At 43.7% G+C, this 43507-nt stretch carries 48 protein-coding genes and 1 pseudogene; 13 read left to right on the forward strand and 36 right to left on the reverse strand.

Annotation, left to right across the window (positions count from 1 at the left end; translation table 11 throughout):
* Positions 1–246: 246 nt before the first annotated feature.
* Positions 247–930, reverse strand: a complete 684-nt coding sequence (locus O9334_RS04385) for a YdcF family protein (RefSeq protein ID WP_190381880.1) — start codon at positions 928–930, stop codon at positions 247–249.
* Positions 931–932: 2 nt separating this feature from the next.
* On the reverse strand, positions 933–3635 hold the full coding sequence (locus O9334_RS04390) for a DNA gyrase/topoisomerase IV subunit A (protein WP_287999561.1): 2703 nt from the start codon (positions 3633–3635) through the stop codon (positions 933–935).
* 82 nt (positions 3636–3717) lie between these two features.
* On the opposite strand from O9334_RS04390, the gene O9334_RS04395 reads away from it, so the two are divergent.
* Positions 3718–4122 (forward strand): response regulator, encoded by a 405-nt coding sequence (locus tag O9334_RS04395; protein WP_287999563.1) that lies wholly within the window; start codon positions 3718–3720, stop codon positions 4120–4122.
* Positions 4123–4232: 110 nt separating this feature from the next.
* Here the strand turns inward: O9334_RS04395 and O9334_RS04400 are convergent, their stop codons facing one another.
* From O9334_RS04400 to O9334_RS04420, 5 genes are all read right to left on the reverse strand, one after another.
* The gene (locus O9334_RS04400; protein ID WP_287999594.1) at positions 4233–4985 is read right to left on the reverse strand and encodes a M15 family metallopeptidase; all 753 of its coding nucleotides are present in this window, start codon (positions 4983–4985) and stop codon (positions 4233–4235) included.
* Positions 4986–5141: 156 nt separating this feature from the next.
* Positions 5142–6830, reverse strand: a complete 1689-nt coding sequence (locus tag O9334_RS04405) for a SulP family inorganic anion transporter (RefSeq protein ID WP_190381805.1) — start codon at positions 6828–6830, stop codon at positions 5142–5144.
* A gap of 348 nt (positions 6831–7178) precedes the next feature.
* On the reverse strand, positions 7179–7862 hold the full coding sequence (locus O9334_RS04410) for a Mo-dependent nitrogenase C-terminal domain-containing protein (RefSeq protein WP_287999565.1): 684 nt from the start codon (positions 7860–7862) through the stop codon (positions 7179–7181).
* A 561-nt stretch (positions 7863–8423) separates the two neighbouring features.
* Positions 8424–9809: a UDP-glucose dehydrogenase family protein gene (locus O9334_RS04415; protein ID WP_190380880.1), complete on the reverse strand. Its 1386-nt coding sequence runs from the start codon at positions 9807–9809 to the stop codon at positions 8424–8426.
* 49 nt (positions 9810–9858) lie between these two features.
* Entirely contained in the window at positions 9859–10785 is a 927-nt protein-coding gene (locus O9334_RS04420; RefSeq protein WP_045360814.1) for a UDP-glucuronic acid decarboxylase family protein, read from the reverse strand.
* A 186-nt stretch (positions 10786–10971) separates the two neighbouring features.
* On the opposite strand from O9334_RS04420, the gene polA reads away from it, so the two are divergent.
* Genes polA through O9334_RS04435 form a run of 3 tightly spaced genes read left to right on the forward strand, consistent with a single transcriptional unit; the run spans position 10972 to position 14377 of the window.
* Positions 10972–13842: a DNA polymerase I gene (gene polA / locus O9334_RS04425; RefSeq protein WP_287999567.1), complete on the forward strand. Its 2871-nt coding sequence runs from the start codon at positions 10972–10974 to the stop codon at positions 13840–13842.
* Between the two features lie 4 nt (positions 13843–13846).
* On the forward strand, positions 13847–14092 hold the full coding sequence (locus O9334_RS04430; RefSeq protein WP_002736270.1) for an NDH complex assembly factor CRR9: 246 nt from the start codon (positions 13847–13849) through the stop codon (positions 14090–14092).
* 36 nt (positions 14093–14128) lie between these two features.
* The gene (locus tag O9334_RS04435) at positions 14129–14377 is read left to right on the forward strand and encodes a heavy-metal-associated domain-containing protein (RefSeq protein ID WP_287999569.1); all 249 of its coding nucleotides are present in this window, start codon (positions 14129–14131) and stop codon (positions 14375–14377) included.
* Between the two features lie 203 nt (positions 14378–14580).
* Here O9334_RS04435 and O9334_RS04440 read toward each other — a convergent pair whose 3' ends face one another.
* The 10 genes from O9334_RS04440 to O9334_RS04485 form a co-directional block, all read right to left on the reverse strand.
* Complete coding sequence (locus tag O9334_RS04440; protein WP_287999570.1) at positions 14581–14907, reverse strand: HepT-like ribonuclease domain-containing protein; 327 nt, start codon at positions 14905–14907, stop codon at positions 14581–14583.
* Complete coding sequence (locus O9334_RS04445; protein WP_002789522.1) at positions 14897–15184, reverse strand: nucleotidyltransferase family protein; 288 nt, start codon at positions 15182–15184, stop codon at positions 14897–14899. The genes O9334_RS04440 and O9334_RS04445 overlap by 11 nt, the downstream gene beginning before the upstream one ends.
* Before the next feature lie 23 nt (positions 15185–15207).
* Positions 15208–15447, reverse strand: coding sequence for a type II toxin-antitoxin system PemK/MazF family toxin (locus O9334_RS04450; RefSeq protein ID WP_312675548.1), 240 nt, complete (start codon positions 15445–15447; stop codon positions 15208–15210).
* Positions 15401–15613 (reverse strand): hypothetical protein, encoded by a 213-nt coding sequence (locus O9334_RS04455; protein ID WP_287999574.1) that lies wholly within the window; start codon positions 15611–15613, stop codon positions 15401–15403. The genes O9334_RS04450 and O9334_RS04455 overlap by 47 nt, the downstream gene beginning before the upstream one ends.
* A 42-nt stretch (positions 15614–15655) precedes the next feature.
* Positions 15656–16006, reverse strand: coding sequence for a type II toxin-antitoxin system RelE family toxin (locus O9334_RS04460; protein WP_287999576.1), 351 nt, complete (start codon positions 16004–16006; stop codon positions 15656–15658).
* Entirely contained in the window at positions 15999–16235 is a 237-nt protein-coding gene (locus O9334_RS04465; RefSeq protein WP_108937065.1) for a type II toxin-antitoxin system RelN family antitoxin, read from the reverse strand. The genes O9334_RS04460 and O9334_RS04465 overlap by 8 nt, the downstream gene beginning before the upstream one ends.
* A 58-nt stretch (positions 16236–16293) precedes the next feature.
* Complete coding sequence (locus O9334_RS04470; protein WP_024969856.1) at positions 16294–16632, reverse strand: HepT-like ribonuclease domain-containing protein; 339 nt, start codon at positions 16630–16632, stop codon at positions 16294–16296.
* Positions 16616–16912, reverse strand: a complete 297-nt coding sequence (locus tag O9334_RS04475) for a nucleotidyltransferase family protein (protein WP_287999578.1) — start codon at positions 16910–16912, stop codon at positions 16616–16618. Before O9334_RS04475 ends, O9334_RS04470 begins: the two co-directional genes overlap by 17 nt.
* A 153-nt stretch (positions 16913–17065) precedes the next feature.
* Complete coding sequence (locus tag O9334_RS04480) at positions 17066–17437, reverse strand: endonuclease domain-containing protein (RefSeq protein ID WP_002759989.1); 372 nt, start codon at positions 17435–17437, stop codon at positions 17066–17068.
* A gap of 28 nt (positions 17438–17465) precedes the next feature.
* Entirely contained in the window at positions 17466–21023 is a 3558-nt protein-coding gene (locus O9334_RS04485; protein ID WP_287999580.1) for an N-6 DNA methylase, read from the reverse strand.
* A 498-nt stretch (positions 21024–21521) separates the two neighbouring features.
* Here O9334_RS04485 and petC point away from each other — a divergent pair, with 498 nt between their 5' ends.
* From petC to O9334_RS04510, 5 genes are all read left to right on the forward strand, one after another.
* Positions 21522–22061, forward strand: coding sequence for a cytochrome b6-f complex iron-sulfur subunit (petC, locus tag O9334_RS04490; protein ID WP_002781457.1), 540 nt, complete (start codon positions 21522–21524; stop codon positions 22059–22061).
* 43 nt (positions 22062–22104) lie between these two features.
* The gene (gene petA / locus O9334_RS04495; protein ID WP_190380882.1) at positions 22105–23091 is read left to right on the forward strand and encodes a cytochrome f; all 987 of its coding nucleotides are present in this window, start codon (positions 22105–22107) and stop codon (positions 23089–23091) included.
* Positions 23092–23224: 133 nt separating this feature from the next.
* The gene (locus O9334_RS04500; RefSeq protein ID WP_287999583.1) at positions 23225–24286 is read left to right on the forward strand and encodes a mannose-1-phosphate guanylyltransferase; all 1062 of its coding nucleotides are present in this window, start codon (positions 23225–23227) and stop codon (positions 24284–24286) included.
* A 203-nt stretch (positions 24287–24489) separates the two neighbouring features.
* The gene (locus tag O9334_RS04505) at positions 24490–24684 is read left to right on the forward strand and encodes a hypothetical protein (protein ID WP_045360803.1); all 195 of its coding nucleotides are present in this window, start codon (positions 24490–24492) and stop codon (positions 24682–24684) included.
* A gap of 179 nt (positions 24685–24863) precedes the next feature.
* On the forward strand, positions 24864–26513 hold the full coding sequence (locus O9334_RS04510) for an ABC1 kinase family protein (RefSeq protein ID WP_045360801.1): 1650 nt from the start codon (positions 24864–24866) through the stop codon (positions 26511–26513).
* A gap of 12 nt (positions 26514–26525) precedes the next feature.
* On the opposite strand, the gene O9334_RS04515 is transcribed toward O9334_RS04510, so the two are convergent.
* Positions 26526–26933 carry a hypothetical protein gene (locus O9334_RS04515; protein WP_002781465.1) on the reverse strand — a complete coding sequence of 136 codons (408 nt, stop codon included), beginning with the start codon at positions 26931–26933 and terminating at the stop codon, positions 26526–26528.
* 180 nt (positions 26934–27113) lie between these two features.
* Here O9334_RS04515 and argJ point away from each other — a divergent pair, with 180 nt between their 5' ends.
* The gene (gene argJ / locus O9334_RS04520) at positions 27114–28355 is read left to right on the forward strand and encodes a bifunctional ornithine acetyltransferase/N-acetylglutamate synthase (protein ID WP_190381006.1); all 1242 of its coding nucleotides are present in this window, start codon (positions 27114–27116) and stop codon (positions 28353–28355) included.
* Positions 28356–28752: 397 nt separating this feature from the next.
* Here the strand turns inward: argJ and psbM are convergent, their stop codons facing one another.
* A complete protein-coding gene (gene psbM / locus O9334_RS04525) occupies positions 28753–28860 on the reverse strand; it encodes a photosystem II reaction center protein PsbM (RefSeq protein ID WP_002745897.1) in 108 nt (35 codons plus the stop codon).
* Between the two features lie 227 nt (positions 28861–29087).
* Complete coding sequence (locus O9334_RS04530; RefSeq protein ID WP_287999585.1) at positions 29088–30206, reverse strand: universal stress protein; 1119 nt, start codon at positions 30204–30206, stop codon at positions 29088–29090.
* Positions 30207–30650: 444 nt separating this feature from the next.
* Here O9334_RS04530 and O9334_RS04535 point away from each other — a divergent pair, with 444 nt between their 5' ends.
* Positions 30651–30839 carry a hypothetical protein gene (locus O9334_RS04535; RefSeq protein WP_072024878.1) on the forward strand — a complete coding sequence of 63 codons (189 nt, stop codon included), beginning with the start codon at positions 30651–30653 and terminating at the stop codon, positions 30837–30839.
* 36 nt (positions 30840–30875) lie between these two features.
* On the opposite strand, the gene O9334_RS04540 is transcribed toward O9334_RS04535, so the two are convergent.
* The 15 genes and pseudogenes from O9334_RS04540 to O9334_RS04610 all read right to left on the reverse strand — a co-directional run bounded on the left by O9334_RS04540 (position 30876) and on the right by O9334_RS04610 (position 41729).
* Complete coding sequence (locus O9334_RS04540; protein ID WP_045360796.1) at positions 30876–31151, reverse strand: hypothetical protein; 276 nt, start codon at positions 31149–31151, stop codon at positions 30876–30878.
* Positions 31152–31229: 78 nt separating this feature from the next.
* Entirely contained in the window at positions 31230–31652 is a 423-nt protein-coding gene (locus O9334_RS04545) for a putative toxin-antitoxin system toxin component, PIN family (RefSeq protein ID WP_045360795.1), read from the reverse strand.
* Positions 31642–31866: a C2H2-type zinc finger protein gene (locus tag O9334_RS04550; RefSeq protein ID WP_002748889.1), complete on the reverse strand. Its 225-nt coding sequence runs from the start codon at positions 31864–31866 to the stop codon at positions 31642–31644. The genes O9334_RS04545 and O9334_RS04550 overlap by 11 nt, the downstream gene beginning before the upstream one ends.
* Positions 31867–32140: 274 nt before the next feature.
* Positions 32141–32551 (reverse strand): annotated as a pseudogene (locus O9334_RS04555) (type II toxin-antitoxin system VapC family toxin).
* The gene (locus tag O9334_RS04560) at positions 32544–32792 is read right to left on the reverse strand and encodes a hypothetical protein (RefSeq protein WP_002738017.1); all 249 of its coding nucleotides are present in this window, start codon (positions 32790–32792) and stop codon (positions 32544–32546) included. The pseudogene O9334_RS04555 and the gene O9334_RS04560 overlap by 8 nt, the downstream one beginning before the upstream one ends.
* Before the next feature lie 150 nt (positions 32793–32942).
* Entirely contained in the window at positions 32943–33134 is a 192-nt protein-coding gene (locus O9334_RS04565) for a DUF4926 domain-containing protein (RefSeq protein WP_103113065.1), read from the reverse strand.
* Positions 33135–33149: 15 nt separating this feature from the next.
* Complete coding sequence (locus O9334_RS04570; protein WP_190358720.1) at positions 33150–33578, reverse strand: putative toxin-antitoxin system toxin component, PIN family; 429 nt, start codon at positions 33576–33578, stop codon at positions 33150–33152.
* Positions 33578–33817 (reverse strand): hypothetical protein, encoded by a 240-nt coding sequence (locus O9334_RS04575; protein ID WP_002750644.1) that lies wholly within the window; start codon positions 33815–33817, stop codon positions 33578–33580. The genes O9334_RS04570 and O9334_RS04575 overlap by 1 nt, the downstream gene beginning before the upstream one ends.
* 275 nt (positions 33818–34092) lie before the next feature.
* Positions 34093–34716, reverse strand: coding sequence for a hypothetical protein (locus O9334_RS04580; protein ID WP_271926131.1), 624 nt, complete (start codon positions 34714–34716; stop codon positions 34093–34095).
* A 204-nt stretch (positions 34717–34920) separates the two neighbouring features.
* Entirely contained in the window at positions 34921–39495 is a 4575-nt protein-coding gene (gene gltB, locus O9334_RS04585) for a glutamate synthase large subunit (protein ID WP_287999588.1), read from the reverse strand.
* Between the two features lie 160 nt (positions 39496–39655).
* A complete protein-coding gene (locus O9334_RS04590; protein ID WP_002750657.1) occupies positions 39656–39937 on the reverse strand; it encodes a DUF433 domain-containing protein in 282 nt (93 codons plus the stop codon).
* A gap of 84 nt (positions 39938–40021) precedes the next feature.
* Positions 40022–40189, reverse strand: coding sequence for a hypothetical protein (locus O9334_RS04595; RefSeq protein ID WP_002763566.1), 168 nt, complete (start codon positions 40187–40189; stop codon positions 40022–40024).
* Positions 40189–40536, reverse strand: a complete 348-nt coding sequence (locus O9334_RS04600; RefSeq protein WP_016515502.1) for a hypothetical protein — start codon at positions 40534–40536, stop codon at positions 40189–40191. Before O9334_RS04600 ends, O9334_RS04595 begins: the two co-directional genes overlap by 1 nt.
* Positions 40537–40648: 112 nt before the next feature.
* Positions 40649–40948 carry a nucleotidyltransferase family protein gene (locus O9334_RS04605; RefSeq protein WP_190381225.1) on the reverse strand — a complete coding sequence of 100 codons (300 nt, stop codon included), beginning with the start codon at positions 40946–40948 and terminating at the stop codon, positions 40649–40651.
* Between the two features lie 226 nt (positions 40949–41174).
* A complete protein-coding gene (locus tag O9334_RS04610; protein ID WP_287999591.1) occupies positions 41175–41729 on the reverse strand; it encodes a PEP-CTERM sorting domain-containing protein in 555 nt (184 codons plus the stop codon).
* Positions 41730–42077: 348 nt separating this feature from the next.
* Here O9334_RS04610 and O9334_RS04615 point away from each other — a divergent pair, with 348 nt between their 5' ends.
* Together O9334_RS04615 and O9334_RS04620 are read left to right on the forward strand one after the other, a co-directional pair.
* Positions 42078–42299 carry a hypothetical protein gene (locus tag O9334_RS04615; protein ID WP_265795562.1) on the forward strand — a complete coding sequence of 74 codons (222 nt, stop codon included), beginning with the start codon at positions 42078–42080 and terminating at the stop codon, positions 42297–42299.
* Entirely contained in the window at positions 42289–42426 is a 138-nt protein-coding gene (locus tag O9334_RS04620) for a PIN domain-containing protein (RefSeq protein WP_190358145.1), read from the forward strand. The genes O9334_RS04615 and O9334_RS04620 overlap by 11 nt, the downstream gene beginning before the upstream one ends.
* 202 nt (positions 42427–42628) lie before the next feature.
* Here the strand turns inward: O9334_RS04620 and O9334_RS04625 are convergent, their stop codons facing one another.
* Positions 42629–43171, reverse strand: coding sequence for a PEP-CTERM sorting domain-containing protein (locus O9334_RS04625; protein ID WP_287999593.1), 543 nt, complete (start codon positions 43169–43171; stop codon positions 42629–42631).
* Positions 43172–43507: the final 336 nt, after the last annotated feature.

Genomic DNA, 43507 nt, shown 5'->3' on the forward strand with positions numbered 1-43507 from the left:
TGGCTTGTAAACAGGCCTGATAGAATGATGGTAACATATTGAAATTTTGGGTGGTTGTCTCAACCACTCTATTTCTTTTGGGTTCATTTGGCTAGAGTCTTTATCTTGATTACCTTTGAACCCCTTTGTCACCCCTTGAGATTATGAGTAGAACCCTTCTTAATATTGTGATAAAAAAACCAAGGAGGACAAGGAAGGATCGAGGGAGTGGTAGGGGGATAGTAAGAAAATCACTACCAAGATTGTTTACCAGATCTTGCCTTGATATTCACATTGAAAACCTTCATGCTGCCAAGTTTCTAAATCAACGGAATTTAAGGGAATAACTTGCCCACAGGGGGGAGAGATTAATTGTCCCACAAAAGCCCAAATTATACTTCTAGTCACATCTAACCCAGTTTTTAGCTTTGATTCGTGATTACCCGGGATACCAATTTCTCGGACTGCATCGAGTTCTACTGCTATACCGTGGGATTGCAAGTGAATTTCTGCTAACCATTTAGCCCGGGGTAAATGAGTAGTAGAGGTGACAACTTTGACTTTATGTACTCGCCATTGTTTTAAAATTGGCACAGCAAAGAAAAAATTGTCGAAGGTAGAATCGGCACAGTTTTCTAACCAGACATTAGTTTTTGGTGCTTTTGCCCGTTCAAATAGTAAGAAAATACAGGGGTCTTGCGAGCCCTGGGAAATCAAAATCGGTATATTGGGGTATTGCTGGGCTAGATTGGCTACATAAATTTCTCGACGAATGCTGCCCCCCAACAGTAAGATGGCATCAACGGGTTTTTGTTGATTAATTGGCCAGCGGATGGCTAAATTAATCGCCAAATTAAGGATAATAAACCCAAAAACCAGAATCAGAGTTAGTTTTAACCATCTTTGCCCATGCCGGTGTTTACGGGCAACATTTTTCAGTTTTTTCGCCATTGTTAGAGACGATGTAACAATTGTGCTTTGATAATTTTTTCTGCGGGGTTGAGTTTCACCAATTGTGAACCTGTGCCGTCTTTACCCGTAACCGTCACAGTTTCTACCTCTAAGGGTAGTTTTCGCTTCTGATTGGTACTTAATAACACTATACTCCCCGCCCGCGCCGCTACCATGGCCGCCAAACTATCCTGTTTGTTGACGAATTGTAAAGCAGGTGAACCAAGATCGCCTAATTGTGATAGCCGTAAATTCTCGATCGCCAGTCTTTTCGCGTAACCCAATCCCGAAATCAGCAGCAGATTTTCCCGATGAGGGAGAGAAACACAGCCGGCTAGATGTTCCCCGTAGCGCAATCGCAAAATTGCCAAACCTTGGGCAGATTTACCCATCATTGGCAATAATTCCTCGCGCACGGGATAACGCAACACCCGACCGCTACTGGTGGCGATCGCTAAGTCCAGGCCCTCGTGAGTAAAAATAGCAGCATATAGGCGATCGTCTTCTTTCAATTTCATCAGGGACAAACCCCGACTACCAACCCCCTCTAATTCATCGATGGGAAGCCGCTTTATTCGCCCCTGTTGACTCAGTAAAAGCAATTCTTGATTTTTTTGAGGTTCTGTCAAGAAAAATTGATTTAACACGGCTTCTGACTCTTTTTGGGCGGTTTTGGTCAGCAGACTGGAGATTAACACTGGTTGATTCGCTTGCGGGGGGACTTCCCGGGTAGCAATCGGGTAAGCTTTGGCATTATCGAGGATAACTAGGAAATTTTCCCGTTTTTCGATCGCCTGTTGATAGATAATTAAACCCCGGTCCGGCGCTCGCTCTTCCGGTGTCGTCCAACTAATTTTATCTTCGGCATCAAGCAATAGAATCGCATTTTCTGGGGGTTCTTGGGGCGTAAATAGGCTTAAACTTGGTGCATTCTCACTCTCAGACTTTTTCTTAACTTTATTCTCCTGTTTTTTAACTTCTGCCTTCAAAGAGGGTGTGGGGTGTGGGGTGTGGGGTGTGGGGTGTGGGGTGTGGGGTGTGGGGTGTGGGGTGTGGGGTGTGGGGTGTGGGGTGTGGGGTGTGGGGAAGGAAACCTCTTTCATCTGTGGGGGTGAAAATTTTTTCATCGGGACTGTCTCCTGTTTTTTAACCACAGAATCCTGTTTCTTCCCTGCTGTCTCCTGTCTCCTGTCCCCCGACTTCCCAGGGCGAATTTTTGTCCGTCTGCTATCGGCGAATTTTTTCTTTAAAGAGCGCAATTCTTTTTTCAGAGACTTGAGAAACTCCTGACGGTTATGGAGGAGAGTTTCCAGCTGTTGAATTTTTGTTTGTAATTCCGTCGCTTCCGTCTCTAACTTTTGTCTTTCCAAACCAGTTAAACGACGCAGAGGCATAGCCAAGATAGAATCAGCTTGAGGGTCACTAATGCCCAATTCTGCCTGAAAACGATACTTAGCCGTCGTCCCATCGGGGGCATTTTTGAGAATATCCACCACTCGATCGATATTCTGCAAAGCTAATAATAAACCCTCGACTAGGTGTAAGCGATCGCTGGCCTGTTGCAACTCATCGCCATACTGACGGGTGAGAGTTGTTTCTCGAAAGCGCAAGAATTCCTGTAAAACTTGTTTTAAAGATAACTGTCGGGGTTGATTATCGACCAAAGCGAGGATAATCGCCCCGAAATTAGTCTGTAGGGCTGTTTGTTGGTATAAAGCCGCCAAAACCTGCTGCGGTTGACTTTCCCGCTTTAATTCAATCACCACCCGAATGCCTTCGCGATTGCTTTCATCGCGGATATCGGCAATTCCCTCCAATTTCCCTAAATTGACTAATTCGGCGATTTTTTCAATCCATGCCGCCTTATTCACCTGAAAAGGCAACTCAGTAACCACAATTGCCGTCCTTTCCCTTCGGCGCTTGCCCTCAATGATAATTGTTTCAGTTTTTGCCACTCCGCGCACGGGAATAATCCCCCTACCAGTGCGATAAGCCTCGCGAATGCCGGTATCATCTAAAATCTCGCCTCCCGTGGGAAAATCGGGACCGGGGATAATTTCTACTAACTTTTCCTCGCTTAAATCGGGATTATCAATCAAAGCGATTAAACCTTCCACCACTTCCCCTAAATTATGGGGGGGAATATTAGTCGCCATTCCCACCGCAATACCAGAACAACCATTAAGAATCAGTATCGGTAACTGAGCGGGTAAAACAACCGGTTCCTGTTGAGAATTATCAAAATTACTGCTAAAATTAACGATAGCTTCGCTAATTCCCCCTAAAACCGCCTGATCACCGATGCCAGCCAAACGGGTTTCTGTGTAACGCATGGCCGCTGGGGGGTCGTTATCGATCGAACCAAAGTTACCATGGCCCGATAAAAGTGGGTAACGACTGGAAAAATCCTGTACCATACGAACCAGTGCTTCGTACACTGACTGATCGCCGTGGGGATGATATTTACCCAAGACATCCCCCACCACCCGCGCACATTTGCGAAAAGGGCGATCGGGAGTTAAACCCAGTTCGTGCATAGCGTATAATATGCGACGATGGACTGGTTTTAAGCCATCCCGTACATCCGGCAACGCTCGCCCCACGATCACACTCATGGCATATTCTAGATAGGAGCGTTCCATCTCTTGGTGTAAGGCCGTGGGTATAATTTGACCACTAGCTAAGAAATCCAGTTGTTTGGCCATGAGTCTCTCGTTTTCAATCTGTCTAGCTGTGAATCATAAGGCATTTTGCCCGTTTTGACCTTGTTTATCCCTGAGCATCCCTATGACGACTGTTTTGATTGTAGAAGACGACCCGATTAATTTTCGCGTTTTTGCCAAAATTTTGACCAAACGAGGTGGTCTAGAGGTTAAAGGGACCGAAGATGTGGAAGAAGTGCTTCGTATTGCCAGGGACAAGAAAGCGGACGTGATTTTAATGGATGTCTCCCTCTCCCATAGTGTCTATGAAGGGAAAGCGGTGGATGGCATTAAAATCAGCCAAATACTCAAATCTAACCCCGAAACCGCCGATTTACCCGTTATTCTCATCACTGCTCACGCTATGGAGGGCGATCGAGAGAATTTTCTTAAGCAGAGTCGGGCCGATGGTTATATTTCTAAACCGGTGATTGATCACCAAGCTTTTGTTAATCAAATTTTGGCGATCATCGCTCAGGGGTCGGTATAAGCTTTGAGTCTTCTTTTGTTAGTATATCAGTATTGATATAGACCAGTCGCTTTGAGTTTACCCCCAACAGCTATCTTAGCTAAGACGCATCTTAAACGCCTATCCTTAGATTAGCTGAATCTCCCCCCCCCTTTGTGCCCCCCCGAGAACCTTTTTGCCGCCAACCCTACTTCATCCTCCACTCTGCCATAGATAGCGTAGGCTCGCTCGAGGGACCAGGCCCACATCTGATCGCCTAGGGAAAAATGCCACCATTCCCCCTTATGTCGGCTAAATCCCGCCTCCTCCATCACTTTAGCTAATAAAACTCGTTTTTGATGATAACTCTGTTCTCGTGGGCTTTTTGCGGCGATATAATGGTCGGGATGCGATCGCTCACTGATCTCATCGATTTCTCCTCCCATCTGGATGGCTTGTCCCTTCTCATCCACTAGGGTAATATCGATCGCCGCTCCGGTACTATGGGGAGGCGGGGTGGCGGCATTATCGCTGGGAATTGCCCAAATAGTGTAAACTTCTGTTAAAATCGCTTGACTTTCTGCCTCCGATAGTTTCTCTTTGGCTAACCCTCTTGTGTCTAGGAGAGTCTGAAAAGTATAATCAACCATAAATTGTTGCACTTCCACCGGTCGATAGGCATCAAAAATCAAAATTTGCCAACCGGGTTGATAGACTTGCAGACGGTTTTGAGCGTCAATCAGGGCATTTAACACCCCTTGTCGCAAAAAATAGGGAGATTTACCCCGATAATTAGCCCCTAATTTCTCGTAAGCATGGGGAGAAGGGATAACAAACTTATCTGCGGGTATAGGTACTAAGGGTTGCCCACATTCACGAATAGGAATTTTTTGGTAGGGTTTCATCTCGTCGTCAGAAAACGGGGATTTTGGCACTCTTTTCCCCACATTGGCCGAAAATTTTTTGATTGATGTAAGAGAGCTAGTTTTTATGGGCGAGAATTGCTGGGAGGTTCTCAATTCAACTGGTGAGAAATGGGGGTTGTTCAGCTTGGCTGTCAGTTAACGATTTTTAAAAGCTTCGATCGCTGCTGGCAAAGTATAGTAAATTCTCTCCTCGCCAATTTTATCTAACAAGCGGGAGCGTTGCAATTCTAAGTACAGATCGTGTTTAACCCTAGCGAGGGCAAAAACTATACCCCGTCTTGATAATTCTGCCGCTAATTCCTCGAGAATCTCCACGGCTGTACTATCCAACTCCCCGAGGGCCTCTGTATTCAAGACAAACCATTCTACCGGTTTTGTCTCCCGGGCAATGGCGCTGAGGGCGCGACGTTTAAAGTTGGCCGCATTAGCAAAAAATAAGGGGGCATCGTAACGATAGATAACTAACCCCGGTATTGTTTGCGCTTCCGGCCAATCCTGGAGCGCGTGTAAACCCATCACCCCCGGAACCGTACCCAAGACGGCATCATCGGGTCGGGTAATGCGGGCCAATAAATCGATAACCGAGAGACCGATGGCGATGGCAACCCCGCTTAAAATCCCCGTGGTTAGCACCCCCACCATGGTCAGGACAGCGAGATTAAACTCACTATTGCGAAAGCGTTTGAGTCGTTTAGCGCCGGCAATATCCACCAGTTTACAGGCCGCATAAATCACCAGCGCACCCAGGGCGGCCTTGGGAAAGAGTACCAGTAGCGGACCGAGCAGGAAAATGACCGCCACCACCACCACTGCCACCACCAGGGAGTAAAGCTGACTTTTACTACCCACCGAATCGCTCACCGCGGTGCGACTGGCGCTGCTGCTGATGGGAAATCCCTGACAAAAACCCGCCGCCAGATTCCCCAGTCCCAGGGCTAAAAATTCTTGATTGGCATCGATTTCTTGGTTATGGCGTGCGGCAAAGGCTCTAGCGGTCAAGACGTTATCGGAATAGCCCACCAGGGCAATGCCGACGGCCGCGGTTCCTAGGGGTAGTAATTGGGAAAAATCTAGGGTTGGTAAGCCAAAATTAGGCAAAGTCTTGCTAATTTTCCCCACTACTGCCACCCCCTCTTGATCGAGATGGAGGGTGGCGACGGCGAGGGTTCCCAGTAAAACCGCCAGCAAGGGACCCGGTGCTTTGGGAAAATATTTTTGGATGACAAATAGAAATAGTAGCAGCAATAGAGCGAGGCTAAGGGTTGGCCAGTGCCATTGGTTTATTCCCCGAAAAAAAGCTAAAATTTCTTTAAAAACCGTATTTTCACGGATTGACAAACCACTAATTTTACCCAGTTGTCCGGCAATCATGATCACCGCCACTCCCGCCATATAACCGATCAGGATCGGTTTGGAGAGTAAATTAGCTAGAAATCCCAAGCGGGCGATATAACCAACTAAACAGATTAAACCGACCATTAGGGCTAAAAAAGCCGCTAAACTGCCGTAATTTTCCCCTTGAAGGCTCACCATCGGTGCGATCGCTGCCGCTGTCATCACTGCCGTGGTCGATTCCGGTCCGAGGGATAGTTGCGATGAGGAGCCGAAAAGGGCGTAAACTAGGGCGGCTGGCACGAGAGTCCACAATCCCACCACCGGCTCGACCCCAGCCAGGTCGCCGTAAGCCATACACTGGGGAATAGCGTAGGCCGCCACGGTGACACCGGCGAGGATATCTTTGCCCAGCCACTGCCATTGATAGGAGCGCAGGTTTTTTAGCCCGGGTAAATCAGGAAAATCGACTCGTCGGGAGTTTTTACTCATATTTTCTCTGTCAACGGCGACTTAACCTAATTTTAACGGAAGAATTAGCTAGGGTCTGCTGAAAAAGTTTGTTGGTGGGGGCAGGGTGTGGGGTGTGGGGTGTGGGGTGTAGGGTTTTACCGATTTTGAGGTAGTCAGTTACCTAATTTTCAGGGAAAAAGTCCCAGAATTTTACCCCCGATCACTCCAATGGTCAGCACTTTTTGAGGGGAAAAAAGTCTAAAAGCCTTATCCAACAAGGTTTTTAGATTTATTCAGCCAGCCTTAGCTAGGAAAAGCCCTTAGGTTGAGATATTTTCTGTCAGCAGGATATTTATACCATGTTAACCGCAATTTTAGTTAAATTGGCTAAATATACTCAGAAATATCTTCTTGACAATCATCGGCTAAGTATGATAAAGCCCGGAAGCGTAAACCGACTAATTGCTCGTAGAGAGGATTTAACTTGCACAGGGGCGGAATATGGACTAATTTATGGCCAAAAAGCACGATATCGCGTTCAAAAGGACATTGAGGCGGAACCATTTTGCAGATAAACCGGGCCAAGCGCGGATCGTGCATTTCTACCCCATCTAACCAGTCTTTGAGGGGATGCAGCAGATCCGGGTGGGGATGTTCGGCACTGATAAACTCGGATTTATTCGCTTCCGTGGTAATTTCGGGAATTTCACAGACAGTATGTTCTAAAGCTGACAGGGCCTCGATTTCTAACCCGAAAGCATCCCGATAACTATGCAGTAATGCCGCTTCTGCGGGGGAATAAATGCCATCGGCGATCGCTACCATGACCGCCGTGCGGAGGAAGTTTTCTGATATTTTGGGGTCATGACCGAAACTTGCGGCCAATTCTTCGGGACTAATCGATTGATAGAGAACGTGGTCGTCATCTAACTCTAATTCGTGAGCGAAACGGGCGATCGATTCCTGTTCGCTGGCGCTATAATCCCCATCACACCAGGCAATTGTCAGTAATCCCCGTAACCAGTCCCTAACTTGTTCGTTAGTGTAGCGGTATTGAACAGAGCTAACCATAGGTATGTATTGCTAAAACTGATTTCTAGTTTCTCAATTCAATTCTACCGATCGCTCCCGGATTCTAGTGGCTCCTGTTCACATCATTTAACTATAGCCAATAACCCCATGGTCAGCTAGGAAGTTTTTGTTTGGCGTTGTCAGATCAGAATAGGAAAGATGCAATGCTCCGGTGCTGATTGGGAGCATCTTTCAATTTGACAACGCCGATTGTAGGGCTAATTCATGAATTAGCCCTACGCCGATTGTAGGGCTAATTCCACTGCTAAATCGAGCGACCCCTTCGACTTGGCTCAGGGCAAGTCTTGTTCCCCACTTAAGCCCAACTATCGGCAATATTCGTTCATTAAACACTAATTGTCAAGATGCCATGTAATCTTTCCTATCAAAGTAATTTCAGTTCCGGTGCTGATTGGGAGCATCTTTCAATTTGACAACGCCTTTCATTTTTCAGCCAGCATAATCGGGCAGTTTTCGCCCCTAGGAGCAGGGGTAAGGGGTTGGTGCTTCTTGTCCCTTACCCACCCGCGTCAGTCCTGCTGAAAAGGCGGATTCCTGGGATTAACGTCCAATCCCGAGATAACGGAAACCGGCTGCTGTCACCACCGCAGGATCGAGGAAATTGCGACCATCAATTAACACGGGTTCGCGCATGGTTTTAACCATTTTGCCGTAGTCGAGACGGAGAAATTCTTGCCATTCCGTCACCACCACCAAAGCGTCACAACCATCGGCCAATCTTTCTGGATCCGATTCGATAATCACACCACTTAGACCGTGACTTAAACCACTTTGGGAAACGATCGGATCGTAAGCTTTTACCTTAGCACCTAAACGATTTAACTGTTCGATCATAGTTAAAGCCGGAGCATCGCGCATATCATCGGTATCGGGTTTAAAAGTTAATCCCAACAAACCGACGGTTTTACCCTTGAGGATTTTTAATTCCTGTTGCAGTTTTTCGATCGCAATTGTCCGTTGACGTTTGTTAACATTGATGGCGGCGTTGAGTAATTCCGTTTCGTAACCGTAGTCTTCTGCGGTATGTACCAAAGCCGACACATCTTTGGGGAAACAGGAACCCCCCCAACCGATCCCGGCCGAGAGAAACTTGCTGCCGATACGGGAATCTAAACCGATACCTTTAGCCACTTGGGTGACATCGGCCCCGACGCGATCGCAGATGTTAGCTACTTCGTTAATAAAGCTAATTTTGGTGGCTAGGAAGGCATTAGCGGCGTATTTAATCATTTCCGCCGAACTGAGATCCGTAACCACCACGGGAACGGGAGGCAAGGAGGTATCGTCGGCGAATTGGCGTTCAACCAAAGGCGCGTACAATTCCTTCATCATTTCGATGGCTTTCGGGTTATTACTGCCTAAAACAATGCGATCGGGGTTAAAAGTATCATAAACCGCCGAACCTTCCCGTAAAAATTCGGGATTGCTGACCACATCGAATTCCGCTTCGATGCGTTCTAGTGTACTAATACCGCCGCCAGCGGCCACGAGATTTTTTTGTCTCTCGGCCACTCCATCGAGGACGATCATCCGTACCCAATCCCCGGAACCGATGGGAACGGTAGATTTATTGACGATTACTTTATAACCACCGTTGAGATGGGCCCCAATACCCCGGGCTACCGCTTCCACATAACGGGTGTCACTTTCCCCCGTGGGTAGTGCTGGTGTACCAACAGCGATAAAGAGGATTTCACCGTGTTTAACTCCCGCTTCTAGGTCCGTGGAGAATTCCAGATTGCCGGAGGCTGCGGAAGACTGCATTAATTCCGATAACCCTGGTTCATAGATGGGAGATTGTCCCGATTTCATCAATTTGACTTTTTCTTCATTGTTGTCAATACAGATGACATGATGGCCGATATGTGCTAGACAAACCCCAGTGACTAAACCCACATAACCCGTTCCGATAACACAAACACGCATGATAATTACTCCAGTGAGTGACAATTAAGTTAAGTTCATTGATTAGGGATTAGCTGAGACGAGAACGGAAATCCTCGATCGTCATTTTCAAACCCTGGCTTAGAGGAATAGTTGGACTCCAATCTAGATAGGTTTTAGCACGAGTGATATCCGGTTGTCGTTGCTTGGGATCATCTTCCGGCAGTGGTTTATAGACCAATTCGGCCTCGGGATTAATCATGCCTTGGATCACTTGCGCTAATTCCAAAATTGTGTATTCGTCGGGATTGCCTAAATTAACCGGCCCGATAAAGTCCCCATTCATCAAACGCATTAACCCTTCCACCAGGTCAGAAACATAGCAAAAACTGCGGGTTTGGGAACCTTGACCATAAACCGTTAAGGGTTCACCGCGCAAAGCTTGCACGACGAAATTACTCACCACTCGACCATCGTTTTCCAACATTCGCGGGCCGTAGGTGTTGAAAATCCGGGCCACCCGGATATCGACTTTATGCTCCCGATAATACTCAAAAGCCAGGGTTTCCGCCACCCGTTTACCTTCGTCATAACAGGAACGCGGTCCAATGCAGTTAACATTACCTCGATATTCTTCCGTTTGCGGATGCACATCGGGATCGCCGTAGACTTCCGAGGTAGAAGCGAGCAAAAATCGCGCTTTTACCCTTTTAGCTAACCCCAACATATACATAGTCCCTAAAACATTCGTTTTAATCGTTTTGACGGGATTATATTGATAGTGGATCGGGGAAGCAGGACAGGCCAGGTGATAGATCTGATCGACTTCTAAACGGATCGGCTCGGTGATATCGTGACGAATTAGCTCAAAATAAGGATTTCCTAGCCATTTAACGATATTTCTGCGCGTCCCCGTGTAGAAGTTATCCAGACAGATCACTTCTTGACCCTGTTCCATCAAGCGATCGATTAGATGGGAACCAATAAAACCCGCACCGCCTGTAACTAGGATTCTCATGCAATCGCAAAGTAAACATATAAAATTATTCTCAAAATACCCTTACGCTGGTTTTTTGGCAAATATTTTTTTTGACGGGGTGTTATCAGCGATCAGTGATCAGCGATCGCCGATGCCAGGCTAATGGCTGAATAATGGCTCGGTAATCCTTAAAATGGAAATAACACGCAAATTTGAGACTAGATTATGAACAGTGGCGAGCAAAATAAGTTATTTATCCTGATTGATGGGCATTCTTTGGCTTTTCGTGCCTATTATGCCTTTGCTAAGTCTCGTTCTGGTCCTCTGCGTACTTCTACCGGCATTCCCACCAGTGTTTGTTTTGGGTTTTTAAATTCTCTGCTGCAGTTACTAGAAACTCAAAAACCCACTTATTTAGCAGTGGCTTTTGATTTAGCAGCTCCTTCTTTTCGCCATGAAGCTGATGTCAATTATAAGGCTAATCGGCAAGAAACTCCCGAAGAATTTCGCCCCGATTTAACTAATCTGCAAAGTCTCTTGACAGTGATGAATATTCCTATTGTGACTTCCCCCGGTTACGAAGCAGATGATGTTTTAGGAACTTTGGCAAAACAAGCCGGTGATCATGGTTATACTGTTAAGATTTTAACAGGCGATCGAGATTTATTCCAATTGGTAGATGAGGAGAAAAAAACCACGGTTCTCTATCTGGATATTAATGCGGTCAAAAGTACCTCTGGCCAGGGTTATACAGAATTTAATTCCCAAGCTGTCACGGAAAAGTTAGGGGTGACACCAAAACAGGTAGTAGATTTTAAAGCTCTTTGCGGTGACAAGTCTGATAATATACCCGGGGTGCGCGGAATTGGCGAAAAAACAGCGATAGATTTATTAAAAAAATACGATAACTTAGAGGATATATATACCAATCTGGAATCGATTAAGGGAATGGTAAAAACTAAATTATTAGAGGGAAAACCCGCCGCCGAAAGTTCTCGCTATTTAGCCAAAATTGCCCTTGATGCCCCCGTTAGCCTCGAAGAAGAGAAATTTCGTCTCCGAGGTTTTGATCGGCGTTTAGTTAAAGCTTTATTGGAAAAATTAGAGTTAAAGAAAATTCTCCAGAAACTCGATCAAATTCAACAGCATCTAGGTGGCACTCCTACCCTAGAATTAACTAGCGATGCTGATTCTAATCAATTGTCTCTGTTTGATTTACCCCCTATTTCTCTACCAGTTCTAATTGCTCCGGAAATTATTGATACTCTTCCTAAGTTAGATGCTTTACTGGCCAAATTAACAACTTTCACTAATCCACATTTTCCTGTCGCTTGGGACACCGAAACCACGGATTTAAATCCTCGTGTAGCCAAATTAGTCGGGATCGGTTGCTGTTGGGGAAAAGAATTAAATTCTCTGGCCTATATTCCCATCGGCCACCAGAGCGGTGATAATTTAAATCTAGAGATAGTTATCGAAAAATTACGCCCAATTTTAGCGGGTGATAATTATCCGAAAGTCTTCCAGAATGCGAAATTTGATATTGATGTTTTTTATCATCAAGGAATTACCGTTAAAGGTCTAGTTTTTGATACTATGGTGGCTAGTTATGTCCTCCATCCCGAACTAACTCATAATCTCGAAGATTTATGCGATCGCTATTTAGACGGTATCACTTCCCTTAGTTATAAAAGTCTCGGTATTCCTACGGGAAAAACTATCGCTGATTTAGATATTACCACCACTGCCAACTACTGCGGATTAGATGCCTACGCTACCTATTTACTTCGAGAAAAATTACAGGCAGAATTAACTAAAATTCCCTCTTTATATCAATTATTCTCAGAGGTAGAATCTCCCTTAGTGATGGTGCTGTGGCAGATGGAAAATTATGGTATAAAAATTAATATCAATTATCTAAAAAACTTTTCCCAGCAACTAGAAAGAGACTTGGCAGACATAGAAAAAAAAGCTTATGAATCCATCGGAGAAACTTTTAATCTTAGCTCTCCTAAACAGTTAAGTGAAATCCTTTTTGATCGATTGGCACTCAATCGCAAAAAATCCAGAAAAACTAAAACAGGTTACTCTACCGATCAAAGTGTTTTAGAGAAACTACAAGGCGATCATCCCCTGATTGATTATATCCTTGAACATCGCACCTTATCCAAATTAAAATCCACCTATGTGGATGCTTTACCGAAATTAGCCGAACCAAAAACCGCAAGAGTACATACAGATTTTAATCAAACCATCACCAGCACCGGACGCTTATCATCCTCCAATCCTAACCTGCAAAATATACCCATTCGCAGTGAATTTTCCAGACGAATTCGTCAAGCTTTTATTCCCGAAGATGGTTACTTATTAGTGTCAGCGGACTACTCACAAATCGAGTTAAGAATTCTCGCTCATCTCAGCCAAGAACCAGTTTTATTAGAAGCCTATCGTAGTAATCAAGATGTTCATAAAGTCACCGCTCAATTGCTCTTTGATAAAGGGGAAATTACCCCCGAAGAACGCAGTTTAGGAAAAACAATTAACTTCGGAGTTATTTATGGCATGGGAGCGCAAAAATTCGCCCGTGAATCGAAATTAACCGTAGAACAGGGCAGAAAATTTATTGAAAAATATCATCAACGTTATGCCCAAGTATTTGAGTATTTAGAGAATAGTAAAAAACAAGCGATCGCTCAGGGATATGTGGAAACAATTTTGGGCAGAAGACGTTATTTTAACTTCGATAATCCCCTCTTAAAAAGACTGCGGGGACTGTCCTTACATGACATCGATTTAGATAGCCTCAAACTCAACAACGAGGAGGCACAATTATTAAGATCGGCTGCTAATGCGCCCATTCAGGGTTCCAGTGCTGATATTATTAAAGTAGCGATGGTAAAATTGGCCGAGGTACTGCAAAATTATCGAGCGAGATTACTGCTGCAAGTCCATGATGAATTAGTCTTGGAAGTACCGAGGGAAGAATGGCCATCCCTAGAGTCAAAAATCAAGACGACTATGGAAGAAGCTGTCTCCTTGACGATCCCTCTCTTGGTAGAAATTAAAGCCGGTGACAATTGGATGGAAACCAAATAAAACTATGATCGAAAACAGACAATTTTTAACCCCAGAAGAATCCGCAGATGTGGACGCTGCCCTCTTAACTTCTCCCGAAAAATTCCTGACTCGTTTAACGATTTCTTCCCTACGCTTACTAAAAATAATCGCCGAAGATACGGGAGTAACCCTAGAAGAACTAACCCATAAACAGGTCATTCAATGGCTAGAAAAAGATAGTAAACTGCGTCGGGAACAGGGGATCGAAGCGGCAGTGCTGAAATGGTAAATAAACTCTTAAAAAATTAGCTAACCCTGACAATTTATGCTAGTTTTTAGCTATAAAGTTACTGGAGTTACAACAATGACAATTACCCTAAAAGTGCCTAGTATTGCCTGTGAAGGTTGCGCTAATACCATTACTAAAGCGATTAACAATCAGCAACCAGCAGCCCAAATATCGGTGGATGTAGCCAATAAAATCGTCACGGTAGAAACCACCGCATCCCCCACAGAAATTGCCCAATGGATCAGCGAAGTCGGCCATACTGTTGAGTCTGGGAGTGAGGGTTGACATCCTCCCCCGTTAAAAATAGACCTCTGGTAAAAATCAAGGGTAGTTCTATTTTTGTGTTGCTCAGATTAGGTTTACTCCCAAGCTTTCTAGTTGTTGGTTTACCCAAGCGGTTGCCATTTCTTCATCGGTTTCTATCGCTTTTTCTACTCCTATTTTAGCAATTTCTAGCAGTTGTTTGGATTTTTGCTTTTAAAGCACTCTTAGAGTAAGGGTGCGATCGCTTTTAAAAGTTCTGTTAATTTATTTTCAACTATGTCCCATACCACATCCAAATCAAGCTGATCGTATTTATGAACAATGACATCTCGCATTCCAGCCATTTCTCGCCAAGGAATTTCTGGATGTTGTTGACGGAAGATTACAGAAAGACGTTTAGTCGCTTCACCAATAATGGTAATTTGGTAGAGGATGGCAGACAATTTTTCATCATTGGTTTCCAATTCTGATTTACCGATACCATCGGTATAGCGCAAAATACGTCTAATAGAATTTACAATGTCGATTAGAGATTCTTGATCACGAGGCATATATAATCTGTGCTGATTCTAAAATGTTTTTACATCTTAGCCAGTTATCACTCCGTTTGAGTGCTGCTTTCACAATTAAATCTACTTTTCGATCAAAAATTGCTTGCAGTTCATCGCGCATTTGTAGGGTTTCAGTTAAACCTCGTTTAGCAGTTGGGGAAAAGGTAATTAAAATATCAATATCGCTATCTGAACGGAAATCTTCGCGTAAAACTGAACCAAATAATGCCAATTCGGTGACTTGCCACTTTTGACAAAATCCTTTAATTTGTTCCATTGGTAGATTTATTTTTGTGTTCATCAGATTAGGTTTACTCCCAAGCTTTCTAGTTGTTGGTTTATCGAAAAGGATCGATTACGATTAGAGGTAAAAGGAACAACCATTACATCATCTAAAATTTGATTAATATCATTAGCTGATACGATAACAGCAGCAGGAAGCTTAAACTGTTGAAATTGACTGGATGGTATGGGTACTTGACACAATACTACATCACCCTTTTGTAATTTCATCGGCAAAAATCTCGTCGTAGATGTCATGATCAGAACTAACCCATTCTTGATAAGCTTGAGAGGTAATTTGTTCAGTAAAGTTAAGTGTATTTGGGTTGTTATTTTGTAATTTTACTGCTAACTCTAACAATGGTCTTAATTGTTCATCGGAGAGATTTTGTGTTACTAAAGATAGTTTTTGTTTAATATTCATGGGTGGTTAGTCCAATTAATAGCTGTTACAATTATAATCTGTTTACTGTTGTTCATAGTCTGTAATAATGCTTTGAATATCCTTTACCGCCATATCAACTTGTTCAGATTTCGTGTAAATAGTTAACAGAATGATTGCCGTTGCAGTTTTGACGTAATAAATTAAACGGTATCCCCCACTTTTGCCTTTTTGAATATCACTATTTCGGACTCTCAACTTGAAGACAGTATAACCAATACTAGGTATTTTATCGCCAGGTAATTCTCCTTGCTCAAGTTGTTCAATCATAGGTTGAATATCATCTCGAATACTGCGATATTTCTTAGCAAGTGTGCGGAGATTTCGCTTGAATGTTGCCGAGGCTAAAACTTGAATTATCGGTTGATTAGTCATCTTCTAACCCTTCCCAAAGTTGAGAAACGGGAATGGTTTGTCCTGTCATGGCTTCATGCCAAGATTGCCGAAAGTCTGCTAAAATTTCTGCTTGAGATGTATCTTGGGTTTCCTCCTCTGGGATGAGAATAATAACTTCTACACGGCTGTTTTTGTCTATGATTAAAGGATGATCTAGGGTTAGTTGTCCTTGTTCATCAATGGTTGCCATAACCTTGAGTGCTTTCATGTTTCTCTCCTTCAGTGGGTTAGTTCAATATCTAAATGCTGCTAATTTTCCCAAAGTTTTACCTGATCAGAATCTTTTCTAGTTCTTTAACTAAAAATGGTAAATCATTTTTAACGGTATTCCAAACAATATCTTCATCAACATTTAAGTAATCGTGTACTACTTTACTCCGCATTCCGACGACTGCTTGCCAAGGAATTGTTGGATAATTCTCCCGAAAGTCTGGTGATACACGACGCGCTGCTTCTCCGATAATTTGCAATAAATGGGTGAGGGATAACCGTAAAAGTTCGTTATTATCAAAATCTTCTCGACTGACACCTTCTACAAAGCTAAGTGCTTTATTTGCTGTGTCAATCATGTGTTCAACATACACTTGATTATCTTTCTGCGACATAACACACCTCTGCTGTTGCTAAAACACGCTCACGAATATGATGATTAAGAGATTTGATGGTAACGAGATCAATAGTACGTCCATCAAATAATTGAGATAGTTCTTCTTGAATTTGATGAAGTTTGAGAAAACTAGGGGTAAAACCAAGTTCAAACTCAACGAGCATATCAATATCACTATCTGCGGTGAAATCATCTCGTAAAACTGAACCAAATAAGGAAAGTTTATGAATATGCCAATGTTGGCAAAGTTGTGAGAGTTTTTCTTGAGGAATTTTCATATTTTTGTGTTGATCAGATTAGTTTGACTCCCAAGCTTTCTAGTTGTTGGTTTATCCAAGCGGTTGCCGTTTCTTCATCGGTTTCTATCGCTTTTTCTACTCCTATTTTAGCAATTTCTAGGCGTTAAATTTTCCCCCCTTTTTAAGGGGGGATTAAGGGGGGATCGAAAGATTTAGCTGCTCACAAACCGCCTCAAAATTTCTTAATACCTGCGAATTCGTGAATCTAATAACTTTTAATCCATAGCTTTCTAATCGCGCAGTTCTCTCTTTATCATAGGCTTTTCCCTCATCCGTAAAGTGAGTATCTCCATCAATTTCAATCACAAGTTTGAGGCTAGGGCAATAAAAATCAACAATGAAATGATCAATGGGGCGTTGTCTTAGGACTTTGAATTTGAAATTTTTTAGATAGGAATACCACAGCTTTTTCTCTGCTAAGGTCATGTTCTTTCGCAGTTCTTTCGCTCTGGCTACTAGGGCAGTATTATAAGGTAGATGAAAGTCGCTGTTGTTTAGGTTCATTGATCCCCCCTATCCCCCTTAAAAAGGTTCATTGATCCCCCCTACCCCCCTTAAAAAGGGGGGAAATGTCTAAGGATTCTAGTTGTTGGTTTATCCAAGCGGTTGCCGTTTCTTCCTCGGTTTCTATCGCTTTTTCTACTCCTATTTTAGCAATTTCTAAGAGTTGTTTGGATTTTTGTTTTAGTGCAAAGCTATCTTGTACTTTTTTACTGATTTCTCCTTGAAGATTATAATCTAATATAGGAATTCTAAGGTCAGATACTTCATTCAAGTTTAGATTGGTTTGCAAACCCTGACGAGCATACTTGGAAACGTATATTTTGCCTATTTCAGAGTTAAAAAAGACAATTAAATAGAGTCTTTTAACTTGAGCTTCGTCAAACCTTAAAATAGAAACAGCTTGATTAATATTGGCTTCAAAATCATGATCAAAAATAGCACATCTTCCTACCGTACCAGCGATTGAAAAAAGTACATCATTTTTCTTGACTTTTGTTTTTTTCAAGGTGAGATCATGAACATATCTTTTAATAAAAATAAAGTTATTTGTGTCAACTTCTCCATCTTTGAGATCAACTGCTCTTATAAAAGGAATGCCATCATCTTCATCTGTATAATCATCACCACCCGCTTTAGGAGTTGCACCACTAGAAACAGGGTAATTAATTAAATCACGAATTTTTATCAATTTGAAATCCTTAAAATAATTATCAATTTCATCATATTTCGGTTGATAATACTCAGCATCCAAGCGTCCAGAAGACAAAAAAGACTCAGAAAAACTCTTAACGGCGATGCTTTCTTCGGTGGGTTTCCAATCTTTTAAACCAAGTTCTGTTAATAGTAAATCTTCAGCTTGTTGGTAAATTGCAATCGCTTTTAATCTATCACAATGTGCTTTTTCAAATAGTTTCTTTAGCTTTATCTGAAACTTTATGTTCAATAGAGGTATTTTTACTGCCGCTAATTCTTGAGCATTAATGTTTGACTGATTGATTGAAATTCTAGCTCTTCTTTTTAGATCCCAAATTCCTAATTTAGAATTTAAAAATGCAACTAAATACTCAGGTAAAATTTTTGATTCTTCAGTTCTTACTCGTATCAGATAGGAGGCAAAAACTAAATCTTCATCTGAGAAACTTTTAAATATTCCTGTTCTTCCAACGAATTCAAAAGAATTAGTTCTGTTAAATAGAACATCTCTGTCTCTAAGCTTGAAAGATTCTATATCTACAGAAGAAATATTTGCAAACTTTGAAACCTCAGTATCGCAGAGCATATTATGAATTTCATTCATTCTGTATATTTTTATCCCTTCACCTTCTTCATTCATTTCTATAGAAATTCCGTACTGAATCAAAGTTAAGTTTTCACCAATATCAACATAACTATAATTTGGATTTTGAAGAGGATGTCTTCGATGAAATTCACTATCAATTCTAAAATCCTTATTTTTTAAAGCTTGACTTAACACAACTTCAACCGCTTCAATTCTATCCATTAACTGCTGATATTTAACCGCATCAAAAGCTCCCCCCCTGTCCCCCTTATTAAGGGGGGTGGCGTTAGCCGGGGGGATCTCAAAAAAACTTAAATTCTCCTTTTTAGCAAACTCAATAAAAGCCTCAGCGATACCATCTTCTGTTAATCCATCATGATTAAAAAGATCATGATCCACAATCCAATGATTATGTTTATCTAAGAGAAAATCCCCCGAATCATCAGACACTTTAACATAAACTTTTTCTCCAGAATTATCCTTGCCTGACTTCTGCATCGTCGCAAAAAAGATATTATAATCATCCTGACGAGGACAAAGTGCGCCTATTTTGGGATCATCATTCCATTTTTGCACCAATAACACCGAGGTTTTTGTTCCCGTATGGGGTTTAAAAGTATTACCATGTAATCCCACCACTGCCAAAATTCGACATCTTTCGGCAATAAAATCCCGAATATTCTTATCAGAGGAATTATTAAAGCGTCCTTGGGGTAAAACTATCGCCATTCTTCCCCCCGGTTTCAAAAAGTCTAGATTGCGCTCAATAAATAAAATATCGCGTCCGACTCCCTTTGTTTTTTCAGCTTTATCTTTGGTTAGCTCATAACGAGCAATTATGCGCGGTTCTCTGATATCACCCGCAAAAGGTGGATTTGCCATCAAAATATCGAATTGAAACTCTCGATAATCCTTACTGCCTTTGGGTCTAAGTTTTTTGAGACGATTAAATCCGGCAAAATAAACATTTTGCCAATCATCTTCTTTAGTAACCTCATCCCATAATTCATAATCTAGGGTGTTTAAATGTAGTACGTTTGTTTGTCCATCTCCAGCAATCAGATTGAGGGTTCGTGCTACCCTTACCGCTTTTTCATCAAAATCAATAGCAAACACCTTTTCTTCCACATATTCCTTACAACGGGGTGGCTTTTCTTCCAATGAAAATAAATGACTTGCTTCTAATCCCTCATCCTCTAGAATCTGCCGCCAAACATGAAAGATTGTATGTACTGGAAAACCCGAGGAACCGGCTGCAGTATCAATCATATATTCATCTTCTTGGGGGTTAAGCATCTTCACACACATATCAATCACATAACGAGGGGTGAAAAACTGTCCTTTTTCTCCTTTACTGCTTTGATTGATTAAATACTCAAATGCTTCATCAATTACATCTAAATTAGAGTTAAATAGCTTCGCATCCTCCAACGATGACACACACACCGATAGATGAGAGGGAGCAAGGCCAATCTTGACATCCTCACTAAATATACCTGGCCACTTTTTCTTAGCCCTATCAAACAAATCCTGAATCTTATTCTTGAGGGCGGCTTCCGTCTGTCCCGTATTGCGAAACTCTAGAAGGCGCGTCCTGCGGCGGTTTCCTTGCCCAGAATACCATTCATCGTAGAGCTTGGCAAAAATCAGCTTAAATAATTCCTCAAAGACATCTACCCCCGCATTTGCTAATACCTCATCTTCCATTTCTTCGATTAGCGTTTTCAGAGATTTATTCCTCTTCACCAACTTATCATTGGCGATTAAATCATCTAAAGTGAACTTAATCTGGAGAATATCTGCTAGGGTTTGATTAGAGTTAGGTATATCTGAAATATCTTCAAAATAATTGGGATCTTTGCGTTGATAATAGGAAATCTGATCGCCGTTCGTCCAGACAGCCATCGGCGAACCTGTGGCATTACAATAGGAACGTAGTTGTGCTTTTCCATCCTTCCACTTCGGACTCTTTACCTCTACCAAAATATAAACTGTGTTCAGGCGATCTTTGTCCATCACCGCAATATCTGCTCGTTTTACCTCTCTGCCAAAATTAACCCCATACTCCACCTGAATGCGACTGAGAGGATAATGTAAGCGATCGCTTAAAACCCTTAAATATAATTGTCTAATCGCTTCTTCTGGGGTAAGTTTAATCTCTTTTTTCCGTACTAAGCAAATTGTATAGGGAGCTTCCCCATTTTTCGTCTTTTTCAGCGTAATTGTCTGCTCTAATTGCTCAATTTCCGTCGGCGTAAACTGGGACAACTTATAACTTGAGTCTTTGAGAATATCAGCTAATTTCATAGGTTAAAGATGATAGAGATAATTAACAAATTTGGAGATATTAATCTGAGTAGCTTTTATCTCATCTCAGTTCTGAGAGTAGGATAAAAGTTTTTATACCAAGCATTGAAAGTAATCCCAGCCTTGACAAATTGAGTTAAGTAATCTATTTATGCAAGACTTTTCCCTGTACCAGCCAGTAGGCATGACTTGAAATCATTGTATTCTTGGCTATTAACTTAAGTTAAAGGTATATGGGGACTTAACTTTCCATTGGATCAAATTTTTTAAGATTCTTTCGATGTTCGCGGTTTCTCATCTCGGCAAAAGCGAGCAAACAGCGATCGCATTTGGGGCAGCTTTGCTGTGGCAATTGTCCGTGACTCAATATCTGTAATAATCTAATACAGCCCTTGTAAACCTTCTTTAAGCTCTGGGTTTTCGTCTTGATCGAGATGCACAAAATCGCCCTTAGATGAGAATTAGTTTACAAAAATTTACATTTGGAGATAAGGAGCAATGAGTCAAGTTTCCGGTACAGATGTTCCCGATTTGGGTCGTCGTCAATTTATGAACCTGTTGACCTTTGGTACAATTACCGGAGTAGCAGCGGGGGCTTTGTATCCGATTGTTAAGTATTTTATTCCCCCCTCGGCCGGTGGTACGGGTGGCGGTGTCACCGCTAAAGATGCCCTAGGCAATGATGTGATTGTCAGTCAATTTCTGACCAGCCATAACGCTGGCGATCGCACCTTAGCCCAAGGTTTAAAAGGCGACCCCACCTATTTAGTCGTCCAAGAGGACAAAACCCTGGCCAACTACGGAATTAACGCCGTCTGTACCCACTTAGGTTGTGTGGTGCCTTGGAATGCCAGCGAAGAAAAATTCATGTGTCCTTGCCACGGTTCCCAGTACAATGCCGAAGGAAAAGTAGTTCGCGGTCCAGCGCCTCTATCCTTAGCCCTCGCCCATGCCAACGTCACCGATAATGATAAAGTCGTCTTCTCCACTTGGACGGAAACCGACTTCCGCACCGGCGAAGAACCCTGGTGGTCCTAGATTATTCAATGTGACGAGATTTGGAATTATTCAACCGATAGAGATGAGAACATTCAACTTTTTAAGCTTCCCGCAAGTCCACAGACAGGCCCTAGTGAAAGCCGTCCTCGTGGCGATCGCTACCGTTTCCCTACTCCTAACCAGCGATGTCATTAACCCCCAATCTGCCCAAGCATATCCTTTTTGGGCGCAACAAACCGCCCCGGAAACCCCCAGAGAAGCAACCGGTCGGATTGTCTGCGCGAACTGCCATTTAGCCCAAAAACCCGCCGAAATTGAAATCCCCCACTCGGTATTACCCGATAGCGTCTTTGAGGCAGTAGTAAAAATCCCCTACGATCCCGCCAGTCAACAGGTGTTAGGAGACGGATCGAAGGGGGGTTTAAACGTCGGTGCAGTCTTAATGCTACCGGATGGTTTTAAAATCGCGCCCCCCGATCGCATTCCCGAAGAAATGCAGGAAAAACTCGGTGGAGTCTATTTCCAATCCTACAAAGAAGGTCAAGATAACGTGGTTATCGTCGGCCCCTTACCCGGTGATCAATACAAAGAAATCGTTTTCCCCGTCCTGGCCCCCGATCCTAGCCAAAATAAAGGTATTCACTTCGGTAAATATGCTGTGCATTTAGGGGCCAATCGTGGTCGCGGTCAAGTGTACCCCACCGGTGAACCCAGCAATAATAACGCTTTCAAAGCTTCTACCGCAGGTACAATTAGCCAGATCAGCAAAACCGAAGCCGGTGGTTATGAAGTCACCATCACTTCCGAAGCTGGCCCCGTGGTGGAAAATATTCCCGCAGGTCCTGAGTTAATCGTCTCGGAAGGTCAAGCGATCGAAGTGGGACAATTTTTAACCAGTAACCCCAATGTCGGCGGTTTTGGTCAAAAAGAGACGGAAGTTGTCCTACAAAATCCCGGCCGGATCAAAGGATTAGTTTTATTCCTCGGTGGCATTATGTTATGCCAAATCCTCTTAGTTATTAAGAAAAAACAAGTGGAACAAGTACAAGCGGCCGAAATGAATTTCTAATCGCAATATTTCGGTTATTTTTGCTAGAAAGCGGGTTATTTGCCCGCTTTTTAGCTTTGAGTCAGGAAAATGCTCACCCCTCGCTGCCGTCTGATACAATCGGTTCAACTTAACCGATAAGTGTCAATTTTTTATGAATCAGTCGCTTGTTCCAGTCATTCTCGCCGGTGGTAAAGGGGAACGTTTTTGGCCTCTCAGTCGTCTAGCGCGTCCGAAACAGTTTCTCTGTCTTGATGGTAGTGGTCGCAGTCTTTTACAAGCAACGGCCGATCGTCTATTATCTTTAGGGGCAGGTTGGGAAAATCTCTGGGTAATTACCGCTAGTGCGATCGCTGATGGTGTCCGCGAACAACTGCCCGATTTACCGGAGAGTAACCTATTAGTGGAACCGGTGGGCAAGGATACGGCCCCGGCTGTGACTTGGGCTACTTTAGAAGTGATAAAACGTTATGGTAAGGAAGTGGCGATCGGTTTTTTTCCTGCCGATCATTATATTGGTGATCAAGAGGCTTATATTAACACTTTAAAAGCGGCCGTAGAAGTGGCTGTCAGCCAAAAAGCGATCGTTACTTTAGGGATTAAACCCGATTATCCCTCCACTGGTTACGGTTATATCGAACAGGGAGAAAATCAATGCGAATTTAATGGTTTACCCGTCTATAAAGTGAGTCGTTTTACGGAAAAACCAGATCGCACCACGGCCGAAAAATTCCTAGAAACGGGACTTTTTAGCTGGAATAGCGGAATGTTTATCTTTCAGGGACAAGTGGTTTTAGAGGAGCTAAAAACCCACGCTAATAATATTTTACAACCTCTGATCGATCGGGGCATCGCTGCCTATGAGGATTTAGAGAAAAAAAGTATCGATTATGCTTTGATGGAAAAAACCCAACTCGCTTACGTTTTACCCGCTAATTTTGGTTGGGATGATCTGGGAGATTGGAATTCTCTGGAAAGATTACTAGAAGCAAAGGGCAAAAATATTGAACTGGCCAATCATGTCGGTTTGGATACGGAAGGCTCTATTATCTATGCTAGTGATGAGGAGGAAGTGATCGTTACTATTGGTTTAAAAGATCTGGTAATTGTTCGCGACGGGAAAGCGACTCTCGTTGTCCACAAAGATCGTACCCAAGATATTAAACAAGTTCTCAAGCACTTACAAACCGATCCCAAATTAGAGAAATTGTTATAGGATCGATATTAGTTACCAGCTTTTTCAGTAATCAGTGATCAGTAAACAGTAAACAGTAATCAGTGAAAAGACAGTAGGAAACCTCTATTTAATACTGCTAACTTAAAACTCAAATCTGATCACTGATAACTTCCCCACTGATAACTGATAACTGATAACTGATAACTGAAAGGGGTACATCTCATTTTTGTAAATCTACTAAGTTGGGATTTTTTAAGGGAAACTCTCTACTAAAATCGGGCGTTACTTTCGGTTTTATCGCTCAATCCAAGCTTTTGGGGGGTTCTACCCCCCAAACCCCCCGTCGGGGGACGAAGCGCCTCCCCCGAACCCCGGAGCGCATTAGTTTTTTTGTGGGATGCTTACACGCAGCTGCTGATATATCTGTAATAATTTAAGAGTCACTGATAATTGCTGATTATCGGTATTTCTGCAAATGTGGGATGCAGCCATCGATAAGTACCTAACTTCCCCACTGATAACTGATAACTAATAACTAATAACTGATAACTGATAACTGATAACTGATAACTGATAACTGATAACTGATAACTGATAACTGATAACTGATAATACCGTGTTCTCACTCCCCCAAACCAGTCAAAGACAAAAAGAAATCCTTGAGATAGTTCTCGGCAACGGTTGGGACTATATGCGCGGGGTTTTAACCCTAGGAAAAACAGAAAATCCCCAGATTCCTACCCCAGAAGTTCTCAAAAAAATCCTTGTGGAATTGGGTCCTTTTTATGTCAAATTGGGACAGTTACTTAGTACCCGTCCCGATCTGCTACCTGCTAATTATATCGAGGCTTTAACTGCCCTACAAGCGCAAGTTCCTCCCGTTGCTTGGACGGATATAGAAATAGTCATCACCGAACAGTTAGCAAAACCGATCAAACAGGTATTTAAATATATTAATCCCCAACCGATCGCCGCAGGCTCGATCGGGCAAATTCATCGGGCAACTTTATTATCTGGGGAGGAAGTAGCGATTAAAGTCTTGCGTCCGGGAATTGAAAAAATTGTCGCCCAAGATAGTGCCTTAATTAAGGGAATTGCCGATTTAGTTGCCCTCACAGAATTTGGTCAAAGTTACGACGTTGTTAACTTAGCAGAGGAGTTTATTAAAGCAGTCAATGCGGAATTAGATTTTACCCAAGAAGGTCATTATACTGACCAATTACGCTATAATTTAACCCAGAGTCGTTGGTCAGAACCAAAACAGTTAGTTATTCCTAAAATTTATTGGGACTTAACTAATTCCAAGCTATTAGTGTTAGAATGGTTAGAAGGAAAACAAATTTTAGAAGCCGATGTTTCTAGACCGCCAACTGAGCAAGCAATTTCCCAAAGAAAAAGCGAAATAACTAGGATTTTGTTTCGGTCATTTTTTCAACAAATTTATATTGATGGCTTCTTTCATGCCGATCCTCACCCGGGTAATATTTTCTATCTTGACGATGGTAGAGTAGCTTTAATTGACTGTGGTATGGTGGGCAGATTAGACCCGCAAACTCAACAAATTTTAACAGAATTGTTATTAGCAATTGTTGACTTAGATGCGAAAAGATGCAGTCAGCTAACTATTAAACTATCCGAGTCAGTAGTCCCGATTACTTTAGTACAATTAGAGGTGGATTATGAGCGGATGCTGCGAAAATATTATAACCTCAATTTAAATCAAATTAACTTTAGTGAGGTAGTTTATGAACTTTTGCAAGTTGCCCGTCGTAACAGAATTAAACTTCCGGGTAATTTAGGTTTATTCGCCAAAAGTCTCGCTAATCTAGAAGGAACTGCCCGAAAATTTAATCCTGATATTAATATCCTGGAGGAAGTCAAGCCGTTATTAACTAATATTCTTGAACAACAGTTAATCGGTAGCACTCCCCTACAAACTGCCCTAAGAACAGTTTTAGACTTAAAATCTTTTTCCCTGAAATCTCCCCGTCAAATCGAAGTTTTACTAGATGGTTTAACCTCGGAAACTTTAAATATTAATCTGAAAATTCGCGACTTAGATAATCTCCGTCGCAGTTTAGATAATTCCGCCAATCGACTAGCTTTTAGTGTGATTATTGGTTCCTTAATTATCGGGGCCGCCATTGTCACAGCCAGCACCCAATCTCGGCAATTAACTATTATTAGTACCGTATTATTTGCTACAGCTAGTTTTATCGGTTTATGGTTAGTTGTCGGTATCCTGCGATCGGGGAGATTGCGCTAGAAATTATCGCCATTAAATTAAGATTTGTTGTTGTAAAAATTTCGCCCACCGACTAGCCAATTCAACTTCAGTAAAGGGAATTTTTTCAGGAGATCGCTCCTTAAAGATAAATTCTAGGAAAGGGGAACCCTGCGGGGGAAGAGCATCTAAATCCACCACTTGATTATTAACTAACAAACGGATTTCTTTTACCTCCTCTAGGGAAAAAGTTTGTAAATTAATCACTCCCTTACGAGTTGGTTTTCCCCAAGTGATAATTTTATCTTTTTGACCTAAGACAGAATATATATCATACTTAGCTCGCTCGAAGTTTTCGGCCCATTGTCGATAGATTTCCACTTTTTGGTATTCATTCCAACCACTCCAGGCCAACCAAATAAATAGAATTAATAAAGGTGTCCACAATAAACCGCGTTCCATAAACTATCTCTCCAAAATTCTGGCCAATTAATCGTATTTTAGGCTAATTTGCAGCCAGGAATTATCAGCCGTCGGCCTTTTTTCCCCACTTCCCAACCCGAAACGGTCAAACCCTTTGCTAATTTTTGGCTTTTTACTTGCTATAATCGATCGTCGAATTTAAGTAGGAGACGGGAGAAAATGGCCGATTGGCAGGAAATAGAGGGGGGGATCACCGCCCCAAAAGGATTTAAATCCGCAGGGATGGCCGCGGGGCTAAAACCGTCCGGTTTGCCCGATTTAGCCCTAATTGTCTCGGAAACAGAAGCGATCGCCGCCGGAGTCTTTACCACCAGTCAAGTGCGCGCCGCTTGCGTCGATTATTGCCGTCAACGCCTACAAACTAAAGCCAGCGCCAGGGCGATTTTGTGTAATGCCGGCCAAGCAAACGCCGCCACGGGGGAGGCCGGATGGCAAGACGCTCTCGATAGTGCCGCCGCCTTGAGCCAAGTTTTAGGGATTCCCGCCGATGCAATTTTGCTGGCTTCTACGGGAGTCATCGGGCAACGGATTCGCATGGATGCGTTAACCGCCGCTTTACCGACCTTAGCGGGTTTATTGTCGGAAAATGGTGGCGAAAGCACGGCCCGGGCGATTATGACCACGGATCTAGTCCCCAAATCGATCGCCTTGCAAACCACCATCGAGGGTCGTCCGGTCACAATTGGGGGAATTGCCAAGGGATCGGGGATGATTCACCCGAATATGGCGACGATGCTCTCCTTTATTACCTGTGATGCCGCAGTATCGACGGTTCTCTGGCAAAATATGTTAAGTCGGGCGGCTAATAAAAGTTTTAATCAGATTACGGTGGATGGGGACACCAGTACCAATGACAGTCTGATCGCCTTGGCTAACGGTCAATCGCGCACCACGGCGATCACAGAAATGGGCCGGGATGCCCAAAAGTTAGAGGCCATGTTAACGGAAGTTTGTCAATACTTGGCTAAAGCGATCGCCCGGGATGGGGAAGGAGCCACCTGTTTAATAGAAGTGCGGGTTTCGGGGGCGGCCGATGATCAGTCCGCTCGTCAGATTGCTCGCACCATTGCCGGTTCTTCCTTAGTAAAATCGGCGGTTTTCGGTCGGGATCCCAACTGGGGACGAATTGCGGCGGCGGCTGGCCGGGCCGGGGTTGTCTTCCATCAAGAAGATCTACAAATTAAGTTAGGCGACTTCGTGATGATGGAAAATGGTCAACCTCTGGCGTTCGATCGAGCTAGTGCCAGTAATTACCTGAAAGCGGCAGCAAGCGGGGCTTATTTACGAGAAGATACCGTTTTAATGTCTATCTGTATCGGTAACGGTTCGGGGACAGGTACGGCCTGGGGTTGCGATCTTAGTTACGATTACGTCAAAATTAACGCCGAGTACACCACCTAGGGTTTGCTGAAAAAGCTTTTCCTGGGGGCAGGGTGTGGGGTGTGGGGTGTGGGCTTCGGCCGTGAGCTTTTGCGTTCGACAAAAGCTCACGCCGAGGTCCGAACGGGTGTGGGGTTTTACCCATTTTCAGGACGTTCGGCGAAGCTCAGTCGAGTGGACGGTGAGCCTGTGGACGGTGAGCTTGTCGAATCCGTCGAACCGCCGTGGTCAATTACCTAATTTTCAGGGAAAAAGTACCTGAATTTTCCCCCCAATCACTCCAAAGGTCGGCACTTTTTGAGGGAAAACAAGTCTAAAAACCTTATCCAACAAGGTTTTTAGATTTATTCAGCAAACACCACCTAGAGCCACCAAAAAATTAAGGAGAGACCAAATAACCGGTCTCTCCGGTCCCAATTTAACCCTCGGTTTCCTCTCTGGTTTGGATAAACAGAATCAAGAGGAAAACGGTGGGGACTAGGACGAATAGGATACTAGCGATAAAGCCGAGATTATTTACCTGCATGAGTTAACTCCCTTAAGTGACAACGGATTTGCATTAAAGATTAACTCCTAGAATATCATCCCAGAGAAGCCAAGGCGTTGCTGATTTGAGAGGGGAACTGGGAATTATGAATTATGAATTATGAATTATGAATTGGGAGAAAGTCCCTACACCCTACACCCTACACCCCACACCCCACACCCCACACCCTACACCCCACACCCTACACCCTCTTTCAAGTCAGATGGTTATGTTTTCATCCCCTTGGCTCGCGCGTCTTTAATTGGTACTTTTGGATCGGTGGCGATGATGTGAAGATCGATATTTTTCTGCCAGATCAGACGCATGAGTTTTTGGGTGAAAGAACCTTTGATTAAATGCTTCCAGCGCGATTGAAGGCTCTCCCCGATCACGATCTGGGTGATTCGTTCGCGCTCGGCTACTTCGGCGATCGCTGCCGCCACCTGATAGCTTTTAACCCGTAAGAATTTCCCCTCGAATTCCCGACATAAACGTTCGCAGGTTTCGATATGTAAAGCCTCCTCTTTGGTGAGAAAGCGATCGGGGTTATCGACGAAAATCACAAAAAATTCCGCGTTCATATACCCCGCTATCCGCGCTCCCCGACGTAATAATCGTAAAGAGTTGGGATAGGTGGAAATACAGACTAATACCCGTTCGTGAACGGGACAGGATTGACCGATAAATTTTGTGGAATTACTCGCTTCTTCTTCTACCGTATCGGCCACTTCGCGCAAGGCCAGTTCCCGGAGGGCGATTAAATTACGCCGTTGAAAGAAATTATTTAAAGATTGTTCGATCTTTTCGGGAGCGTAGATTTTTCCCGCTAATAATCTTTCCTCTAGGGTTTCGGCGGTAACATCTACCACGATCACTTCATCAGCTTCCTCCAAAATTCGATCGGGTATTCGCTCTCGCACCACCACCCCAGTGATTCGGGCAACCAGATCGTTTAAACTCTCAATATGCTGGATATTCACGGTCGAGTAAACATCGATTCCCTGGGATAAAATTATCTCCACATCCTGAAAACGTTTCTCTCGCTCCGAACCGGGTGCATTCGTGTGGGCTAATTCATCGATCAGACACAGCTGCGGCGAGCGGGCGATAATCGCTTCTGTATCCATTTCCGAGAGAGTGAATCCCTCTTTCTCTAGGATTTTTCTCGGTACGATTTCCAACCCCTCGGCTTTTTCGGCGGTCTCTTTCCGGCCGTGGGTTTCGAGCAGTCCAATCACCACGTCGGTTCCCTGCTTTCTCAGGCTATGCCCCTCCTCCAGCATCTTGTAGGTTTTCCCGACCCCCGGAGCCATCCCGATAAAAATTTTATGTCTTCCCCGTCGCACAATTGTCTCCTTTTTGGCAACTTCCCTTGTAGATTAATACTAAATCCAGTTATTAAAAACTGATTATTTATTCCCTCTTTTGCATGAGTGCCTCTTGCCTTTTGCCTATCCTAATATGTAGCCTATACTCAACGGATTTAGTAATAATATTAAATCCGTTTAAATGGCCATAAAATAGAAAGAAGATATGAAGAGGATGCACAGATGCCCAAACAAATTACTATCGCCCCTCATTTAACAGAAGAAGAACTGTAAGTAGTCGTGCAAAATAAATTTCCTAGTGAAGAAAGGCAAAAGGCAGGAGGCAAGAGGCAAGGGGGGGTAGATATGTGTAATTAATTTTGCTTAGGTACTTATCAACACTATCGACATAGTCAAGAAGCAACACAGAGAACCCACTATCAGATTATCTGGCTACTAACTCAAGGAAAAAAGACGAAAGAAGTGGCAGAAATCACGGGATATAGTCTAAATTGGCTATATGAATTGGTATGGGGGTATAATCGCTTGGGTCCAGCCAGTTTAGGGGATAAACGTCAAAATAATGCTGGTAGAACCCCTTTGCTCAATGACCAACAACAGGCCTTACTGTGGCAAGCTCTACAAGAACCGCCATCGGATGGAGGATTATGAACTGGTCCCAAGGTGGCCCAATGGATGAGCGAATTATTAGGAAAAAGAGTCGCTCCTCAAAGGGGCTGGGATTATTTGCGCGGTCTCGATATTATCGATAAATTCTTCTTTTTCTTCTTCCGTCATAGTATCCCAATCATAGCCTCGTTCTTTCGCCACGATTCGAGCTTTATCAATGGCGTAGTTAGACAAGGATTCCCATCGGTCCCACTGACTGAGGATGAGAATTTTATAAACTTCCTGTTTCTGGTCTTCGGGGAGTTGTTTGAATAAGTCGATAACTTGTTCGTTGCTTAAGGTTAAGTTCGGCATAGGTCGCTTCTAGACACCAGCATAATTAATCAGTTTAACACGGGTCTCTAGCCGGCTCGTGGGTGGGGGGACTGATCGCTAACAGGAAAAGTCATGATCTAGAAATTCTTGAATCGTTAAAATTGGGATTTCTCGAAATGGATTTAAAACTAATAGATCAGAATCGCCGCTTACAATACAGGTAGCTTGACCATCGATCGCTAGTTCTAAATACTGATTATTTTTCTCATCTCTGCAAACCTTGATTTTCTCTCGAATCACGACAATTTCCGCGGTTCTTTCTATCGCCGTTATAAATAGCCGCCTTTTTGCTGAGGAGGCATATCTATCGAATTTGGGACGATTGAAAACAGCGATCAATTCTAACAAAGTAGATTCGGACATTAAAAGCTTGCCGATATTTTGGGCTTTGTCTAATGCCTGACGAGCTTTGCCGTTTTTCGACAGAAGCGCGCTTACTAAAACGTTGGTATCGAGAATAAAAGAATATTCAAGGCTCATTTAGTAAAGATTCTAAAATTTCGGGGGTTAATCCTCTAGCTTCCGCCTCATCACTAATTTCGTCCATTAGTTTTCTCAAGAAATCGATATCGCTGTTAACTGGCTTTCTAATTAGCAAATCGACAAGAACCCGGACGCGTTCTTGTTCCTCTGGGGATGCGGATTGATAGACTTCTGCCGCTTCGGGACTGACTTCGATCGAAATTTTGCTCATATTATTAAGGCTCATCCTTGCTGTGCTTCGGGGAGTTGTTTAAATAAGTCGATAACTTGTTCGTTGCTTAAGGTTAAGTTCGGCATAGGTCGCTTCTAGACAATAGCATGATTAATCAGTTTAACACGAGTCCTTAATGGAGAGGGTTTTCTGTTCGCCTATCCCTTCTCTGCGTCGATCAGTTAGAATCGAGAAATTATCGGCCTAGAAAGTCCTTTCATCTTCGCGCTTGCCGTAAAATTATATCTTTAACTAAATGGTGATCGCTAATTAATTATCGTAGTAAAGCTTGAAAACCTGCTTGAATAAAATGAACATCTGAAGTTAAAGCGTCGGTAATTTGATTTTCTTCCATAACAATAAAAGAAAAACAATCTACTAATCCCCAGCTTTTATCAGATCTTGATTCGTAGAGCTTTAAGCCTTTTTGAAAAAGAGTAGAAGTGATAGTAACAACGAATAAATTATCGGTTTGATAGCATTGCTTGATAAAGGCAGAAACCTTAGGACGATTGTAATGACTAAGAGCATTACCAACCTCCATAAAAATGGCTTCAGTAACCCAAACTGCTGTTGCATTTTTTACATAGGGGAGGAACTGCATAGCAATTTGATGATATTAATCATGAGGATTGAGAATTGCTTGGATAAAGACCGTATCTAAAAAAAGTTTGGACTTATTCATCGCTTATATTTCTTTTGGGAGTATCATATAAATAATGATCGTGTTCCCTTGACCAATCTTCTGGAGCTTCATAGGTGCCAGCCATTTCTTCTAACAGTTCCCAAGCATTTTTATGGTTATTTTCTAGTGGATCTTCCCGAGAAATAATTTGGATGATGTAATGGGTATTGGGTTCTAATTCAATCTTTTCTTCGGGACGGAAAACCATTCCATCATAACTAACTCGTAGATTTTTTATCATAATGGATTGTTGAGAAGTAATTCGATTACGGCCTACACAGTGCCTTAAGGCTAGTGTAACACACCCTCTCAACTATAACTACCGCACGATCGCACCCTCTTCTAGATGCCGATATTCTGCTAAAGATGGGAAAATATCAGTCCTGTAGAGTCAAGGTCGATCCTCGTGGGTGGGGAAACGGAGGGAATTTTCGGCCATGGTGACAACAGTAATCGTTTTTCCCAACCTATCGAAAAATCCGACACTATACCCCGTTTCTAATCCCTCGATTTGATGTTTTTCTACCAATGTCCCCACGTCTCCTGCGGATAATCTTGCTTCGCGAATATCTTTTAATAAAATCCCATTGAGTAAAGTTCATAATTCATGGTTATTATTTCGATCTAAAAAGTCCAAAAAGTCTTTTGCTTTCACGATCTGAATATTTTGATATTCAACCAGTGAAAGAAGATGTTTGTCTCCCGTGATAATATGGGTAGCCTTGCCAGCGATTGCACATTCTATGATCATATCGTCATCGGGATCATTGGGAACGGCTCTAAGTGTTCCACCTATAGAAACAATGCTAGAAGCCTCACAAATTTCCTCAATGTATTTTCTAACTCGTTCTTCAGGAAATTTGATTTTTAGTAGAAGTTTTTCGGATAATTCGCCTAAAATCTCTGGACAAGTGACCGATCGAATCAGTTTGCTTTGGGCTAGGGAAAAACAACTATTCGGGCTACCGCCTTTAGAAAGCGCAGCAGATATGAGAATATTTGTGTCGAAGACAACAGTATAAATCACTACTTCTCATGAACGATTTCATCGATAAATTCTTCTCTTTCGTCTTCCGTCATGGTATCCCAATCGTAGCCGCGTTCTGCTGCGACGATTTTTGCCTGTTGGCTTCCGTAATCGGTTATAGCTTCCATATTTCCCCACTGACGCTGGATGAGGAATCTAAATAGTTCCTGTTGCTGTGCTTCGGGGAGTTGTTTGACTAATTCGATTACTTGTTCGTTGCTTAAGGTTAAGTTCGGCATAGGTCGCTTCTAGACACCAGCATGATTAATCAGTTTAACACGAGTCCTTAGCGGGGTGGGGAAACGGAGGGAATTTTCGTTCAAGGGGTGACAACAGTAATCGTTTTTCCCAACCTATCGGAAAACTCGACACTATACCCGGTTTCTAATCCCTCGATTTGATGTTTTTCTACCAATTTCCCACGTCTCCCGCCGATAGTTTTTCTTTGAGAATATGTTGTGGCAAAATTCCATTGGGGTGGACTTTGTAATTCATAATCTTTATATTATTTCGTTTAAGGAGTAGCTGTGTATCGTCTTTTAAATACGTCTATAAAATCAAAAGGTATATCGGACAAATATGGACTAATAAAATCATAAAAATTATCATAAAACTCTCCCAAGTAGATCAGCTTTGTATCTCCAGTTGTTGAGAATGAAAGATTTTGTAAATCGGTATAATTATTGCATTTCCAATAATTATATTGGTTGAACTGTATAGCATTACAATCATTTCCTAAAACAGACTTTTGGGCTTGATATAAATGAGGTTTTGTCGAGCGAATATTAATATCATCAATATATTTATATTCCACAGACTCTTTTAAAGATAGCTCTAATTTTCCATCAATACAGGTGGGAGGTGGATCTAAACTACATTGAGCAGCGGCCTTTAACACCCATTCTGCTTTATTCAATGACTCCATACATATTATAGTCACTTCGCTTCGTGCAGAGAACACATTACCTACATCTAGTTTAATCTCTAGAAGTAATCCTTTACATTCGTATAGAGTATTAGAACTAATTACTCTAATGCCATAAGAACCAGCAGCTAGTGACATTGAATTCAATTCATTTACTAGCAAAAAGGGAAAGAGATAAAATAAAATGCTTTTATTTATTTGTTTATTTTTCATGATAAAAATTTCGATTTAATGGGACATGGTTAAGTTAAAATTTTATCATAACATTTTCCCAATTGTTCATTCAAATAACAAGAAAAATTTTAAGGTATCTTAAGTTAGCAGTAGTAGATTAAAAACGTTTTATTTAACTATTATTTTTAAAGTATTTCCCTGTATTTCAGTAAAGTAGGGGGCTTATTCAGCCCCCATTAAACTCTAACTACCGCCAATCCTTGCCACATCGCGGGCGTTGGCTTCAAAAGCCGCATCGAGGGCAGAATCGCCGGTTAAACCGGAATCTAACGCCTCTTTAATACACTGCAACATCCGCTTATAATCCTTGGGCATTACTTTAACAAACTTGGGCAACATTTCCGACCAATTTGCTAAAACCAGGGCCGCTTTTTGACTTTGGGTGTAATCAGCATGGCGTTGAATTAACTCGCGTAAATCGTTGATTTCTTCCCCTTCTAGCGCCTCTAAAGCCACCATTTGGGTATTGCAACGAGTGGCGAAATCCCCCGACTCATCGAGGACGTAGGCGACACCACCACTCATTCCGGCGGCGAAATTGCGACCGGTGGGCCCTAAAACAACGACTTTACCCCCCGTCATATACTCGCAAGCGTGGTCGCCAACGGACTCAACCACCGTAGTCACCCCAGAGTTACGCACCCCAAAACGTTCCCCAGCAACCCCAGAAATATACACCTCACCACTGGTTGCACCGTATAAAGCCACATTACCGATGATAATATTCTCCTCGGCCACAAAAGTGGAACCTTTGGGCGGATAAACGATGATTTTGCCACCGCTTAAACCCTTACCCACATAATCATTGGCATCCCCTTCTAACTCCAGTGTCACCCCTTTGGGAACAAAAGCACCGAAACTCTGCCCCGCGCTGCCCTGAAAATGGAGATGTACGGTATCTTCGGGTAAACCCTCCCAGTGACGTTTAGTGATTTCGTTGCCTAAAATCGTCCCCACCACGCGGTTAATATTTTTAATCGGTAGTGTCGCCTTGACTTTTTCGCCTTTTTCAATGGCATCTTTGCATAAATCCAGTAAAACGGTTATATCCAAGCACTTATCTAAACCGTGGTCCTGGGGAATCTGACAATAACGCCCTACCTCTGCATCTACCTCCGGTTGATAGAGAATCGGAGTTAGGTCAATTCCTTTCGCTTTCCAATGTTCTACAGCCTGTTTCGGCTCTAATACATCAGTTCGCCCCACCATTTCATTTAAGGTGCGGAATCCCAATTCGGCCATAATTTCCCGCACTTCCTGGGCGATAAATTTCATGAAATTCACCGTATATTCGGGATCCCCGATGAAATTCTTCCGTAATAACGGATCCTGGGTCGCTACCCCCGCCGGACAGGTATTAAGATGACAAACCCGCATCATAATACATCCTAACGTCACCAGTGGCGCGGTCGAAAAACCGAATTCTTCAGCCCCCAATAGGGTTGCCACCACCACATCGCGGCCGGTTTTCATCTGGCCATCGGTTTCCACCGCGATGCGACTGCGAAGATTATTTAACACCAATGTTTGATGGGTTTCTGCTAGTCCCAACTCCCAGGGTAAACCCGCGTGTTTAATCGAGGTTTGGGGTGAGGCACCGGTCCCACCATCGAAACCAGAGATTAAAACCACGTCGGCGTGAGCTTTAGCGACTCCGGCGGCGATTGTGCCAACTCCCACCTCAGAAACCAGTTTTACGCTCACTCTGGCCGCACGATTGGCATTTTTTAGGTCATGAATCAACTCCGCGAGGTCTTCAATGGAGTAGATATCGTGGTGGGGTGGGGGAGAAATTAAACCAACTCCGGGGGTGGAGTGACGGACTTTGGCAATCCAAGGATAGACTTTTTTACCCGGTAATTGACCGCCTTCGCCCGGTTTTGCCCCCTGGGCCATCTTTATCTGCAATTCTCGCGCTTGGGAGAGGTAAAGACTGGTGACACCAAAACGGCCGGAAGCCACCTGTTTAATGGCACTATTTTTCGAGTCTCCCCGTTCATTTGTCCAAGTGTAGCGCTCGGAATCTTCGCCGCCTTCCCCGGTGTTCGACTTGCCACCGATACGATTCATGGCAATAGCGAGGGATTCGTGGGCCTCTTTGGAAATGGACCCGTAACTCATGGCCCCGGTTTTAAAGCGTTTCATAATCGCTTCAATCGGTTCCACTTCTTCGATGGGGATACTTTCCCGGTTTTTAAAGGTTAATAATCCCCGCAGGGTGAAGAATTTTTGATTTTGTTGGTTGACCAGTTGGGAATACTTCTTAAAGAGGTCGTATTTGCCCAATTTTACCGCTTGTTGCAGGGTATGAATGGTTTCTGGGCTAAAAAGATGGGCTTCCCCGTCCTTACGCCATTGATATTCACCGCCAATATCGAGGGTATGCACATTAACATCCCGGTCGGGGAAAGCGTGGCCGTGTCTGAGTAAGGATTCTTTGGCAATAATTTCTAAATCGGCCCCTTCAATGCGGGAAGCTGTCCAAGTAAAATAGCGATCGACTACCGATCGATTTAAGCCAATAGCCTCGAATATTTGCGCCCCACGGTAGCTTTGCAGGGTAGAAATGCCAATTTTAGAGGCCACTTTAATTACGCCCTTGGTGGCGGCTTTTATGTAGTTTTTACAGGCGGTCTGGTGGTCAACTCCTACCAATAAACCTTCCTCGATCATACTGCCGAGGGTGGCAAAGGCTAGATAGGGATTAATCGCACCGCAACCATAACCGAGTAAAAGGGCGTAGTGATGCACTTCCCGGGGTTCGCCGGATTCCAGGACAAGGCCGACTCTGGTGCGGGTTCCCTGCCGGATGAGATGATGGTGTAAACCGGCAACCGCCAGCAGTGAGGGAATCGGGGCGTGATTTTTATCGATACCTCGATCGCTTAAAATAATAATGCTCGCGCCCGCTAAAATTGCCTCGTCCACCTCTTGACAAATTGCCTCAATTGTGCTACGCATCCCCTCGACTCCCGAAGTGGGATCGAAGAGAATGGGAATAGTCACGGTTTTAAATTCGCTATTGCCCTGTAAACGCGCTAATTGGGCATTAGTGAGAATGGGAGAGTTAAGTTTAATCAGGTGACAGCTTTCCGGCTGCGGATCCAAAAGATTTCTCTCCGCACCGATAGTGGTGATGGGAGAGGTGATAATTTCTTCGCGAATCGAGTCAATCGGGGGGTTAGTGACTTGGGCGAATAACTGCTGAAAGTAATCATAAAGCAGTTTTGGGCGATCGGACAAGACGGCTAGGGGTGTATCGGAACCCATGGAACCCACTGCTTCCACTCCATCCCGGCCCATGGGGGCTAATAAAAGACGTAATTCCTCAAAAGTGTAACCGAAAGCGGTTTGCTGTTGAATTAGGGAAACAGCAGTTTCAGGTGGGGCAGTTTCAACGGCCGGTAAATCGTCTAAATTGACTAAATTTTCGTTTAACCACTGACGATAGGGTTTGGCTTTGGCAATACCTTCTTTTATCTCCTCATCGGCCACGATACGACCTTCTTTCATATCCACAAGAAACATCCGGCCGGGTTGCAGACGACCTTTAAAAGCGACGCGTTCCGGTTCAATGGGTAAAACTCCCGCTTCCGATGCCATAATTACTAGGTCATCTTTGGTGACGTAGTAACGGGAAGGACGTAAACCATTGCGGTCTAACACTGCTCCCATCATCGTACCATCGGTAAAAGCGATCGAGGCCGGACCATCCCAGGGTTCCATCAAACAGGAATGGTATTCATAAAAAGCTTTTTTCTCATCACTCATCGATTCGTGGGCTGCCCAGGGTTCAGGAATCATCATCATGACAGCGTGAGGAAGAGAACGCCCCGATAAAACCATTAATTCTAGGGCATTATCAAAAATTAAGGAGTCACTACCCTCGATATTAATAACCGGCTGGATTCTTTTGATGTCTTCCCCGAATAAGGGTGAGGCAAACATCGACTGACGGGCGTGCATCCAGTTAATATTACCTCGCAGGGTATTAATTTCGCCATTGTGGGCAATATAACGGTAAGGGTGGGCGCGTTCCCAACTGGGGAAGGTATTGGTACTAAAACGGGAATGGACTAATCCTAAAGCACTTTGAAAGTCGGGGTCGTGTAAATCGGGGAAATAGTCACCCACCTGTACCGGCATTAATTGCCCTTTATAGACAATGGTACGACTAGAAATACTGCAAGGATACCAGTAACGATTAAAGGATTGACGACTGAGGTGGGAACGTTTGCGAATAACGTATAATTTGCGTTCAAAGGCCAGATCATCGCTTAAATTGGCATCGCGTTCGATGAAAACCTGTTCGATAAAAGGTTCGGTAGATCTGGCCGAATTGCCTAAACTAGAGTTATCCGTGGGAACATCACGCCAACCGAGAACTTTTAACCCCTCTTCGGCGGCGATTTTCTCGAATTCCTGCCGACCTTTCCCGCGAATTTCGGCATCAGGGGCCGTGTAAAGCATTCCTACCCCGTATTGTCCGGCTGCCGGTAAGGTAAAACCTAGATTACTGGTCACTTTCCGGAAAAATAGGTCGGGGATTTGGCATAAAATACCCGCCCCATCTCCGGTATTTTTTTCCGCACCGCACGCGCCACGGTGATCGAGGTTTAGTAAAATTGTTAAGGCTTGTTCAACAATATCGTGGGACTTTTTACCCGTTTTATGAACGATAAAACCGACACCACAAGCATCATGTTCAAATTGGGGATCGTATAGTCCTTGTTTCCGTGGAGTTTGATTGTTATTCATCTTGTCTAATAGCCTAGCAGTCTGGAAGGGAATGGCCTAGAGGGTGAGCCAGAGTAGCGATTCTAGGTATATCAATTTTGTATCCAGACTGGACCTTCGGTCTTATATCTTAAGGAAATGTTTCGATGTGACAAGGGTTCCTTTATGCCGAAGAGATTATTCACGAATTTTTTAGCAGCGGATCGATTAAGTCGTCGGGAACGCGGTTATGCTCGATATAAGCGTTAATTTCCTCTAGATGGTCGCTGTAATAGGTCAACGCACTGAAAATCTGACTTAACGTCAGATGGGGCATTCCTAGGGGTATTTCTTCGGGAGCGACCCCCAGACGCCAAGTTTCGACGATGGCGCGGACGGGTGTACGCGTTCCTTTGATAATTGGTTCCCCGTGTAAAATCTCGTCGTCTCGAACGATATAGAGATATTCGGTCGCTTGAACCATCGCGGTTTTCTGGAGTGGATATCGTTTAGTTTATCGTATCGATCGAACCCCCGACTATTCCCCATAAATATCGGTTCGGTTACTTCAGCCACCCGATCTCACTTGCGGCGATTGTTTCGCTCTTTCTCGCCATTTTTTTGAATTTTCTGTAATTACCTCGCACATCGATCGGGCTTTTTCCGCCGCATCCCGCGCCATTTCCAGAATTTCCTCTAGTTCCCGTTCATTTAGTCCTGTTTCTTTTTCTTCCATCACCGTAAGCCCTCCAAGCGATTTTTAACCTGCGTCACCCTTATTTTAGTCTCTAAAATACGTCCTAACTCGATTGAGATATCTTCCCCGGCCTCCTGTAAATTTGCTGGGGTCGGTTCTGATCGATCAACACTTTCCACACGCTCGCGGATTTGATTCCTGGCGCGATCAGCGTAAAATAAGCTAGTATTCACAAAAGCCATCAATTGAATTAATGTAAAATTGTCGGGAAAACGATTTAACAGATATGTACCGATTTTGATCGCTTCTCTCCCGTCACTTTCTAGGCGATCTAGTTCTCGATCGATCCTTTCTACGAGCGCAGTTAATTCGGACGGTAAAGGCATAAATTGAAGAATAAGACAGGGGACGATTTTAACCTAGCAAAAACAGGCCGCACAAAGACCGAGCGGAGCGGTTTGATTGGGAAAATTCGATAACTCGAATAGAAGCGATCGATCACACATAGATGGCCTCTCGATCGATCCGTGCCTTGAGGTAAGGATTCAGAGAATCCCGATAGCGGATCACGTCCACTTCCCGTCCGAATAGGTTCTCTAGTTCGGCTTTCAGTCTGACTCTTTTAAGCAGATCGGGGGGCATATATACCACTATATCTATATCGCTCGTCGGTCGGGTTTCCTCTCTGGCTACCGAGCCGAAAATGCCGATTCGATCGATCGCGTATCGTTCCTCCAGTTCGGGTTTCAGGGTTCGTAAATGTTCCAATATCTCGTTGGCGGTGATTTTATCTACCATCTAATTTACTCCCTTTAGTTAATCGTGCGATCGATCTCTCGATCCTGATCAAAGACTAAAACGGGCTGCCACAATCGCACAACCCGTTCCCAATCAATTTAATTTTTAGTTAAGTAGGTAGGCGTTAAAAGTTGTCAGACACCCCCCTTGATAAGTAGGGTTGATTCATGAATCAACCCTACTATGAATCAACCCTAGGAGGGCAGGGGGGATCAGTCAGTCAAAATTACCCTTCTAGTTTCCGGCCTTTGCACAATAGACCCACCCCGGCAACGGAGAGTAAACCAAGAACCGTCGCTGGTTCGGGAACGGTGGTCAGGGAATAATTGGCGAGGAGGAAGGCTTCGCCAAAATTAACAGAACCGTAGCCAGCGCCGGAAGCGAAAAGCTCAACCGGAGATCCAAAGCCAGCGGGTATAAAGCCGAATCCATCATCACAACCCGTGGTGTCACAAGCGATAAAATCCAGTCCTGATCCGTCTAAGGATAGCACCGCCTGACCCGTTACAGAACCACTAGAGATGACACCGGCAAAAGAACCTACGAACGGAAGAGCGGGGGCGGGAGAGCCGTTAAAGGTGGTATTACTGATAGAACTGACGAATACCGTGTTGTTATCTGGTTGCAGGGTTCCGTCAAGCGTCGCAGTGATGGTTCCTGCGCTGGAGGTGTAGGAGAAGTTAAAAGTGGCGGCACCGGCAACCGGTGCGAGGGTGGCGGTGGCTACCGTGGCGAGGGCGACGGTTAGGGGTTTGTTAAAAGATGCGACGGTGACTTTCATCAGTAAATCATTTTATGTGAAGTTAGGTTAAGTGAAGTTAAAGTATGCAAAACTTCTTCACATATCTTATTTTTTTTTTTTTGCCGACTTCTGCTAGTTTTGATACAGTTTTTTTGACTTTTTTATGGTAAAGGAGTTGGGTTTATTGCCTCGATAATTGCCCCGATTTAGGGTGAACTCTAACAGCCGATCGCTCTTTTCATTGGCCGAAGACAAACAGAATAATTAGCATTGAAATAGTTATGGTCTCCTTTTCGGGGTTTCCGTTATCCCAGTTCCCCTGATAGGATTTAATCGCTCCCTTAACTCTAGAGCTAAAGTAGAGATAGGGTTTAATTGGAGCCATGTATGGAAGCGATCGAATTTAGGACGGTTATTCATAAGGGTCAAGTGAGCGTTCCCCCCCGATATTCTTCTCGATGGGAAGGTAAGATGATACGCGTGATTGTTGTGGATGACGCGGAAATCGTCCCCGAACCGAGCCAGAAAACTGAAAAAACGATGTTCGAGGCGATTTCTTTAAATACACGGGGATTTAGATTCGATCGGGACGAGGCTAATGCCCGGTAAAGTTTTTTTTGATAGTTTAATACTGGCCAGCGCTCTGGAAGCGGGCTGTCAAATTCTCCACAGTGAAGATTTACACGATGGTCAGCGAATCGAGAATCAATTGATGATTATTAATCCCTTTAGTTAAGTAGGTAGGCGTTAAAAGTTGTCAGACACCCCCCTTGATAAGTAGGGTTGATTCATGAATCAACCCTACTATGAATCAACCCTACTATGAGTCAACCCTACTATGAATCAACCCTACTATGAATCAACCCTACTATGAATCAACCCTACTATGAATTAACCCTACCTTGATAAGGAGGGCAGGGGGGATCAGTCGGTCAAAATTACCCTTCCAGTTTCCGGCCTTTGCACAAAAGACCCACCCCCGCAACGGAGAGTAAACCGAGAACCGTCGCTGGTTCGGGAACAGTGGGAGTGCCAGCCGGGGTCAGGGAATAATTGGCGAGGACGAAGAGTTCACCAGCACTAAGACTACCGTAGCCACCGATGGAAGCGAACGTGCTGGCTAAAAAGCCGAATCCATTATTATTACACAACGTCGTGTCACAAGCGGCAAAATCTAGTCCCGATCCGTCTAAGGATAGCACCGCCTGACCCGTTACAGAACCACTAGAGATGAAACCGGCAAAAGAACCTACGAACGGAAGAGCGGGGGCGGCAGAGCCGTTAAAGGTGGTATTACTCATAGAACTGACGAATACCGTGTTGTTATCCAGTTGCAGGGTTCCGTCAACCGTCGCAGTGATGGTTCCTAAGCTGGAGGTGTAGGAAAAGTTAAAAGTTGCGGCGCTGGCAACCGGTGCGAGGGTGGCGGTGGCTACCGTGGCGAGGGCGACGGAATAGCAAAAGGAACTTTTAAGTGGCATAGAATACATTGTTTAGCTAAATTCCCACGCACTATACCCTCCCCCCCCGATTTTGTCAAGGTTGTTGCTATTTATATTTATTATGCTTTATCTAGCTATTGATTACTCGATTGGGGATTTAGGGCGATCTCCCAAGAGAGCGGCGAAGTGGTGCGCTTTTCTGGGGTGCGAGGGGCGATCGGATCGGTAGAATTGACATAAGTACCTAAGCAAAATTAATTACACATCCAAGCCGTCACCCGTCAGCCAAAAGCTTTTTGCTGTGACCAGTAAACAGTGAACTAAAAATTCAAATCTGATCCCTGATAGCTGTCCCGGAGTCCCCGTCTCCTGACG

Source organism: Microcystis sp. LE19-8.1F, assembly GCF_027531715.1.
GTDB lineage: Bacteria > Cyanobacteriota > Cyanobacteriia > Cyanobacteriales > Microcystaceae > Microcystis > Microcystis wesenbergii_A.

Coding starts and splice junctions, on each gene's coding strand:
- O9334_RS04625 (WP_287999593.1), bottom strand. CDS start 43,171: ATGCCACTTAAAAGTTCCTTTTGCTATTCCGTCGCCCTCGCCACGGTA.
- O9334_RS04480 (WP_002759989.1), bottom strand. CDS start 17,437: ATGAACCTAAACAACAGCGACTTTCATCTACCTTATAATACTGCCCTA.
- O9334_RS04445 (WP_002789522.1), bottom strand. CDS start 15,184: ATGGAACAAATTAAAGGATTTTGTCAAAAGTGGCAAGTCACCGAATTG.
- O9334_RS04430 (WP_002736270.1), top strand. CDS start 13,847: ATGATCGAAAACAGACAATTTTTAACCCCAGAAGAATCCGCAGATGTG.
- petC (WP_002781457.1), top strand. CDS start 21,522: ATGAGTCAAGTTTCCGGTACAGATGTTCCCGATTTGGGTCGTCGTCAA.
- argJ (WP_190381006.1), top strand. CDS start 27,114: ATGGCCGATTGGCAGGAAATAGAGGGGGGGATCACCGCCCCAAAAGGA.
- polA (WP_287999567.1), top strand. CDS start 10,972: ATGAACAGTGGCGAGCAAAATAAGTTATTTATCCTGATTGATGGGCAT.
- O9334_RS04515 (WP_002781465.1), bottom strand. CDS start 26,933: ATGGAACGCGGTTTATTGTGGACACCTTTATTAATTCTATTTATTTGG.
- O9334_RS04410 (WP_287999565.1), bottom strand. CDS start 7,862: ATGGTTAGCTCTGTTCAATACCGCTACACTAACGAACAAGTTAGGGAC.
- O9334_RS04550 (WP_002748889.1), bottom strand. CDS start 31,866: ATGAGCAAAATTTCGATCGAAGTCAGTCCCGAAGCGGCAGAAGTCTAT.
- psbM (WP_002745897.1), bottom strand. CDS start 28,860: ATGCAGGTAAATAATCTCGGCTTTATCGCTAGTATCCTATTCGTCCTA.
- O9334_RS04415 (WP_190380880.1), bottom strand. CDS start 9,809: ATGCGTGTTTGTGTTATCGGAACGGGTTATGTGGGTTTAGTCACTGGG.
- O9334_RS04400 (WP_287999594.1), bottom strand. CDS start 4,985: ATGAAACCCTACCAAAAAATTCCTATTCGTGAATGTGGGCAACCCTTA.
- O9334_RS04560 (WP_002738017.1), bottom strand. CDS start 32,792: ATGATAAAAAATCTACGAGTTAGTTATGATGGAATGGTTTTCCGTCCC.
- O9334_RS04465 (WP_108937065.1), bottom strand. CDS start 16,235: ATGAAAGCACTCAAGGTTATGGCAACCATTGATGAACAAGGACAACTA.
- O9334_RS04405 (WP_190381805.1), bottom strand. CDS start 6,830: ATGAGTAAAAACTCCCGACGAGTCGATTTTCCTGATTTACCCGGGCTA.
- O9334_RS04470 (WP_024969856.1), bottom strand. CDS start 16,632: ATGTCGCAGAAAGATAATCAAGTGTATGTTGAACACATGATTGACACA.
- O9334_RS04440 (WP_287999570.1), bottom strand. CDS start 14,907: ATGCCTCGTGATCAAGAATCTCTAATCGACATTGTAAATTCTATTAGA.
- O9334_RS04500 (WP_287999583.1), top strand. CDS start 23,225: ATGAATCAGTCGCTTGTTCCAGTCATTCTCGCCGGTGGTAAAGGGGAA.
- O9334_RS04455 (WP_287999574.1), bottom strand. CDS start 15,613: ATGAATATTAAACAAAAACTATCTTTAGTAACACAAAATCTCTCCGAT.
- O9334_RS04420 (WP_045360814.1), bottom strand. CDS start 10,785: ATGAGAATCCTAGTTACAGGCGGTGCGGGTTTTATTGGTTCCCATCTA.
- O9334_RS04605 (WP_190381225.1), bottom strand. CDS start 40,948: ATGGTAGATAAAATCACCGCCAACGAGATATTGGAACATTTACGAACC.
- O9334_RS04485 (WP_287999580.1), bottom strand. CDS start 21,023: ATGAAATTAGCTGATATTCTCAAAGACTCAAGTTATAAGTTGTCCCAG.
- O9334_RS04395 (WP_287999563.1), top strand. CDS start 3,718: ATGACGACTGTTTTGATTGTAGAAGACGACCCGATTAATTTTCGCGTT.
- O9334_RS04435 (WP_287999569.1), top strand. CDS start 14,129: ATGCTAGTTTTTAGCTATAAAGTTACTGGAGTTACAACAATGACAATT.
- petA (WP_190380882.1), top strand. CDS start 22,105: ATGAGAACATTCAACTTTTTAAGCTTCCCGCAAGTCCACAGACAGGCC.
- O9334_RS04575 (WP_002750644.1), bottom strand. CDS start 33,817: ATGCCGAACTTAACCTTAAGCAACGAACAAGTAATCGAATTAGTCAAA.
- gltB (WP_287999588.1), bottom strand. CDS start 39,495: ATGAATAACAATCAAACTCCACGGAAACAAGGACTATACGATCCCCAA.
- O9334_RS04450 (WP_312675548.1), bottom strand. CDS start 15,447: ATGACATCTACGACGAGATTTTTGCCGATGAAATTACAAAAGGGTGAT.
- O9334_RS04595 (WP_002763566.1), bottom strand. CDS start 40,189: ATGGAAGAAAAAGAAACAGGACTAAATGAACGGGAACTAGAGGAAATT.
- O9334_RS04545 (WP_045360795.1), bottom strand. CDS start 31,652: ATGAGCCTTGAATATTCTTTTATTCTCGATACCAACGTTTTAGTAAGC.
- O9334_RS04385 (WP_190381880.1), bottom strand. CDS start 930: ATGGCGAAAAAACTGAAAAATGTTGCCCGTAAACACCGGCATGGGCAA.
- O9334_RS04460 (WP_287999576.1), bottom strand. CDS start 16,006: ATGACTAATCAACCGATAATTCAAGTTTTAGCCTCGGCAACATTCAAG.
- O9334_RS04590 (WP_002750657.1), bottom strand. CDS start 39,937: ATGGTTCAAGCGACCGAATATCTCTATATCGTTCGAGACGACGAGATT.
- O9334_RS04615 (WP_265795562.1), top strand. CDS start 42,078: ATGGAAGCGATCGAATTTAGGACGGTTATTCATAAGGGTCAAGTGAGC.
- O9334_RS04610 (WP_287999591.1), bottom strand. CDS start 41,729: ATGAAAGTCACCGTCGCATCTTTTAACAAACCCCTAACCGTCGCCCTC.
- O9334_RS04540 (WP_045360796.1), bottom strand. CDS start 31,151: ATGCCGAACTTAACCTTAAGCAACGAACAAGTTATCGACTTATTCAAA.
- O9334_RS04600 (WP_016515502.1), bottom strand. CDS start 40,536: ATGCCTTTACCGTCCGAATTAACTGCGCTCGTAGAAAGGATCGATCGA.
- O9334_RS04475 (WP_287999578.1), bottom strand. CDS start 16,912: ATGAAAATTCCTCAAGAAAAACTCTCACAACTTTGCCAACATTGGCAT.
- O9334_RS04390 (WP_287999561.1), bottom strand. CDS start 3,635: ATGGCCAAACAACTGGATTTCTTAGCTAGTGGTCAAATTATACCCACG.
- O9334_RS04620 (WP_190358145.1), top strand. CDS start 42,289: ATGCCCGGTAAAGTTTTTTTTGATAGTTTAATACTGGCCAGCGCTCTG.
- O9334_RS04580 (WP_271926131.1), bottom strand. CDS start 34,716: ATGAAAAATAAACAAATAAATAAAAGCATTTTATTTTATCTCTTTCCC.